Origin of the sequence: Sphaerisporangium sp. B11E5 (assembly GCF_039871875.1) — a bacterium.
In the GTDB taxonomy this organism is placed as follows: Bacteria; Actinomycetota; Actinomycetes; order Streptosporangiales; family Streptosporangiaceae; genus Sphaerisporangium.
This window is the reverse complement of sequence record NZ_JBDPMD010000067.1, coordinates 1-40,694: the sequence shown is the minus strand read 5'-3', so window position 1 is coordinate 40,694 and position 40,694 is coordinate 1. Positions and strand designations below refer to the sequence as shown.

The following is a 40,694-nucleotide window of genomic DNA, read 5'->3' as shown; positions in this document are numbered from 1 at the left end:
CCACTCCCCGCCCCCGTGTCTCCCCTCGCCTCCTCGGATGTCCCCCTCTCCCGTCTCGCCATCCCCTCCGTCTCCCTCCGTCCCCCTCTCCCGTCTCCCTCCGTCTCCCTCCGACTCCTTCCGTCCCCCCGTGTCCCCTCTGGACGTTTCCCGTGAATCATGAGACGCGCCTCCACCTGGCGGCGCACCCGCTGGCCTACCCGCTGCTGCGAGCGGTGGCCCGGCTCGGCCCCGCCGTGCGGGTCCCCGGCGTCGGGGTGGTGGTCAACGACGCCGCCACGGCACGGGCCGTCCTCATGGACCAGGCGACGTTCCGCAAGGACGGCCCCGGCTCCCCCGGCGACCTGTGGACCCCGGTGCTCGGCCCGTCCGTCCTGCTCAACATGGAAGGCGAGGCCCACACCGCCCTGCGCAGGAAACTCGCCCCCCTGTTCACCCCCGACGCGGTGACGACTTTGGTGGCCGACGTGCTCGCCGCCCCACTGGGCAACCTGTCCGCCCGGCTCCGGCACGGGGAGACGGTCGACCTCGCCGACGAGATGCGCCTGATGGCCGGCGCCGTGATCTGCCGCGTCATCGGCATGGGCGAGGTCTCCACCACCGACGCCCGCACACTGTTCGCCGACGGAGAGCGCGTCGTCTCCATGGTGTCACTACGCTCCCGCCGCCTGACCACCCGCCAGATCCACGTCGCCCGCCAAGTACTCGACCGCGTAGGCAAGATCGCCGCCACAGCCTACGAAACCGGCGACGAGACCACCGTCATGGGCCGCATGCGCGCCCTTGGCCTCTCCGCCCCCGAGGCCCGCGGCGCCGCCGCCGCTTTCTTCCTGACCGGCACCGAAACCGTAGCGTCCTTCATCCCCCGCCTGACCACCCTCCTCCACGACACCCCCCACCCCAACCCCCTCCCCCCGCACAAAGGCGACACGCCACACACAACCGACCCCCCACGTGGAGCCGGCACCCCACACGCAGACGGCCCCACACATGGAGCCGACACGCCACACACAGACGGCACCCCACACGCAGACGGCACCGCACATGGAGCCGGCACGCTGCCTGAGGGCGGCGTGCCGCACGACGGCTGCGCCAGGCGCGGAGGTGATGTCCCGTTCCACGGGGGCGCCCGCCCCTACGGCGGCATCCTTGGCGGGGGAGATCTGGATCGCCTCATCGAGGAGGCGCTCCGGTACACCACACCCACCCCGGTGATGTTGCGGTCGGTCGCGGTGCCGGCCCGGGTGGGGCGGGTGGCCGTGCGGCCCGGTGACCGGATCGTCGTGGCGACCCTCAACTGCACCCGGGCGTACGGCCCGTTCGACCCGGCGCGCCGGCATCCGCCCGAGTTGCGGCGCCTCTGGTTCGGCGCGGGACCGCACTTCTGCATCGGATACCCCCTGGCCCTGGCCGAGATCCGTGCGGTCACCGAGCTCCTGCTCGCTCACGACGTCGAGGTGGTGGCCCGCCGCCCCGCCCGCCGGGTGCTGCTGCCCGCGTACCGGCACCTGTGGATCCGGAGCCGGAACCCACACTCGAAGGAGGGACGCGAGGATGAGCCATGACGTGGTGGAAGCGGTCCTGGCGGCGGCCGATCGGGAACCCGACCGGCGAGCGGTGATCGACCCCCGCGGCCGGGAACTGACCTTCGGAGAACTGGCCCGCCTGGTACGAGCGGTCGCAAGTGCCATGAACGTGCCGCATCCCGGCAACGCGGTCATCCCGGAAGAACCGCTGATCCCACGAGACGCCACGCACCCCAACGACCCGGTGCACCCATCGAACTCGGTACGCCCCGGAGACCCGGTGCACCTCAGGGACTCGGTGCACCCAGCGGACCAGATACCTGCCCAAGACTCGGTACGCCATAGAGACTCGGCCCACCCAATGGACCCGGCGCACCCAATGGACCCGGCGCACCTCGGCGACCCGGTCCACCCATCCGACCCACCACACTCATCGGACCCACCACACTCATCCGACCCAGCACACCCCTCCGACCGAGAACACCCATCGGACCCAGCACACCCCTCCGACCGAGAACACCCATCGGACCCAGCACACCCATCGGACCCAGCAGCGCCGCGGCCGTCACACCCATCGGACCCAGCGCACCCATCCGACCCGGCACACCCATCCGACCCGGCACACCCAGGGAACTCAGTGCCGCCGGGGGGCGGGCTGAGTCCAGGGGACGCGGTGTTGTTCGCGGTGCGGCCTGGGCCGGACGCGGTGGTGCTGGCGCTGGGGGCGGTGGCGGCGGGGGGGATGCTTGTGCTCGCGGATCCGGGGCTCACGCCGGCGGCTGCGGCGGCGCGGCTGGCGCTGGTTCGGCCGGGCTGGGTGGTGGCCGACTCGATCGCTTATGCCTTCAGCGGGCCTCTGCGGGGGCTCGCCCGGCGTCGTGGGCTGGCGCTGCCTCGGTTGCGTGAGCCGGTGCCGGGTCAGGCTGTCCGCCACATCACGACCGGGCCCTGGCTGCCCGGTGTCCCTCGGGGCGCCCTTCACCTGCACCGGCTGCCGCCGGGGGAGTTCCCTTCCGCTCGGGAGGTCCCGGGGCAGCCTGCCGTCGTGGCGTTCACGTCGGGCACGACGGGGCGGCCGCGGGGGGTGGTGCACACCCGCGGGTCGCTGGGCGCGGGGGCGGCGCTGTTCCAGGAGGCCGTGCCGCTGGGGCCGGGTGACGTCGTGCACACCGATCAGCTCATGCTGGGGCTGCCCGCGCTGATGGCGGGGGCCACCTGGTCCCTGCCGGGGGGCGGGCCGCTCGCCGAGGAGCTGGCCGCGCGTGGCGCGACGCACGCGTTCTGCGTCCCGGCACGCCTCGACGCGGCGCTGCGGGCCGATCCCGCGCTGCCGGGCACGCTGCGGTGCCTGCTGCTCGGCACGGCGCCCGCGCCGCCCGCCGTCCTGCGGCGTGCCCGTGCGGCGGCGCCGCACGCCCGGGTGTTGTCCGTCTACGCCACCACCGAGGCGCTGCCGATCGCGATCGTCTCGGCCGAGGAGAAGCTGGAGGCCACCGAGGGCGACCTGCTCGGCCGCCCGCTCCCAGGCGTCCGGGCACGGATCGCCGCGGACGGCGAGCTGTTCGTCTCGGGGCCCCATCTGGCCGCCTCGTACCTCGGCGCGGCCCCGATGACCGAGGTGGCGACCGGCGACCTTGCCCGCCTGGACGACCGGGGACGCCTGGTGCTGCTCGGCCGCAAGAAAGACATGATCATCAGGGACGGCGTGAACATCTACCCCGGCCTCTACGAGCCCGCGGTGGCCGCCCTGCCCGGCGTCGCCGAGGCCGCCCTGGTCGGCGTCCCCGACCCGGAGACCGGCGACGAGGAGGTCGTGCTGGCCGTCGTCCCCGAGGAGGGTTTCTCCCTGCCCGCGCTGCGCCAGGCCCTGCCGGCCGTCGTGGACTCCGCCGCCCTCCCCGGCCGCGTCGCCGTGCTCCCCGACTTCCCCCGCACCGGCCGCTCCGCCAAGCTGGACCGCGACCTGCTCCGCGACCGGGTGGCACGATGAGGATCGCGGTGACCGGCGCGTCCGGCTTCGCCGGCGGGACCGTGTGGCGGCTCGCGGCGGCCGAGGGCTGGGAGGTGCACGCCTTCGGCCGACGTCCGGCGAGCGCGCTCGGCGGCACCCCACCCGAAGGCGTCTACCGCTCGTGGGACGTCACGGGGCCGGCGCCGCACGATCTCCCGGAGGTGGACGCGGTCGTCCACTGCGCGGGCGGCGTGTCCGACTGGGGCCCGGCGGCAGAGATCTTCAAGGTGAACGTCGAGGGCACCCGCGCGGTGCGCGAGGCGTTCCCCCGGTCCCGGTTCGTCCACGTCAGCACGGCGAGCGTCTACGACCCGTTCCGCCCCACCGTCATGGCCAGGGAACACGAGTGCCGGGCCCGCCGGTACGTCAACGCGTACGGCGCCTCCAAGGCACGGGCCGAGGAGGTGCTGGCCGGCACCGCGGTGGTGCTCCGGCCGCATGCGGTGTACGGCCCGGGCGACACCGTGCTGCTGCCCCGCGTGCTGCGCGCCGTCCGGGGCCGGCGGCTGTTCGCGGTGGGCGACGGACGGCAGCGCGTCAGCCTGACGTCCGGGGGCAACCTGGCCAGGGCGTGCCTGCTCGCGGCGAGCGGCCCGGTCGCGTCGGGCGTGTTCAACGTCACCGACGCCGAACCGGTGACCCTGGACGACGCCCTGCGTGCCCTGCTCCGCGAGCGCGGCATCGACGCCCGGCCCTGCTACCTGCCCGCCGCCCCGGTCGCGGCGCTCGCCACGGCGGCCGAGGCCGCGTTCCGCGTGCTGCGCCGCCCGGACCCGCCCACGTTGACCCGCTACGCGGCGAGCCACCTGGCCGTCGAACGCACCCTGGACATCACCGCGGCACGGGAACAGCTCGGCTACGCCCCGGCCCCGACGTCCTTCGCGGGTGCCGCGAACTGGTGAGGCGCGTTCCGGTAAGGGCTAATCATCACAATTAGTCATGACATTTCTTGACCCTCATGGTTGCGTCCGACTTCTTGCGGTGCGACCTTCGTAGAAAGCCCGACGAGAGAAGGGGCACGCGCCGTGTCCGATCTTCCTCAGCTCCCGTTCCCCCGCCGCCACCCGCTCCACGTGCCGGAGGAGTACCGCGAACTGCGCGCCACCGGCCCCGTCACCCGCGTCCGCACCCAGGCCGGGGACGAGGCCTGGCTCGTCACCGGGTACGAGGAGGTGCGCACCCTGCTCGCCGATCCCCGCCTCGGCCGTTCGCACCCGGCGCCGGAGAGCGCGGCGCGCGTCTCGGGCTCGGTGCTGCTCGGCGGCCCCACCGGGGACTTCGCGACCGAACGCAGCGACCACGAGAAGATGCGCAAGCTGGTGGTCCCCGCCTTCTCCGCGCGCCGCATGCAGGCCCTGGCCGGACACGTCCAGGAGCTGGTGGACGGGTTGCTGGACGAGATGGGCGGCAAGACGCCGCCGGTGGACCTGCACGCCCACTTCTCCTTCCCGCTGCCCGCGATGGTGATCTGCGAACTGCTCGGCGTGCCGTACCAGGACCGCGACCTGTTCAAGTCGCTGGCCGACGGCATGACCGACGTGCTGGACCCGGCCGCGGCGGCCGCCGCCAAGGACGAGCTCACCGCCTACATCGGCACCCTGCTGGAGAGGAAACGTGAGCACCCCGCCGAGGACGTGTTCTCCGACCTCGCCACCATGGACGCGACCCGCGAGCAGGCCGCGACGCTCGGCGCGGCCCTGCTGTTCGCCGGGCACGAGACCACGGTCAACCGCATCGACTTCGGCGTGCTCCTCCTGCTCGGCGACCGCCCCCAGTGGGACGCGCTGGCCGCCGACCCCTCCCGCGCCCCAGCGGCGGTGGAGGAGATCCTGCGGGTGGCGGCGCCGTCCGACCACGGGCTGGTGCGGTACGCCAAGGAGGACATGGAGTTCGGCGGGGTGACGATCCGGCGCGGCGACGCCGTGCTGATCAGCACGACGGCCGCGAACCGGGACGAACGGGTCTTCGACCGGCCGGACGAGTTCGACTCCGCGCGGGAGCCGGCCGACCCGCACATCGCCTTCGGGTACGCCCACTACTACTGCGTCGGCGCGAACCTCGCCCGCGTCGAGCTGCGCGCGGCGTTCGGCACGCTGCCGCGGCGGTTCCCCACCCTGGAACTCGCGACCCCGGTGGAGGCGCTGCCCCGCAGGACCGGACGGCTGACCGGCGGCTTCACCGAATTGCCGGTGACTTGGTGACGAGACCCTCGCCTTACACACTTACTCCATTTCATCACTCAGTCTGATTCACCCCGTTAGGATCTGGTTCGATCATCAGTCTGAGCGGGGAGAGATGCTGACCCTGTGGTACGACCGTCCCGCGGACGCACCGGACGAACACGGCGCGTGGGAACGGTGGGCCTTGCCGATCGGCAACGGCGGGCTCGGGGCGATGGTCTTCGGCAGGCTCGGCGAGGAGCGTCTGGCCCTCAACGAGAGCACCCTGTGGACGGGTGGCCCCGGCTCGGCGGAGACCGGGGGCGCGTACCGCGGCGGCGACTGGCCCGCGCCCCGGCCGGACGCCCTCGCCGAGGCCAGGCGGCGCATCGCCGAGGACGGGCGGCTGGAGCCGCAGGAGGCGGTCCGCCTGCTCGGCAACCCCGGCACCCAGGACGGCCACGTCCCCGGTTTCGGCACCTACCAGCCGCTCGGCGACCTGCTGCTGTCCGTGGACGTCCCCGGGGAGGTCTCGGGCTACCGCCGGGCGCTCGACCTGTCCACCGCGATCGCCACCGTGGAGTACACCGCGGACGGGGTGCGTTTCACCCGTGAGCACTTCGCCAGCAACCCCGCGGGGGTGGTCGTCGTCCGGCTGGCGGCCGACCGTCCCGGCCGGGTGGGCGTCACGGTGCGGACGTCGCGGTCCGGCACCGCGCGGAACGGGCGGCTGACCTTCCGGGGGGCGCTGGACGACAACGGCCTGGTGTACGAGGGCCAGGTGCAGGTGCTCGCGGTGAGGGGCCGTCGTGCCGACCTGGACGGCGCGGTGGAGGTGCGCGGCGCGGACGCCGTGACACTGGTGCTGTCCGCGGGCACCGACTACGGGCCGGCCTATCCCGCCTACCGGGGCGCCGACCCGCACGACCGGGTCACCGAGCTGGTCGGCCGGGCGAGCGCGTCCGGCTACGAGGACCTGCGCGCCGAGCACGTCGCCGACCACCGCCGCCTGTTCGGCCGGGTGCGGCTGGACCTCGGCGGCGCCGGCGTCCCGCCCCTGCCCACCGACCGCGCCGTCGCCGCGTACGGCGCGGGCGGGCCGGGGGACAGGGCCCTCGAGGAGCTGCTGTTCGCCTACGGCCGCTATCTGCTCCTCGCCGCGTCCCGCGCGGACTCGCCGCTGCCCGCCAACCTGCAGGGAATCTGGAACGACAGCGCCACCCCGCCGTGGGGCTGCGACTGGCACACCAACGTCAACGTGCAGATGAACTACTGGCCCGCCGAGGTCACCGCGCTGCCCGAGTGCGCCGAGCCGCTGGTGCGGTTCGTCGAGGCGCTGCGCCCGCCGGGCCGCCGCACCGCCGCGACGATGTTCGGCGCCTCGGGGTGGGTGGTGCACCAGAACACCAACCCGTTCGGCTTCACCGGCGTGCACGACTGGCCGACGTCCTTCTGGTTCCCCGAGGCGGCGGCCTGGCTGGCCCAGCACGTCTACGAGCACTACCTGTTCGGCGGGGACGAGGCCTTCCTGCGCGACCGCGCCCACCCGCTGCTGCGCGAGACGGCGGACTTCTGGCTGGACACGCTGACCGAGCGGGACGGCTGCCTGGTCGTGTCGCCGAGCCACTCGCCCGAGCACGGGCCGTTCACCGCGGGCGCCGCCGCGTCCCAGCAGATCGTGTGGGACCTGCTGGCCAACACGGTGGAGGCGGCGGAGCTGCTCGGGCTCGACCCCGGGTACCGCACGCTGCGCGCCCTCGGCGCGCTGGACGAGGGCCTGCGCGTCGGCGCGTCCGGGCAACTCCAGGAGTGGCACGACGACCTGGACGACCCGCGCGACACCCACCGCCACGTGTCCCACCTGTTCGCGCTGCACCCGGGCCGGCGGATCCGGCCGTTCACCCGGCTCGGCGAGGCCGCCCGGGTCACGCTGGAGCAGCGGGGCGACGACGGACCCGGCTGGAGCCGTGCCTGGAAGGTCAACCTGTGGGCGCGACTGCTGGACGGCGACCGCGCGCACCGTCTGCTCGCCGGGCAGTTGCGCGAGTCCACGCTGCCCAACCTGTGGAGCACCCACCCGCCGTTCCAGATCGACGGCAACCTCGGCGCCACCGCGGGTATCGCCGAGATGCTGCTGCAGAGCCACTGCGGGGTGGTCGACGTACTGCCCGCGCTGCCGGCCGCGTGGCCGCACGGCTCGTTCGACGGGCTGCGCGCCCGGGGCGGGCACACGGTCGGCGCCACCTGGCGGGACGGCGCGCTGACCGAGGCGCGGATCACCCCGGGCCGGGGGGCCGAGATCCGGGTGCGCAACGTGGCGTTCCTCGGCGGCTGCCGCGTCGAGGCGCGCAGCGGGCCGTCCCCGTCGGTGCGGTGCGACGACGACACCGCCGTGTTCGAGGCGGCGGCGGGACGCATGTATGTGCTCGTCCCCGTCTGAACAGAAGCCCGTCCCGGAGAAACGCGAAGCGTGTTCGCGGTAGGTAAACGTGCCTGTGCGGTTGGAGCGCACTGACGAGGCGATTATGGGAGACTTCCGATCTGCTGCATATCTTCGCTAAGCCTGCGAAGGGGCATTTTGGATGGGCACTCCAGGCCAACTGATCGTCAAGCGGTACCGGCTGGTGCGAGCACTGGGTCAGGGCGGCATGGGCATGGTCTGGGAAGGGCACGACACGCTTCTCGACCGGCCGGTCGCGGCCAAGGAGGTGCTGGTCCCGCCGGGCATCGGCTCCCGGCAGCGTCTCGACATGATCCACCGCACCTCGCGTGAGGCGCGCACGGCCGCCAAGCTCAACCACCGCAACATCGTCGGCGTCTTCGACGTGGCCGAGGAGGACGGCCATCCGTGGATCATCATGGAGATGGTCCCGTCCCGCTCGCTCGACCGGGTCATCGCGAGCGAGGGCCCGCTGTCGGTGCCCCGGGCCGCCACCATCGCCTCCCAGGTGCTCACCGCGCTCTCGGTGGCGCACGCATCGGACGTCGTGCACCGGGACGTGAAACCGGCCAACATCCTCATCGGGTACGACGGCCGCGTGGTGCTCAGCGACTTCGGCATCGCCACCACCCTCAGCGATCCGCACGCGCAGCGCAGCGGCACCGTCGGCTCCCCCGGCTTCCTCGCGCCCGAGCGCATCATGGGGGCACCCGCCACCCCCGCCGGGGACCTGTGGTCACTCGGCGCCACGCTGTTCGCGATGGTGGTGTGCCGGCCGCCGTTCGACGGCGACATGGGGCCGCTCGCCAAGCTCCTCACCCAGGACGCCGAACTGGCCAAGGCCCCCGCCGAGCTGCGTCCCGTGCTCACCGGCCTGCTGGCCAAGGACCCGGTCAAGCGGATGGGCGCCGACGAGGCCAAGCGGCTGCTGGATGCCGTCGCGTCCCCCGAGCCGCGGCCCGCGCCGCCGGAGCGCGGCGGGCGCGCCAGGCTGCTGGCCGTGGTGGTGGTGGCAGCGGTGCTCGCCGGCGCCATCGGCGGCTTGGCCGTGCTGCGCCCCGACGCCGCGGCGACCGCCCGCCCGGCCCCCACCGTCCCGCCGGGCACCGCCGCACCGCTCGCCACCGCGTTCCCCACGCCGTCGCCGGCCGTGAACCGGCTGAAGCTGAAGTGGCACGATGGGGAAGGCTGGCGTGCCGGGGTGCCGCGCGGATGGCGGCTGGTCACCCGGGACGGCACCTTCACCTGGTCCGAGCCCGCCGGCACCGCCTACCTCAGCGTCTCGGTCGTCGACCTCGCCGGCCGGGACCCGATGGCGCTGCTGCGCGAGACCGAAAGGTCGCTGTCGTCGGAGGTCCGCGAGTACCGCCGCGTCCGCCTGGAGAAGGTGCGCGGCAGGAACGACCTCACCGCCGAGTGGGAGAGCACCTGGACCGGTCCCGGCTACCGCAGTTGGGCCGTCAAGGGCGTCGCCTACCACGAGGTCCAGCGCCTGGTCGTGACCGGCGCCCGCGCGAGCGTCATCACCTGGACCACCACCCGCTCCGAATGGCGCCACCTCACCCCCACCATGAAGGCGATCTTCAAGTACTACCACCCGCCCCAGACCCCGGCCTGACCCGCCCGCGCGGGCCGCACGGCACCGGCCGTTTCGTGCCGTGCCGATCCCTGGGCTGACCTGGGTAAAAATCGCCGTTCTCCCGCGAGGACCCCCTGCCGCCGTGGCATGATGCTGTCCACAGTACTTGCAATGGTTTTCGTTATCAGATTGGATCGGCTTCATGAGAGTTGCCTTCGTCGGCAAGGGCGGCAGCGGCAAGACCACCCTGTCGTCCCTCTTCGCCAGGCACACCGCACGCCAGGGCGACCCGGTGGTGGTCATCGACGCCGACATCAACCAGCACCTCGGCATGGTGCTGGGTCTCGCGCCGGGAGACCTGCCCGAGCCGCTCGGCGCCCACCTGCCCGAGATCAAGGAATACCTGCGGGGCGACAACCCCCGCATCACCTCGGCCGCGGCCATGGTGAAGACCACCCCGCCGGGCCGGGGCTCGCGGCTGGTCACACTGGACGACCCCTACTTCTCCGGCCGGCACTCCGTCCCCGTCGAGGGCATGCGCCTCATGGTCACCGGCCCCTTCGGTGAGGACGACCTCGGCGTCGCGTGCTACCACTCCAAGGTCGGCGCGGTCGAGCTCTTCCTGAACCACCTGGTGGACGGGCCGGACGAATACGTCGTGGTGGACATGACCGCGGGAGGCGACTCGTTCGCCTCGGGGCTGTTCACCCGGTTCGACATGACCTTCCTGGTCGCCGAGCCCACCCGCCAGGGCGTGAGCGTGTACCGCCAGTACCGCGACCACGCCCGCGACTTCGACGTGCCCATCGCGGTCGTCGGCAACAAGGTGCACTCCCCGGCCGACGTCGCGTTCCTGCGCGAGCACGTCGGCGGCGACCTGCTCGTCTGCATGGAGCACTCCCCGGCGGTGCGGGCCATGGAGCAGGGCCGCGGGTTCGCCCTCGACGCCCTGGAGCCCGCCAACCGTGAAGCGCTGTCGGTGCTGCTGGCCCGGGTGCGCGTGCAGGAGAAGGACTGGGCGAAGTTCGGCCGCCAGACCGCCGAGTTCCACACGCGCAACGCCAGGGCGTGGGCCAACCGCGCCACCGGCGAGGACCTTCTGCGCCAGATCGACCCAGAGTTCGTCTACGGCGAGCGCCCCGCCGTCGTCGCGTGAGACCGGCGCACGGGGGCCTCAGTCATGATTGTCGCCCCCACGCCACATGGAGCAGCCCGGCGCGCCGTCTACCGTCGGGTCCGTCCCCTTGCGAGAGGAGAACCAAGCATGTCGCTGACCGTTCCCAACGAGCTCCTCGACCAGGCGCGTGCGGGCGACGTCGATGACGCGGCGTTCGTGGCCTGCGTCCGCGACTCCCTTCCGTACGCCTGGTCGCTGATCACCGGCCTGGTCCGGCAGCGAGAGGAGAGCGGGGCCGAGTTCGCGGACAACCTGACGCCGCCACCGGACGAGGCGGCACGCGGCCAGTTGCTGCGCTGCCTCGCCAGCGACGCGATGCGCGGCGCGCTGGAGAGCCACTTCGGCGTCCGGCTCGCCTTCCAGAACTGCCACCGCGTCGCCGTGTTCGACCCGACGGCGGAGAAGGCGCTCGCGGAGTTCGTCACCGCCCGCGCCCAGATCCTCAACCAGCGGCCTGACCTGGTCGACTGCTAGGACGGCCGGCCTCGCCGCCGGGCCCGGCCCGCGCCCGGGCCCGGTGGCGGGGTTGCCGAAGCTTTACCTTGCGCCTTTCGCGGTTGTGAGCAAAAATCATGGCTCTGACCTGCGGTTTCTCCCTGCGGGCCGCCGCGTTCCCCAGCGCTCACCAAGATGTCGCACCACATTTGGCGCAGATTCAATGACCTACCCCCCATCATTTGCTCATGCCCGCTTTTGTCACCCTGTCCGGGCGCTCCGTGCGCCTGGAACCGCTCAGCCTCGCGGCGCTGGACGATCTTGTCGCCGCGGCGAGTGAAGACCGCTCCACCTATGCCTTCACTCGGGTTCCCGCAGGCCGGGAGGAGATGGCCTCGTACATCGGGGCCGCTCTGGCTGAGCAGGCGGAGGGACGCACCTTGCCCTTCGCCATCAGGTGGCTGCACACCGACCGCGTGGTCGGATCCACCCGCCTCATGAACCTGGAGTACTGGCAGGGCCCCCTGCCGTGGCCTCCCGGGACACGCGGCACGGTGGGAGAGGTCCCGTCCGTGGCCGACATCGGTTACACCTGGCTGGGCGCGTCCGCCCAGGGCACCAGCGTGAACCGTGAGAGCAAGTACCTCATGCTCTCGCTCGCCTTCGAGACCTGGCAGGTCCACCGCGTCACCCTGAAGGCCGACGTACGCAACAAGCGATCCCGGGCCGCCATCGAAGCCCTCGGCGCGCACCTTGACGGTGTGCGGCGGGCGGACAGCCGAGGCGCCGACGACACGGTCCGAGATACCGCGTACTACTCGATCCTGGATTCCGAATGGCCGGCGGTCCGAGAACGGATGCACGCGAGGCTCGGCCTCGTGGAAGCGGCGTGATCCCCCCGTCCCATCGATGAACCCCTGGAACGGCACGGCCCGCCCGGTCGCCCCCTCAGCGTCCGGGCGGGCCTTGTCGTCCCCCGCGGCGTCCCCCGTGCCCCCGACGTGCCCCCGGTTACCCCGGTTCGTCCCCCATCGGTGACCTGGACCCCCGCAGGTGCGTGGCCGCACCTCGCTTACAGCTCGTCAGCCTCGAACACGTAGTCCCACCGGCCGCAGTACTTCTTCTTGTCCTGGTGCTCGTTCCAGTAGCAGACCCGGACCTGCACGCTGTCGACGTCGTGCTCGGCGAAGTGGAACGACCGGTAGCCGCTGGACCCGCACTTCTTCGCCCAGTAGGTCGACTCGTCGCCGTCCTCGTTCTCGAACTTGACCTGCGCGTAGCCGCACAGCCACCACGGCGAGAACTTGTCGTAGACCTTGCCGGAGACGTGGATGCGACCGTCGTGGCCCTCCCAGACGTGCCCCTTGGCCTTGGCGCGGGAGTGGTCGTACCACTTGCTGTAGTAATAGCCCCAGTCGTCCTCGAACTCAAAGCTGCCGGCGCTCGCCGGAGCGGTGGCCGCGGAGGCGGAGGAGGCGACGGCGGGGACACCCACCGCGATGATCGCGGAGGCGGCGGCGAGACCGAGAATGTTGCGGATCGAGCGGTTCATTGCGGTTCTCCTGAGATGAGGGCCCCCGGTGTCTTTCACCCCCCGGGGCTTTGCTGACTCAGTGATAGAACCAACCGCCTGCAAGGCACTTACAACGGCCTTATGCGCGCCTGCAGGGTGCTTGCGCCGGCCCGCCGGGCCCGTTCCCGGCGAGCCCGGCGTGGTGGCCGGCGGCCTCGCGCGGCCGCCCCCGCGCCGGGGTCGCGCTCGACCGTGCTCCCAGCATGGGCGGCGAAGTTCAACGGGAAGTTGACGTGAAATCAACGCGCGGATTAACGAGACGGCCCGTGCATAGGGAGAATGCTGCCGGGGATCTATTATTTCATCTCGCAAACAAGGTTTTTCAGGGTGGAGAACACGAGCTATGGCTGGTCAAGACGGCGAGGCTGGCCTGAGGTTCGCCGTGCTCGGTCCCGTACAGGCGTGGCGGGACGGCCTCGAACTCGAGCTCGGCACCCCGCTGCAACGCTCCATCCTCGCCATGTTGCTGCTGCGTGAGGGCCGCGCCGTCACCCCGCTCGAGATGATCGACGCGGTGTGGGGCCAGGACGCCCCGCCGCGGGCGCTCGGCGCGCTGCGCACGTACGTCTCCCGGCTGCGCGCCGTGCTGGAGCCGGGCCGCTCCCCCCGCACCCGTCCCGAGCTGCTCACCTCCGTCGGCCGCGGCTACGCCCTGCGCCTGCCGCCTGACGTGTTCGACCTCGGGGTCTTCGAGCGCCGCGTCGCCACCGCCGAGGCCGAGCGCCGTGCGGGCGACCACGCGGGCGCGGCCGAGACCCTCCGCGAGGCGCTCACGCTGTGGAGGGGCGAGCCGCTGGCCGGCGCGGTCGGGCCGTACATCGACAACCAGCGCGGCCGGCTCGTCGAGCGGCGCATCGGCGTGGTCGAGACGCTGATGGAGCTGGACCTCAACCTCGGGCGGCACGCCGACGTCATCCCCGAGCTGATCGCCCTCACCGCCGAGCACCCGCTGCGCGAGCGCCTGCGCGGCCAGCTCATGCTGGCCTACTACCGCTGCGGCCGGCAGGCCGACGCGCTCGCGGTGTTCTCCGACACCCGGAGGGCTCTGGTCGAGGAGCTCGGCATCGACCCCGGTCACGAGCTCGCCGCGTTGCACCAGCGTGTCCTGTCCGCCGACCCGGGGCTCGCCTGGACCGCACTCGCGCCGCCCCGCGCCGCGCACACCGCCGACAAGGACGACACCCCCGAGCGCCCGCGCACCTCCGCCCGTCCGGCCGTCCCGGCGCGCGACACGGCCGCCGCGGGGGCCGAGGGCGATGACGAGCCGGTGCAGGAGCTGCCGCGCCCGGCCCAGCTCCCGGCCGCCGTGAGCGACTTCACCGGCCGCAAGGAGGCCGTCAACCGGCTGCGCACCCTGCTGACCAGCGCCACCGGCAGCGAAGGCGTGCCGGTCGTCGCGGTGTCCGGCATAGGCGGCGTGGGCAAGACCGCGCTCGCCGTGCACGTCGCCCACTCGGTGCACGAGGTGTTCCCCGACGGCCAGCTCTACGCCGACCTGCGCGGCTACACCGAGGAGCCCACCGCGCCCGAGTCGGTGCTCGCCGCGTTCCTGCGCGCGCTCGGCCTCCCGGTGGACGTCATCCCCGACGGCCTCGCCGAGCGCGCCGCGCTGTTCCGCTCACTGCTCGCCGACCGTTCCATGCTCGTGCTGCTGGACAACGCCCGGGACACCGCGCAGGTGGAGCACCTGCTGCCCGGCACCGCGGGCTGCGCCGCCCTCATCACCAGCCGCGTCAAGCTCGCCGACCTGCCCTCGGCCCGCCTGCTCGACCTGGAGGTCATGGAGCCCGAGGAGGCGCTCGGCCTGTTCTCCGCGGTCGCGGGGCCCGAGCGGGTCGCGGTGGAGCGCGCCGCCGCCATGGACGTCGTCGCGATCTGCGGTTTCCTGCCGCTGGCCGTGCGCATCGTGGCCGCCCGGCTCGCCGCCCGCCCGGCGTGGACGGTCGCCTCGCTCGTGCCGCGGCTCACCGACGAGCGCCGCCGTCTCGACGAGATGCGCATCGGCCACCTCGCCGTGAACGCCACCTTCGCGCTCGGGTACGGCCAGCTCGACCCCGGCCAGGCCCGCGCGTTCCGGCTGCTGTCCCTGCCGAACGGGCCGGACATCTCGCTGCAGGCCGCCGCGGGCGTGCTCACCCTGAGCCCGATGGAGGCCGAGGACATGCTGGAGTCCCTGGTCGACGTCAGCCTGCTGGAGGCCCCCGCACCGGGCCGGTACCGCTTCCACGACCTGCTGAAGCTGTTCGCCCGCCGCCAGGCCGAGATCACCGAGGACCCCGCCGCGGGCGCGCTCGCGCTGCGCAGGCTCCTCGGGTTCTACCTCGCGTCCGCGCAGGCGGCGCACCGCCTCGCGTACGAGGGCAGCGTCATCGCCGACCACCTGGTGGCCGTCCCCGGCACCGGCCGGAGCTTCTCCGGCGCGGCCGAGGCCATCGCGTGGCTCACGGTGGAGGCCGAGACGCTGTTCGCCGCCATCGGCCAGACCGCCGAGTTCGTACCGGCGCCCGACGCGCTGCTGCCCGCCGCCGACCTGCTGCTCGCCATGGAGCCGCTGCTGGAGTCGGGGGCGTACGTCCGGGAGTTCGCCGCGCGCACCGGCGCCGTGCTCGCCGCCGCGGAGCGCATCGGGGACCGCGCGAGCGAGCTGCGCTGCCGGTACGTCCTCGGGCGGGTGCTGTTCGGCGCCAACCGCCTCGCCGACGCCGCGGAGCAGTTCCAGGCCGCCCTGGAGCTCGCGACGGCCACCGGCGACCGCATCGTCACCGGCGAGATCCTCAACGGGCTCGCCGTGGTGTCCGGCCGGGCACGGCGGCACGAGGAGGCGCTGACCTGGTTCGAGGCGGCGCTGCGTGCGTACAAGGAGATCGGGGCGGCGGCCGGTGAGGCGCTGGTGGCCAGTTACTCGGCCCGCGACCACCTGGCGCTCGGCGACCCGGACGCCGCCATCGCCGCCGCGGAGCGCGGCCTCGCGATCTTCAGTGAGCTGGGCAGCGGCGCCGGCATGGCGCGGGCCCGCTACCACCTCGGCATCGTGCTCACCCGTGTCGGGCGGCTCACCGAGGCCGTGGTGCACCACGCCGAATGCCTCGACTTCTTCCGGGCCGGCGGGCAGAAGGTGTGGGAGCAGCGGGTGTGCTGCCGGCTCGCCGAGACGTTCATCGCGGCGGAGCGGTACCGGGACGCGGTGCGTCACGCGGAGCAGGCGCTCACGCTGAGCAGGGAGATCGGCCACCCGTACGGCGAGGCGCTGTCGCTGACGGTGTTAGGCCGTGCCCTCGCCGGCACGGGCAGCGTCCGGCGCAGCGGCGACTGCCTGCGACGGGCCCTGGAGATCTTCACGCGACTGGGATCCCCCGAAGCCGCCGACCTTCGCGCTCTGCTGAAGATGGACCAGGTCAGCGATTAGGCGCTGGACGTCCCAGCCGGGCTCGTCGTCCATGCGCGTCATCCACACATGGTTGATCATCTATGGCTCACCTCGTCCTTCTGTGTCCCCGGGGTCCGGCGGGTGCCCGGCCGGCCGTCCGCCGCCGCGGGGCGCCAGGGGGCCCGGTGCCTACCGGAAGGCGACCCGCGGCGGCCGGGCCGCCTCTCGAAGACGACCGGCCGGACCTGGCACGGACCTCGAACCCCCCGAGCTCCGTGCCTGACTCCGAGGGTTCCTCGACCAGCTCAACGTCGGATCAACGCGGGATCAACAGGGCCGCCCGCGCAGGTCAAGCGCCTTGCCGGCGCACGGGTGCGGTAAGCGGTTCGCAAGCGCGGCTCAAGTGGGTACCAGTATCAAAGGAGCGTAAAGCCCGCCCCCTGTGGTCCTAGGAGCGGATCCCATGCTGATCCCGTGCTTCGCGTGCGAGTCCCGGTTCCGGCCCGACGAGTTCTTCCTCGCCTGCCACGACTACAACCGCGGCATGGATCTGGTCGCCTGGACGTGCCCGCGGTGCGGCAACCGCGACGACGTACGCGTCCTGCCCGACGCGCTGGGCTTCGGCTACCCCCGGCGGGGCCGTTTCGACGTCCAGGACCGCTACAAGGTGCCCGGCCTGCGCCGTCACCGCCAGGACCTGCGGCTGGACATCTCCCTGGACGAGGACGTCTGGCACGTGCACACCCGGCTCCACCGGCTCGCCGCGCACCGCTCGCCCGCCCGGGCCTAGCGGCGTCAGGGCACGCGCAGGCTGTTCCACGCGGCCTGGCAGAGGTCCTGGATCTCCTCCTGGGTGGGCTGGTGGGCGCCGGAGAACCACAGACGGCACATCTCGGTGGCCGAGCCGAGCCACAACACGTAGCACATCGTGGGCGCCACCGGCCGCAGCACGCCGTCCTTCATGTGCGGACGCCACCAGTCGGCCACCTCGCGGAAGAACGCGCGGCGCGCCTCGGCGACCTCCGGGCCGCCGGGTTCCTCGCGGCGCGGCGGGCGTTCGCTGATCAGGATGCGGGCCCGCTCGGGATGCTCGCCGCACCACGCCATGTGCATCGCCACGATCGCCTCGATGCCGTCGCGCGCGCTCTCGTGGCGGCGCAGCTCCTCGATGAAGACCCGCTGGTACATGCCCTGGATGTCGGCGTAGAGCACCCCGAAGACGTGCTCCTTGCTGGCGAAGTGGTGGTAGAAGCTGCCGACACTCACCCCGCTCTCCTGGCGCAGGCTGGCGAGGGTGGTGGCGGAGACGCCGTCCTGGCTGAACCGGCGCAGCGCTCCCTCGATGATGCGGGTGCGGCCGTCGCGGCCGTTCTTCGGGCTCTTCACGAAGTCAATGGTGACTCAACAGAACCTTGTTCTGCAAACCGCCCTGGAGGCGCCCCCATAATAACGGCCTCCAGGGCGGTCCCGGGAACCCTCCCGCCGCGGCGCCCGTACGGCGTCCGTACGGCTCAGAGCGGGCCGAGAGGCGCGGTGATCTCCACCGTGGCGGACTCGACACGCATGCGGGCGCCCGGCCAGTGCCGCTTGATCATGGCGAGCACCCTGCGGTTGTCGCCCATCACGTCCATGCCGACCTCGTGCGCCCCGCGCGCGGCGGCCCGCCGCAGCAGCGTGCGCACCAGGCGGGACCCGATGCCGCGGCCCTGCCACTCGTCGGCCACCATGACCGCGATCTCGATGGCGCCGTCACGCAGGTAACCCATGGCGTGGCCGAGCACGCGCTCGTCACCGTCCACGGCGAGCAGCACGTCCCTGCGGCCGCCGGCGGCGATCAGGGCGCGGACCAGCCTGCGGTCCGGGCGGCTGCAGCCGGTGAAGAAACGCTGGGTGAGCGTGCGCGGCGACAGTCCGGCCATGAAGGCGGCGACCCGTTCCTCGTCGTCCATGCGCACCGGCCGGATCTCGACGACGGGTGACGGCGCGACGGCCGGCTCTGGCCGTGATGGCCCTGATGACCCTGATGGCACTGAGGACACCGCGGGCAGGAGGCTCGGAGCCTGGCCCGGCGCCTGGGTTCCCAACATGGACCCAGCCTTGCGGAAATCACCTGGGTCTGTCAACTAGACTTAGCAGGGTTGGGAAGGATGAAGATGACGACCTACGATTCGTCCATGCCCGAGCGTGAAGTCTTCCGAGTGGAGAACTGCTCGATCGAGCGCACCCTCGCCGTCGTCGGCGAGAAGTGGACCTTCCTCGTGCTGCGGGAGGCCTTCAGCGGGGTCCGCAGGTTCGCCGACATGCAGGCGAGCACCGGAGCCCCCCGCCAGGTCCTGAGCGCCCGGCTGGCCCGGCTGGTGGAGGAAGGGCTGCTCAGCAAGGTCCCCTACCGCGAGCCCGGCAGCCGCCGCCGCGACGAGTACCGCCTCACGCAGAAGGGCCTCGACCTCTACCCGATCATGGTGAGCCTCATGCACTGGGGCGACCGCTACCTCGCCGACCCCGACGGCCCCCCGGTGATCCTCACCCACCGCGACTGCGGCGCGCCGATCAGCGGCCGCCTGGTGTGCGCCGAGGGCCACGAGGTGCCCTCACCCCGCGAGGTGACCCCGCGCCCCGGCCCGGGCGCGCGACTGGCCGGCTAAGCCGCCGGGGCGTCCTCACGCTGCACGGCCCGGAGCACCCGCCGGAACGCCAGCAGCGTGACGAGGGCCGCGACGAGCATCAGCACGGCCACGGCGGCGGTGCGAACGATGAGGTAGGTCTGGATCGGCGCGCTGAACAGCAGCCAGAGGCTCAGCGTGCCGTTGAGGAACTGCGCGGCGCCCCACAACAGGGACAACTGGACGAACAGCCGCCGCATGCGCGGGTGACCGACCAGATGGCCCGGCAGCGGCACGAGGTCGGTGGTGACCCGCTCGATCAGCGGCCGCCGCGCACCCGCGGTGGTCAGGAAGGCGAAACCCGCGCAGAAGACGCCGAGCGTCGGCTGGAGGAAGTAGACGACCAGGTCGCCGGTGACCAGTGCGAGCGCGACCCGGGCCGTGATCGCCAGCATCGCGAGCAGCACCGTGCCCGGCACCGTCTCGCGGCGCGCCAGCCGCAGCGCCGCGCTGCCGTAGACCCACACCACCGCCATGACCAGGCCGCCGGTGACCCCGGCGAGCAGCAGCCCCACGTAGAACACCGCGACCGGAAGGATCATGGCTTCCAGCACGCGCGGCACCGCGTGCCGGACCAGCACCGACATTCGGGGCAACTCAACGTGCCGCGTACCGGACGGCGGCACGAGGGAAGTCACGGTCATCGTGGCGGGGGCTCCCGGAAGGCGGATCGGCGGTGCCAGAGGGTGTCGGAGGACGAAACCTCAACGACCGTACGACATGCCCCCGCCCACCGCGACCCGTTCGCAAAGATCTTGAACCGGCCCGTCCCGCGCCGTGAACCGGACCGCGTCACGGACCGGCCGCCCCTCTGCCTAGGCTGAGAGCGTGTACCGGTTCCTCCTCACGCCCCGCTGGCTGGCACTTCACGTGCTGGTTCTCGTGCTGATCCCCTGCTTCGTGCTGCTGGGACGCTGGCAGTTCGGGCGGTTCGAGGACCGGTCCGCGGCGAGCGACCTGGCCGGCCGGAACCTTGCCGCCGCACCGGTGCCGTTGGAACAGATCGACCGGCCCGGCGCGGACGTGCCCGCGGACCTGCGCTTCCGCGGCGTCACCGTCACCGGCACCTACGACCCCGCGCACGAGCTGCTGGTCAGGCGCCGCGTGCAGAACGGCATGCCGGGCTACTACGTGCTGACCCCGCTGGTGACACCGGGCGGCCCGGCGGTGCTCGTGAACCGGGGCTGGGTGCCGATGGGGCCGACCGCCGAGACCCCGCCGGAGGTGCCCCCGCCGACCACCGGTGAGGTAAGTGTCACCGGCCGGCTACGTCAGGCTGAAACAGAAGACAGCACCGGAATCAGCGATCTACCCGGCCTGCCCGCCGGACAGGTGCTGCTGATCGACACCCCGGGCATCGCCAAGCGCCTGCCGTACCCGGTCTTCGGGGGGTTCGTCGAGCTGGCCGAGCAGCGCCCCGCCGCGGCCTCGGCCCCCGAGCCGGTGCCTGAGCCCGACACGGGCTCCGGCGGCGGGCTCAACCTCGCGTACGGCGTGCAGTGGTGGCTGTTCATCGGCATCGCGATCGGCGGCTGGGTCATGCTGATCCGCCGCGAGGCCCGCGACCTGCGGGAAGGCACGCAGGACGAGCCCGGGGACACCTCCGCCGCCCCCTCGGCCGCCGCCCGCACGGCGCCGGGGTCCTGAGCCCGCGTGGGAACGTGCCATTGAGCTCGGAGAGCATTGACAGTGCCTGTCCGGGATTCGTCATGTTTTCGGGCAGTCACCCGCTGACACCAGGGCGCCTCTCCGCGCGCGAACGGATACCAACCGGAGACCTCCCAGCTTGTCTCGTGTTATTCGTGCGGCATACGGTTTGCTCGTGAACACATCGCTGCCCCCTGACCCCGAGCCCAGGCGGCGCGATTACGTGATCATCAGCGTGGACGATCACCTGATCGAACCCCCGGATCTTTTCGAGGGCCGCCTTCCCGAGAAGTACGCCGAGGCGGCCCCCAAGGTCGTCGAGACCGACGCCGGCCACCAGGTCTGGCGGTACGGCGGCAGCAGCTACCCCTGCGTCGGGCTGGACGCCGGAGCCGGGCTGCCCCGCGAGCAGTGGACGCTGGACCCCGTGCGGTTCGAGGAGATGCGCCCCGGCTGCTACGACATCGAGGCCCGCGTCAAGGACATGGACACCGCCGGCATCTGGGCGGCGATCAACTTCCCCGGCATGCTCGCCGTGCAGTCCGGCATGGCCTTCGCCCGCACCCGCGACCAGAACCTCGGGCTGGCCCTCACCCGGGCGTGGAACGACTGGCACTGCGACGTGTGGGCGGGCACCTACCCCGAGCGCATCATCGCCCTCCAGCTGCCGTGGTTGCCCGACCCCGAGATCGCCGCCAAGGAGATCAGGGCCAACGCCGCCCGCGGCTTCAAAGCGGTGATCTTCCCCGAGTTCCCCACCCGCATGCGCCTGCCGTCCGTGCACACCGGCCACTGGGACCCGTTCTTCGCCGCCTGCGAGGAGACCGGCACCGTCGTCTGCCTGCACACCGGCGCCTCGTCCTGGTCCCCGGTGCCGTCCCCGGACACCCCCATCGAGGCGATCACCACCATGATCCCCGCCAGCGCGATGTTCGCCTGCGCCGACTGGCTGTGGTCCGGCGTCCCCCTGCGCTTCCCGAAGCTACGCATCCTCCTGGTCGAAGGCGGCGTCGGCTGGGTCCCCATGCTGGCCGCCCGCGCCGACTACGCCCTCGACCACCCCGTGGCCGGCGAAGCCACCTGGGAAGGCGGCCTGAAGCCCAGCGAGGTCCTCCGCCGCAACTTCTACTTCGGCACCCTGGACGACTACGCCCTGTCAGGCGTCCGCCTGGCCGTGGGCCTCGAACACGTGGTCCTGGAAAGCGGCTACCCCCGCTCCGAGTCCACCTGGCCCGACGTCCAGCAAACCCTGGCCCGCAACCTCGGCAGCCTCCCCCCGGCGGACATCGCCAGAGTCGCCTACGGCAACGCCGCCCGCCTCTTCGGCCACCCCCTGCCTTCCCGCGCCTGGCTCCTCCAGGAGGAGCTCTAAACCGGTTCCTTCAGGAGAACCGCGACCTGACCGGTGCGTGTCGCCGGAAACAGGCGCGGCGTGCTTCGATCGCGTCTCGTGATTATCACCTCCGGGACAGTCACGGCATCTCCCCTCACCGGAGTTTTCCGGAAGAATAGGAGAAAGCTCTGGCTGCAAGGAAAAACATGTTTCCATCCGTGGGGAAGAAAAATCCGCAAATCATTACAGATGAGGCAATTGTCCGCTACGGCGCCGAAAATATCGTGAGGCAGCTGGCTCCGGAGGAGCTGCCGTTCCTCCCGGAGATCAGCGATGTCTACTTCGCCGATCCAGAGCGGGCGCTGCGGGACGACGCCTCTGGTGACGGCCCGTTGCGGTTCGGCGGCGCCGAGCTGGTCGATCTGCTGTCGATCGTGGCGCTGGCGGTCATGACCGCCGTCACCGATCACATGGTGCGCGACGCACTGGAACACGTGAAACCGTCGGCGGTCCCCGGCACGCTGCGGCGGTTGTTCGGCGCCGGGAGAACGGCGGGCGACGAGCACGGCGGCGCGGCGCCCGGCGAACCGGGGTCACTGCCGTCCCCGCCGGTGTCACTGACGACCGAGCAGCTCTCCCGGGTGCGTGGGGTCGCCATGGAGGTGGCACACTCGGCCGGCACGGGGTGCCGGCCGAGAAGGCCGAAGTGATCGCCAACGCGGTCGTCGCCATGCTTCTCCCGGGTGCCGCCCCAGGCACCGTTCAGGCAGGGACAGCGGACGACGGACGGGACGGCTGACGAACAGGGTGGGGACGGCGTGTTCCGGGGAGCGCGCCGTCCCGGGCGAGCATGGTTCCGCGGGAGGTAGCGATGGCGGACAGCACCCATGGCGGGAAGCCGGCCGATGAACGTCCGCCGGACATGGCGCGTGGCGTTCCCGCCCCGGCGGGAATGGACCACGACCGGGATCGGCATGCGGCGGGACGATCCGGGATCACCGAACTGCCGAATGTCCCCGAATACCGGCCTCCCGCAGGAACGACGATCCGGTTCATCCTGCTCATTCTCGCGGTCACAGCCGGCGGGTTATGGGCATTCACCCCGATTTACTATTTGGTTCCGGCGAAGTTGGAGTCGTATCTCCTGGGAGTGTGGAACTGCTTCGAGATCATCCCGGGAGCTCAGGAGCCGTGGGACCTGAGCGACCCCGCAAAAATCCGCGAGTACGAGCTGATGAGGCGGGCCCTGGAGAGCTGCCAGCGTCCTGCCTTCCTCGATGCCGCCGCCTGGGTGGTGCTGGGGATGGCGTTGCTGTACGGCCTCGCGCTGGTGCTCTACTGGCTTCACCCCTGGTGGATCATCCGGCGAGGCCGGCTCCACCCTCTCGACCCGGTGCGCCACCGGTCGGTCGCCGCCACCCTGGAACGTGCGCGCATGCGTATGCGCCTCACCCGGCCGCCCACGTGGCTGCTCGCCCCCCATCCCCGGAGGTCCGACGCGCAGGCGTTCGGACGGTTCGGACGGCGCTGCATCGCGCTCGATCTCGGCCTGGCCGTACGGCTGTCGCGAGGGGACCCGCAGGCGGAGGCGATCGTGCTGCACGAGCTGGCCCATCTGCGCAACCGCGACGTGGACAAGACGTACCTGTCCATCTGCCTGTGGCGGTCCTTCCTCGTCGTGGTCGCCGCCCCGGTCGTCGCCCTGGCCGTCTACCACGCACTGCCCTGGACCGCTCCAGTGCTCCGGCTGCCGGCGGACCTGGTCATCGCCGGTCTCGACGCGCCGCCCAGCGTGACAGGCGACCGGAGCGTCGTCCGGTTCCACACCGCGATCGACGTGGTGTTCGCCTTTGTCGACCCCTACGTGTTCGGCCTGATCCCCGTGCTGACCGTGCTGGTCTACCTGGCGCGGAACGCGGTCCTGCGGGCGCGTGAGATCGAGGCGGACGGCACGGCCGCGCACGAGGGCGCCGCGGCGCGACCGCTGGTCGCGGTGCTGTCAGGCAGGACGCGGGCAGCGAAGGCGCCCCGGTGGGCGCCGTTCGGCAGCCATCCGGCGCCCGGCCGCCGCGCCCATCTGATCGAGCACCCGGCAGGGGCCCTGCGGCCCTCCCTGCCCGAGTTCGCCATGATCGGGCCGATCGTCGGCCTGCTCGCGGTCAACGTGCAGTTGCTTGTCTCCCAGCAACTCCTGCTGACCTTCCGGTGGGTGAACACCCTGTTGGCCGACCTCGTCACCGCGCTTCTGATCGGTCCCTTGCTCGCGGGGCTGCTCACCGTGTCCCTGTGGCGGGCTGCCGTGCCGACGGCCCGGCGCGCGGCGTCGTCGTTGTGGACGGGGGCCCCGCTCGTCCTGGCCGCGGGTTTCCTCGCCGGGTCCCTGCTGCCGTTCTTCGTCCAGCGCCTCGGGTTCGACGCGGGGGGCGGCGCCGCGAGCGAGATCGCGGCAATGGACTGGAGCCAGGTGGCGGTGACCGGCGTGCTGCTCGCCGCCGGTGCGTTGGTCCTCTCCACCTGGTTCCTGTCGGTGACGTTCCGGCTCCTGTCCGAGGACGACGGCCGGAGATGGACGATGCCCGCCGTCACCGCGGCGGCGGTGGTGGCCGGCACCGCCTGGTTCAGCGCCTGGTACACGTTCCGCGACACCGACGCCGAGGGGATCTGGCGGCCCTTCTTCCGCTACGAAATGCCCCCCGGCGATCACTGGTACGACGCATGGGCCTACGTGAGCGGGGTGTCCTTCCCGGTGCTCGACGGTGTGACGGCCAACCCCCTGACCCTGCCCGGCCTGACCCTCCTGTGGCTGGTGCCGGTCCACGCCCTGGCCCGGTCCGGGAGGCTGGGCAGCCTGCGAGGGCCTCTGCTCGTCGGAGCCGCCGGTGGCGTGCTCGTTCTCGCCGCCGGTCTGGTGCTTCCTCTCGTGGCCCAGGCCGCCCTGCCCGAAGCGGTACGCCACGGCGGCACCCTCGAAGGGGAGTTCTGGACCTTCAAGGAGGTGTACCGGCACACCTGCGTGTGGATCGCCGTCATCGGGCAGGCGGCCGTGGCGGCCGTCACGGCGGCGATCAGCACCCGGCTACGGCCGGTTCTGACCCTCCTCGCCGTGTCGCTGACCGGCCTGATCGGCACGGCGGGCGTGGTCACCAGTCACGCCGTGGCGGGGTGTGTCAACCTGTTCGGCGGCGGACAGGGCCGGTGCCTGCCCGCGGTGAGCGCGCAGGTGGCCGGCGACCTCCACGTCATCGCGGTGCTCGGCGTGGTCGCGGCCGTGCCGGCGGCGGCTCTCGGGGTCGTGCTGTCCGTGGCCGTCCGGCGATGGCGCGGCAGGGCCGGCGCCCTCACCATGCCGTCGGTCCCCGTCCGGCTGCCGGCTCCGGTGACGGTGACGCTGACCGTGCTCGCGCTGGCCTTTCTCGTGGCCGCGGCGGTCCACTCGCCCGAGGTCGTGCGGCTGTGGACGTCCTGGGTCGGCGGGCCGGGGGCGGAGAGCGGCGTCATCTATCCCACGCAGTAGCCACCATGGCGCAGGTGGGGTGTCGCACCGAGGACGCCGCCTCCGTGCGGCGCGTCAGCCGGAACGCCGTGGCGGGACCTGTGGGGGCCGGTGGCCGTCGTCCGGGAGGACCTGGCCCTGGACCAGGTGGCGTTCCCAGTCGAGGTAGCGGCCGCTTTCGCCGAGCATGGAGCCCATCAGCCACAGGAACGCGCCGAAGTCGTCGGTGACGCCGATCAGTGGCAGGAATTCCGGGATCAGGTCGATCGGGGAGACGATGTACACGATCCCGAGGCCCATCAGGGCGAGCTTGCGCTTGCTCAGGCCGCCGTACTCCCCGCGCAGGGTGCCGCCGATCATCCTCGGCAGCGCCCTGACCCGGGCCATCAGGCCGGGCGAGCCCGGCCGGGTAACGTCACGGTAGGTCCGCCATGTCGCGGCGGCGCGTCCAGCCTTGCCCATCGTGGCCACCTTTTGTCGTCCGTCCCCGCGCTCGCGGCCCCTACCCCGCGTGCTTCCCGTTAACGCACGGCCGCCGCGGCGGAGTTCCGCGGCCTCAGGACGCGGTGGGCGCCAGGGCACGGACGGCCTCGGGGACGGTGACCTCGCCGACGGGGATGGGCGCCAGCACGGGAGTGGTCAGGCCGCTCGCCACGTACTCCCGGACGCGGGCCCGGCAGGTCGCCGCGTCGCCGTGCACGATCAGGGCGTCCACCACCTCGTCGGGGATGGCCTTGAGTGCCGCGCGGCGGTCGCCCGCCGCCCACGCCTCACTCATCGGCCGCAGCGCCTCACCGCGGCCGAGCCACTCGTGGAACGCCGCGTACGCGGGCACGGTGAGGTACGCGGCCAGCATGCGCTTCCCGAGCTCCCTGACCCGGTCGGCGTCCTCGCTGACGCAGACGAACAGGCGGGCGGCCAGCTCGGTGTCCGGCCCGATCTCGGCCCGCACCTTCCGCACGTCCTCGGGCGACAGCCAGTTGGTGACGGCGCCGTCGGCCTCCTCGGCGGCCAGGTGCAGCATGCGCGGCCGCAGCGCGGCCAGCATGATCTTCGGCGCCACCTTCGGCGCCCGGTCCAGCCGGAAGCCGGACACCGCGAACGTCTCGTACCGCTCGGTCACCTTCTCACCGGTGAGCGCCCTGCGCAGGAACCGCAGCGTGTCACGCGTGCGGCCGTACGGCGCGGCGAACGTCCCCGCGTTCCACCGCTCCACGATGACCGGCGAGGAGGCCCCGATGCCGAGCACGAACCGCCCTGGCGCGACGTCGGCCATGGTGGCGGCGGACATGGCCAGCAGGCCGGGGCCCCGCGTGGACACCGGCACGATGGCGGTGCCGAGCCGCAGCTCGGGCGCCCAGCCGGCGGCGAGGGCGAGGGGCAGGAAACCGTCGTTGCCGCTGACCTCCGCGGACCACGCGTCGGTGTACCCGAGACCGGCCAGCTCGCCCACCAGGTCACCGGACTCGGCGATCACCCGGTCGAGGAACGGGATCGTGACACCCCAGCGATTCACTGTCCACCTCCTGGCGCACGACCATACCAACCGGACGGTATGCCGAACAGACCTTTGTTCTACCACGACGCCCCGGACCGCTCACGCCCGCAACTCCCGCACTGCCGTCAAGAAGTCCTTCGTCACCCCTCGCAACCCCGGCACATGGGACAACCCCACCAGCCGGTCGACGAGCGGCACCATCACGTCGATCAGCCGGTACGTGCGCTCGCACCCCGGCGACCCGTCGTGCACCCAGAACAACACCACACCGAGCCACGACAACCACAACAACTCGGGCAGCTCCACACGCAACTCCGCGTCGATCTTGTGGTCCCGCGAGCCCTCCACCACCTCGCGGTACACCCGGATGGCCGCCTCCCGCGCCGGGGTCGACTCCCCGCTGAACGGGCTGAGCGGGTTGTCCGGCTCCGAGGCGTGCTTGAAGAACTTCACCGCGAACTCGTGGTACGGCTCGGACACCTCGACCCAGGCACGCAGCACCCCGCGCAGCCGGACCGCGAACGCCCGCTCGCGGGCGAGCAGATCGGCGCACGCCGCCTCGTGCTCGGACTGCGCCTGGTCGTAATACGCCTGGATCAACTGCTCCTTGGAGGAGAAGTAGTAGTAGGCGTTCCCCACCGAGACGCCCGCCTCGGCGGCGATGACCCGCATCGTCGTCGCCTCGTATCCCCGCTCCTTGAACAGGCGAAGGGCCGTCTCGACGATGACCTGCCGGGTCTTTTCTCCCCCACGCGCTCTCGGCGTCGAATCGGCCACGGGCCCACTGTACGACCCGGAGACGGTCAAGGTCACAGACGCACAGCATGGCCGCCATATTCCGACCAAAACCCACAGAGCAGTGGAGTCGTCACTTTCCGCGGGTGGGATAGATCCTCTTGGCGGAGGGGCGCCCGTGCAACAGAGGATCTATATGGGTTCGCATCCCGGTACACGGGGGCCCGCGTGGCTTGGTGCCAGCGCGCTGCTCGCCGTGCAGATCACGATGACCGCGCTGGCCTCGGCCCCGGTGCCCGCCTCGGCCGACGGCAGCTCGGCCGTGTCGAGGAGTCTTCCGGCCCACGCGCGCGTCGGGCTGTACTCGTCACCCGGCCTGGAGGCCGGCCACGCCGCCCGCACGTGGCGCAGGGCCGAGCACACCGAGGCCGCTCCGGCGCACCGGCTCGCCCGCCAGGGCAAGCAGGCCAAGGCCCAGCGCAAGCCGGCCTCCGGAACGGCGAAAGCCGCCAAGGCCCCTGAAGGGACGAAAGCCACCACAGCTACCAAGAAGGCCAAAGCTTCGGCCAGTGCGGCCAAGGCAAGGAAGGCATCGAAGGCTGTTAAAGCCGTGAAGGCCACAAAGGCCCTCAAGGCCGCCAAGGCCGTCGAGGCGTTGAAGGCACGCCTGGTGACCGGACGGGTCAGCCCGGTGTTGTGGCGGCAGCACCAGCTCTTCCGGGACCTTCGGCTCCCGCACCAGCAGGCGGCGAACCGGCTCAAACACGCGGGCCTCGGTTGGCGTTCCTCAGGGAACTGCGTCGACCGGCACCGTCCCACCTGCACGTCGCTGGACCGGGTGCGGCTCGGCACGCTCTGGGGTGTCGTCGACCTGAAGCGCCGCAGCGGCTGCCGCGTCGTCGTCACCGGCGGCACCGAGACCGGGCACGCGCACGGCCCGCGCAGCCACGGCAGCGGCTACAAGATCGACATCGAGCACAACAAGTGCATCGACCGGTTCATCCGCGGCAAGAGGTCCGGCACCGTCAGAGGAGACGGCGCCGGCCTCTACCACGAGTACCGGCCGACCGGTCACACGGTGTACGCCGACGAGCCCAGCCACTGGGACATCGCCTTCACCTGACGCCCCGGCCCGGCGGCGGTCAGGAGGTGAACTCCCGGGCGACCAGCTCGGCGATCTCCGCGGTGTTCAGCGCCGCGCCCTTGCGCAGGTTGTCACCGCAGACGAACATGTCGAGCGTGTTCGGGAAGTCCAGCGCCTGACGGATGCGGCCGACGTAGGTCGGGTCGGTGCCGACCACGTCGGCCGGAGTCGGGAACACGCCGTTCTCCGGGTCGTCGAGCACGACCACGGTGGGCGCCGCCTCCAGCACCGCGCGGGCGTCCGCGACCGTCACCGGCCCGGCGAAGGTCGCGTGCACCGCCAGCGAGTGGGTGGTCACGACAGGGACCCGCACGCAGGTGGCGGACACCTTCAGGTCGGGGATGCCGAGGATCTTGCGGGACTCGTTGCGGACCTTCAGCTCCTCGGAGTACCAGCCGTCGCCCTTGTACGACCCGGCGGCCGGCACCACGTTGAGCACCAGCGGCGCGGGGAACGGCGAGTCCACGAGGTCCGGCACGGTCTTGCGCACGTCACCGGCCACGGTGCCGAGCGTGCGGTTGCCCGCGACCGCCTCGATCTCCTCGTACAGCCGCGCGGGGCCGGTGACCCCCGCCCCTGACACCGCCTGGTAGGACGCCACGACCAGCTCGCGCAGGCCGTACGCCCGGTGCAGCGCGCCGAGGGCGGCCATCATCGACAGCGTGGTGCAGTTCGGGTTGGAGATGATGCCCTTCGGCCGGGCACCCACCTGCTCGGCGTTGCACTCGGGCACCACCAGCGGCACGTCGGGGTCCATGCGGAACGCCCCGGAGTTGTCGACGACCACCGCGCCACGGGACGCGGCGACCGGCGCCCACTCGGCGGACACCTCGTCCGGCACGTCGAACATCGCGACGTCCACGCCGTCGAACGCCTCGGGGGTCAGCGCGACCACCGCGACGTCCTCGCCACGCACCCGCAGCAACTTGCCCGCCGACCGCGCCGACGCGATGAGCCTGATCTCGCCCCACACGTCGGGCCGGCCGGACAGGATGTCCAGCATCACGGTGCCGACGGCGCCGGTCGCGCCGACGACGGCCAGGGTGGGCTTGCGCTGCTCGCTCATCGACCGGTCCCCCCGTACACGACGGCCTCGACCTGGTCGGCGTCGAGGTCGAACGCGGCGTGCGCGGCGGTGACCGCGGCGTCCACTTCGTTCTGGCCGACGATGACCGAGATGCGGATCTCCGAGGTGGAGATCATCTCGATGTTGACCCCGGCGTCGGCCAGCGCGCCGAAGAACTTCGCGGTGACCCCCGGGTGCGAGCGCATGCCCGCGCCGACGAGGGACACCTTGCCGATCTGGTCGTCGAACAGGATCTTCTCGAACCCGATCTGGTCCTGGATGCGCTTGAGCGCCGTGACCGCGACCGTGCCGTCCGCGGACGGCAGCGTGAACGAGATGTCGGTGCGGGCCGTGGCCGCCGCCGAGATGTTCTGCACGATCATGTCGATGTTGATCTCGGCGTCGGCCAGGGTGCGGAAGATCGCGGCCGCCTCTCCCACCTTGTCGGGGACGCCGACCACTGTGATCTTCGCCTCGCTCCGGTCGTGCGCGACACCGGAGATGATCGGCTGTTCCATCTCGTTTCCTTCATCAGTGTTGGGAGCGGAGACGACCCACGTGCCTTCCTTGCTGCTGAACGAGCTACGGACATGGATCGGCAGGTCGAAACGGCGGGCGTACTCCACGCACCGCAGGTGGAGGATCTTGGCGCCGCACGCGGCCATCTCCATGGCCTCCTCGTAGGAGATGCGCGGGATCTGGCGCGCGGCCGCGACGATGCGCGGGTCGGCGGTGAAGATGCCGTCGACATCGGTGTAGATCTCGCAGACGTCGGCGCCGAGCGCCGCCGCCAGCGCGACGGCCGTGGTGTCGGAACCGCCGCGGCCGAGAGTGGTGATGTCCTTGGTGTCCTGCGAGACGCCCTGGAAGCCCGCGACGATCGCGATCTGCCCGCCGTTCACCGCCTCCTGGATGCGGCCCGGGGTCACGTCGATGATGCGCGCCTTGCCGTGCGTCGAGTCGGTGATCACACCGGCCTGGGAACCGGTGAACGACCGCGCCTGGTGGCCGAGGTTGGCGATGGCCATGGCGAGCAGCGCCATCGAGATGCGCTCGCCCGCGGTCAGCAGCATGTCCAGCTCGCGGCCCGGGGGCAGCGGCGACACCTGCTGCGCGAGGTCGAGCAGCTCGTCCGTCGTGTCGCCCATCGCGGACACGATCACCACGACATCGTTGCCGGCTTTTTTCGTCGCGACGATCCGCTGGGCGACCCGCTTGATGCGGGCGGCGTCGGCGACGGAGGAACCACCGTACTTTTGGACAACGAGCGCCACGGGATGTCTCCCCAAGGGTTCAGACAGCGGAGCTCACAGTCTATCGACGCCCTTGGAAGGGCCGAATCGAATAACCACCATGTGGACGGATCAGGCGATCGTGGACTCCTCCACCACGTCAAGACGGGCGTGGGCCACCAGAGCCTGCAGGGCCCGCATGGCCGCGCCGGCGTGGTTGCCCCAGGTGTTGAAGTACGAGAACTGCCACCACCACAGGGCCTCCAGCGGACGGCCGGCGCGGTAGTGGCCGAGGCCGTGCACGAGGTCCGCGGCGACGGCGGCGAGATCGTCCGACAGGCGGTACGGCGTGACGACCGTGTCCTTGTAGGGGTCGAACACCTCGGCGTAGTCGTCGACCTCGCCCAGGTGGGTGGCGAGTGCGGTGCGCACACCGTCGAGGTCGGGGTCCGGGCCGGTGGCCGGCTCGAAATTGCCCTGCAGGATCACGTCCTCGGCCGCGCCGAGCTGCGCGCCCGCCAGGCTGACCTGCGAGACCTCGACGAGCAACATGGGGAGGATGGCGTCGCCGCCCTCACCGCCCGCCAGCCGGGTCAGGCCGTCGAGGTAGTTCTGCGCGTGTGCCGCGACGCGATCGGCGAGCGCCTTCCACTCGTCAGACATCCAGCAGCCTCCGTCCTTCGAAAGCGCGGCCCAATGTGACCTCGTCTGCGTATTCGAGGTCGCCGCCCACGGGCAGACCGCTGGCCAATCGTGTCACTTTCAAACCCATCGATTTGACGAGCCTTGCGAGATAAGTGGCCGTCGCCTCGCCCTCCAGGTTGGGGTCGGTGGCGATGATCAGCTCGGTGATCTGGCCGTCCGCGAGCCGCGTCATCAGCTCACGGATGCGCAGATCGTCCGGCCCGACGCCCTCGATCGGGCTGATCGCGCCGCCGAGCACGTGGTAGCGGCCGCGGAACTCCCGGGTCTTCTCGATGGCGACGACATCCTTGGACTCCTCCACCACGCAGATGACGTGGGGGTCGCGGCGGGCGTCCCGGCAGATGCGGCACTCCTCCTCGGCCGCGACGTTGCCGCAGACACGGCAGAAGCGCACCTTCTCCTTGACCTCGAGGAGGGCGTGCGCGAGCCGTTTCACGTCGGCCGGGTCGGCGGCCAGCAGGTGGAACGCGATCCGTTGCGCGCTCTTCGGACCGACGCCGGGGAGCAGCCCGAGCTCGTCGATCAGGTTCTGGACGACGCCTTCATACATGGCCGCTAGAACCCCGGCAGTTGGAGTCCGCCCCCGCCGAGCCCCTGCGCGAGCGGCCCGAGCTTCTCCTGCTGAAGGTCACCCGCCGCCCGTACCGCGTCGCGCACCGCCGCGATCACCAGATCGGCGATCGTGTCCGCCGTCTCCTGCGGATCACCGGGATCTACCGCCGCCGGGCTGATCCTCAGCTCCAGCAGCTCCCCCCCGCCGTTGACCGTGGCGACCACCAGCCCCCCACCGGCCGACCCCTCGACCTGTGCGTCGTTCAGCTCCTGCTGAGCCGTAGCGAGCTGCTGCTGCATGAGCTGCGCCTGCTCCAGCAACTGCTGGAGATTGACATCACCTGGATTCACGATCGTGCGCTCCTCATGACTTCCGCGTGTCCCCCGAGCCTACGGCGTCCCCCACCTCCCCCCCCCCGCCGCCCCCCGCCAGGAATCCCCCCCCCCCCCCCCCCCCCCCCCCCCCCCCCCCCCCCCCCCCCCCCCCCCCCCCCCCGCGCCCCCCCCCCCCCCCCCCCCCCCCCCACCCACCCCCCCCCCCGCCCCCCCCCCCCCCCCCCCCCCCCCCCCCCCCCCCCCCCCCCCCCCCCCCCCCCCCCCCCCCGCCCCACCCCCCCCCCCCCCCCCCCCCCCCTCCCCACACTTCACCAACCCCCCCGCCCCACCCCGTGCACAACCGCAAGCCGCTCCCCGTTGGGCAACTGGCCGTAGGCCACCCCACGGCCGGACGCCACACCTCAGAACGCCGGCCCCACCCGTCCCCATGGCGCCGCGGGGCGAACACCACGACGGCGGAGGACGGCGCTGTGTGCGGCGGGAAACCGGACGGACACCGTGACGGGTCAGGAGTGGTCGATCTCGTTGATGACGGTGCCGCCGAGTTCGCGCTGGACCAGGGCCATCCCGGTCAGCTCGTCGGTGTCGGCGTCGGCGTCGTTGTCGGGATCGACCTCATCGGCCTCCCCCGAGGGCGCGGTGGAGCGGCCGGGAACGGCGTCGGGCCAGCCGTGGGCCGCCGACTTGGGCGGGCGGGACTGGGCGGCCTGGGCGGCGGAGCGCGCGGCGGCGAAACCCGAGCCGGGGCCGGGACCCGGGCCCTCGTCGTCAGAGGGGGCGTCGGGCCAGGACTCGTCCACGGGAGGCGGCGCCTGCGTCCTCACCGGGGCGGGCTCAGGCGCCGGAGCGCGTTGCGGCTGGGGCGACGGCGCGGGGCGAGGCTGCCGTACGGCCGGCGCGGAGGCGGGCGGACCGGCCGTCCCTCCGTTGCCGAGCACGGCCTCCACCCGCCAGTTGCCGCCGAGAACCTCGCCGATGGCGGACGCGACCACACTGTCCTTGCCACCGTTGACGAAGTAACGCTGAGCACCGACCTGGGTGTACGCGAGCGTGACCAGATCACCTTCGACCCCGACCACCCGGGCGTTGGTGTTGACGTTCGCCCACACGGCGGGCGAGCGCCGTTTGAGCATCTCGAGAATCTGCGGCCACGCCTGCTGAACGGCACCACCACCCGCCGGAGCCCTCACCGGCGCAGGAGCCGGCGCCTCCTCCGTCGGCCGCGGCGCGCCGGCCCGTACGGCGGCGGGCCACTCCTCGGCGGCACGCTCCTCCACGCCCCCGGAGTCCGCACGGCGCGAAGGATCGCCGGCCGCCCGAGCCGGAGGCGGCGGCACCGCCACGTCCTGCGGCGGGACCACGGCCCCACCCTGCGGCTGCGCCAGCACCTCCGGATCGCCTGCCGGGGAAGACGGCACCGCGCGAGGGGCAGCAGCCACGACCCCCCCACGCTCCAGCCGCTCCAACCGCGCCAGCAACGCCGACTCTCCCTGCCCCGCCCCGGGAAGCAGCACCCGCGCGCACATCAACTCCAGCAGCAACCGAGGCGACGTGGCCCCCCGCATCTCGGTCAGCCCCGCGTTGAACACCTCAGCGGCCCGCGTCAGCTCAGCCGGCCCCATCGAGGCCGCCTGCCCCGTGAGCCGCTCCAGCTCGTCCCCCGGCCGGTCCAGCAACCCGCTGCCCGCCGCGTCGGGAACGTTGGCCAGCACCACGAGATCCCGGAACCGCTCGAGCAGATCCATGGCGAACCGCCGCGGATCGTGCCCCCCCTCGATCACCCGGTGCACGGCCCCGAAGACCCGCCCGCCGTCCCGCGCCGCGAACGCCGCGATCATCTCGTCCAGCAGATCGCCGTCGGTGTACCCGAGCAGCGACACCGCCCGCGCGTACGTGATCCCCGCCTCGTCCGCCCCCGCGAGCAACTGGTCCAGGATCGACAACGAGTCACGGGCCGACCCCGCTCCCGCCCGCACCACCAGCGGCAGGGCCGCCGCCTCGTACGGCACCGACTCCGACCGGAGGATCTCCTCCAGCAACCCCCGCAGCGTCCCCGGCGGCATCAGCCGGAACGGATAGTGGTGCGTGCGGGACTTGATGGTCCCGATGACCTTCTCAGGCTCGGTCGTCGCGAACACGAACTTGAGGTGCGGCGGCGGCTCCTCGACGAGCTTCAGCAGCGCGTTGAACCCCTCACGGGTCACCATGTGCGCCTCGTCGATGATGTAGATCTTGAACCGCGCGGACACCGGCGCGAAGAACGCCCGCTCCCGCAGATCACGCGCGTCGTCCACACCACCGTGCGACGCCGCGTCGATCTCGATCACATCGAGGTGCCCCGCCCCGGTGGGCGCCAGCGCCACACACGAGTCACATTCGCCGCACGGATCGGGCGTGGGCCCCTTCTCGCAGTTCAGCGACCGTGCCAGGATGCGCGCACTGGACGTCTTCCCGCACCCGCGCGGCCCGCTGAAGAGATAAGCGTGGTTGATCCGCCCCGTGCTGAGCGCCTGCCGCAACGGCTCGGTGACGTGCTCCTGTCCCTTGACCTCAGCGAACGTCCCAGGGCGGTATTTGCGGTAGAGGGCGAGACTCATGCCGTCTCCTCGCCTAGGGGGCCGGAGTGTCAACCGCCGAAGAGCCGCGCCGGCCGGCGCCCGCCATTCCCCCCGCGACGCCCTTGCACGCGACACCGTCCCGGTTCCCCGGCGACGAGACCCCTCGCACACCCGCCAGAGCCCGCTTATCCTTGCTGCCTTCCGGCCCTGGGGAGGTTCACAGGATGACGCCATGCGAGGGGTCCTGAAACAGTCTAGCCCCGCCCAGCACCACTCGCGGCCTTCCCGCCCCGAACCCTCTCTCGACTTCCCTCCACCCTCCACCCGGACGATTCCCCGTAAACCCTGGTCTCCACCGACCCGGAAGTCCGGTAAGCTTCTCGGCGGAGGATTCGCCTAGTTGGCCTAGGGCGCACGCTTGGAAAGCGTGTTGGGGGCAACCCCTCAGGAGTTCGAATCTCCTATCCTCCGCGCTTGGTTGAGCAGCAAGAACGCGTAGGGCCCGGGTAGATCCAACCCGGGCCCTACGTGTGTCTGGGCCTCAGTCAGGCGTCCGACTGGGCATGACGCCGGAAGTGGCTCCTACGAGCCCCGCAGCCGGCAGGTCACCGCCGTGGAGCCGTCGGCGGTGATGATCAGCCAGCGTCCCCCCGGCTCGGCGCCGGTCATCCAGGGGTACGCCGAGTCCCTCCCGGTCCCTGACAAGTCGTTCGACGCCGCGATGGCCATCCTCACCGTCCACCACTGGACCGACGCGGCGGCCGGCCTCGCCGAGCTGCGGCGAGTGTCCGACCGGCAGATCGTCCTCACCTGGGACCCCGCCGTCACCGCACGATTCTGGCTGGTCGACGAGTACCTCCCGCAGATCGCCGAAGCGGAGGCCGGACTCGCCTGTCTCGACGTCGTCCAGAGTTGGTTCCGGCGCGAGGGCGCACGAGTGAGCGTCATCCCCGTGCCGGTGCCGGCCGACTGCACGGACGGCTTCCTGGGCGCGTACTGGAGCCGGCCGCACTCCTACCTCGACCTCCACGTCCGTGCCGCCATCTCCTCCCTGGCCAGTCTCGACCAGCACCTTGTCGGGCACGCGATGCGACGCCTCGATATGGACCTCACCACTCGACGCTGGCACGAACGACACGAAGATCTCCTCGACGCCGACACCCTCGACCTCGGCTATCGCCTCGTCACGAGCACGTGACCACCCCGTGGTCACACAGGGCCGTTGAGATCGCCTCCCCCATGGGGTTCGTCGCTCAGTGCCCGCCGGCGGTGGCCCTTCACCCCAGGTCATGGGGTACGTTCATGCGGACCGCGGTCTGTCCGGTTCCGTTCTCACGTCTGGGCGCATGGCACTCCTCTTCATTCTTCTCCTGCTGCTGACACTCTGCTGGCCACTGATCGCAGTGGCGGGGCCGGCGCTGGCGGCGCTGGCCGGGTACCTCTACTTCCGCGCGTCCGCGAAGCGGGGAGCCGTCTGGGCGGTCATGGCCGCCGCGGGGGCCATCGCGGTCGCCACCTATGGATACGGTCTCGCCGGCACGACCTTCGGCGCGGTGACGGACCCCGGCGACCGGTGTCACGTCGCGCGGCACGATCTCTACTCACCGGGCCATCAGGGGCCGGCCGGCGGCGTCCAGACCATGTGGCCCCTTCACGACACCACCTGCGGGCCTGACCTCGTTCCCGGCTTCGTCAATCCCCTGGTGACGGGGGCCACGGGACTGTTCGTAGTCCTCTTGCTGATCATGACGGTGGCGGGGGTCCGGTCACGACGCGGGAGCCGGCGAAGCTAGTGCCGTCGCGTTCACGGGCCGGTGGAGGGGGTGGAGTGGGCGGGGGGCGGGACGGGGCAGGTGGGGGTGAGGGCCAAGGTCAGGCCGGTGGTGGTGGCGGCGGTCAGGGCCAGGGCGGCCATCAGGGGGGCGCGGGACCTGGTGAGGTCTTTCAGCCAGGCCGTCGTGGACATCACGGGGGTGCTGCGGTGGAAGTACGCGGGGGGTGGGAGGTCTGGCGGCATGGTGGTCACCCCGTCGGATGTCGAGAATCGGTGATCAGCGGGGAATGTAACGAGGGGTGGCCGCTGCTTCATGATCACGCGCGGGGATGTGGGGGTTCCTTGGGTGGGGGCGGGGGAGTGGTTGACGGGGTGGGGGGAGTGAGCTGGGAGGACGCCCGGATTTGCATGATCGATTGGCTGGGGGGCACTCAAAGGGGGACACCCGGTCGGCGGGTGGGACAAAGGGGTTCAGAGCGATGGACTTCAGGGATAATGTCGATCTTGATGCCTCGCAGGTCGAGAACCGTGGTGGTGGCGGGATCGGCAAGGGCGGGATCGCCATCGGAGGCGGCGCGGCGGGGATCATCGCGTTGATCGCGGCGCTGCTGTTCGGGGTCAACCCGGGGGACATCATGGGCGGCGGCGGGAGCGACCCAGGGGGCGTGCAGCCGACGTCGGACCTCGCCGACAAGTGCCGGACCGGGGCGGACGCGGACCAGTCGGAGGAGTGCCGGGTGGTCGGCATCGTGAACAGCATCCAGCAGTACTGGGGCGGCGCCTTCGACCAGGAGGGGTCGGGCGGCTACACCCCGGCGAGGACCGTGTTGTTCTCCCAGGCGGTCAGCACGGGGTGCGGGCAGGCAAGCTCGCAGGTCGGGCCGTTCTACTGCCCGAGCGACCAGAGGGTGTACCTCGACCTGACCTTCTTCGACGAGCTGCAGAGCCGGTTCGGCGCCAAGGGCGGCCCGTTCGCGCAGGCGTACGTCATCGCGCACGAGTACGGTCACCACGTGCAGAACCTGCTCGGCGCCATGGAGAAGGCCCAGGGCGACCAGCAGGGCCCGGACAGCGGGTCCGTACGGCTGGAGCTGCAGGCCGACTGCTACGCGGGCGTCTGGGCGAAGAACGCGGTGAGCACCGGGTTCTACGATAAGGACTTCACCCGGGCCGAGATCCAGGAGGCCCTGGACGCCGCCGCGGCCGTCGGTGACGACCGGATCCAGGAACGCAGCCAGGGCCGCGTCGATCCCGAGGCGTTCACCCACGGCACATCGGAGCAGCGGATGAAGTGGTTCACCACGGGCTACGAGTCGGGCGCCCCGGGCCGGTGCGACACCTTCTCCGGTGATATCTGACCCAGCGCAAGGTCATCGAGGACCCATCGGCACGGCTGATGCTCGAACCTCTCTTAAACTGACTAGCGTGATCTTTAAGTCAGTCGGCGAAGGACGCCCTTACCCAGAGCATGGTCTGTCGCATCGTGAATGGGCGCAGATCCCGCCGCGCCAGGTGCGGCTGGACACGCTGACCACCACCAAGGCCGTGCTCGACCTGCACTCGCTCCTCGCCAAGGACTCGACGTTCTACGGCGACCTGTTCCCCCATGTCGTGCAGTGGCGCGGGGAGCTGTACCTCGAGGACGGCCTGCACCGCGCGCTGCGGGCGGCGCTGCACCAGCGTTCCGTACTGCACGCACGGGTCCTGGACGTCGACGCGCCCGCCGGACAGGAGGCGGACAGCGAATGAGTCGCGTACACCGCAGGTAAAAGAGTTCCCGTCCCGCCCCGCCGCCCGGCCCGCGCTTCCTAAGCTGCCACCGTCGCAGGGGCGACACTGAACTCGACCTCGGGCGGATACCAATGCGAGATGTGACGCAGATCGTGGCGCAGGTCCGTGAAGAGCTCGCCGCAGAGCTGCGCGACCGGGTGCGGAGCCGGCTGCGCGAGCAACCCGCGGAGTGGCTGGTCGACCAGCTCATGGCGCTGGTCCTGCGGCCGGAGGACACCGGGTACACCATCCCGCGGCAGGTGCCGCGCGGCCCGGCCGCCGGCGAGGGCCTGCCTCTCCTCCCGTCCTGCGAGAACGACGCCACGCAGACGCCGCCCGAGCGGGACGGCGACGACGACCCCACCCACCGCTGAGCCCCGGCCACCGGGGTCGCCCCGCGAGGGGAAGTCCCTCCGGGGCGACGGAGCACCGGTGTCCGGACGGCGGTCAGCGACCGCCGTGCGACTTGTGTTTCCCGCTGCCGTGTTTCTTGTGCTTGCCGCTGCTGTGCTTCTTGTGTTTCCCGCTGCTGTGCTTCTTGTACTTGCCGCTGCTGTGCTTCTTGTTCTTCTTTTTCTTGTGACCGTTGTTCTTGCAGCGCTTGCCCTTGCAGGGCGCCTGCAGGCCGGTCCCGGGCGCGGAGGACGCCGCGGCGACGGCGGGGCTCGTGGTGGAGGCGGCGGCGGAGTTCAGGGCCAGTGCCCCGGGGATGACCAGGGCGGAGGCCACCAGGGCGCCTGCGGCGAGAGTATGTCTGAGCATATGAGATCACTCCGAATCGAGTGGTCGGTCCCAGGCTTTCCCGGGCGCTCGGAGCGTCGTATTCGGTATTCCACGAAAACGACGCCGAAAATATCCAATATCACCTTAACCTGGAGAAATACAGCGAAGAGCCCGGCAGCGGCAAAGCCTTGGTCGGGGCATTCGCCGGAAATTCTTGAATCCAAGGGGCATTCGCCAGATGCGGAGAGGGAACGCCCGCCGCGGTTAATTCGCTTGACGCGGCGAGGCGCTCCTGGCAAGCCTTGCTCCGTGCTGGTACGACGAGAGAACCCCGCCGACGTCCCCGAGATCCACACCCTCCACCTCGCCGCGTTCGCCGGCATGTACGCCCCGGGCGCGACCCCGCCGGAGGCCGGCCTGGTGGACGCGCTGCGCGCCTGCGACGGATGGCTGCCCGAGTTGTCGCTGGTCGCCGAGGACCCCGGCGGCGCGGTGATCGGTCATGTCGTGTGCACCCGGGCCCACGTGGGCACGCGACCGGCCCTCGGCCTCGGCCCGCTCGGCGTGCGGCCCGGCCACCAGCGCAAGGGCGTCGGCCACGCCCTCATGCACGCCGTGCTCGGCGCGGCCGACGCGCTGGGCGAGCCCCTGGTCGTGCTGCTCGGCCACCCCGACTATTACCCGCGCTTCGGCTTCCGCCCCGCGGCCGATCTCGGTGTCACCCCGCCGGAGCCCGGCTGGGCCCCCCACTTCCAGGCCCGCCCGCTCACGACGTACACCCCCGAGCTGCGCGGCCCCTTCACGTACGCCGCGCCGTTCCAGGACCTGTGACCACCGCGGAGAACGACGAAGGGCCTCCCCCCGGTCGCGCCCGGTCGGAGGCCCTTCGTCGCTGGCGGTGGAGGTGGGATTTGAACTCCCACAGCGCCCGTCTGGCCGCGTAGGAACCCGTAGGACCCCGTAGGCGTTTCGCCACCAAAACAGCACCTTGCTTTACCCGCCGTTCGGCCCTGTCGGACCAAGTAGGACCGTGTTGGTGACCGACTCTGTGACCAATCGGCGCCGAACGATCACTTAGAGCTCCTAACAGAATGATCTCTGTTGTGCTTTGATCTCTCGCTGTAGCGGTGGCGAGAGGGGTGGGTCGTGGCGCGGCTGAAGCCGTGGGAGGTCAGTGACGAGTTATGGGCGGTCATCG

The 40,694-nt window shown here is 71.6% G+C and carries 37 protein-coding genes, 1 tRNA gene, 1 other RNA gene and 1 pseudogene; 24 read left to right on the top strand and 16 right to left on the bottom strand.

All coding sequences use genetic code 11. The features are described 5' to 3' along the window. Window positions 1-152 precede the first annotated feature (152 nt). The 9 genes from ABGB17_RS35800 (at window position 153) to ABGB17_RS35760 (ending at window position 12,220) form a co-directional block, all read left to right on the top strand. A complete protein-coding gene (locus ABGB17_RS35800) occupies window positions 153-1,565 on the top strand; it encodes a cytochrome P450 (protein ID WP_347638233.1) in 1,413 nt (470 codons plus the stop codon). Beyond that, window positions 1,555-3,516 (top strand): AMP-binding protein, encoded by a 1,962-nt coding sequence (locus tag ABGB17_RS35795; RefSeq protein WP_347638231.1) that lies wholly within the window; start codon window positions 1,555-1,557, stop codon window positions 3,514-3,516. The genes ABGB17_RS35800 and ABGB17_RS35795 overlap by 11 nt, the downstream gene beginning before the upstream one ends. Beyond that, a complete protein-coding gene (locus ABGB17_RS35790) occupies window positions 3,513-4,439 on the top strand; it encodes an NAD-dependent epimerase/dehydratase family protein (RefSeq protein ID WP_347638229.1) in 927 nt (308 codons plus the stop codon). The genes ABGB17_RS35795 and ABGB17_RS35790 overlap by 4 nt, the downstream gene beginning before the upstream one ends. Before the next feature lie 123 nt (window positions 4,440-4,562). After that, window positions 4,563-5,738 (top strand): cytochrome P450, encoded by a 1,176-nt coding sequence (locus ABGB17_RS35785; RefSeq protein WP_347638227.1) that lies wholly within the window; start codon window positions 4,563-4,565, stop codon window positions 5,736-5,738. A gap of 94 nt (window positions 5,739-5,832) precedes the next feature. Then, window positions 5,833-8,136, top strand: coding sequence for a glycoside hydrolase family 95 protein (locus tag ABGB17_RS35780; protein WP_347638225.1), 2,304 nt, complete (start codon window positions 5,833-5,835; stop codon window positions 8,134-8,136). A gap of 142 nt (window positions 8,137-8,278) precedes the next feature. Continuing rightward, the gene (locus ABGB17_RS35775) at window positions 8,279-9,754 is read left to right on the top strand and encodes a serine/threonine-protein kinase (RefSeq protein ID WP_347638223.1); all 1,476 of its coding nucleotides are present in this window, start codon (window positions 8,279-8,281) and stop codon (window positions 9,752-9,754) included. A gap of 163 nt (window positions 9,755-9,917) precedes the next feature. Then, on the top strand, window positions 9,918-10,871 hold the full coding sequence (locus ABGB17_RS35770) for an ATP-binding protein (protein ID WP_347638221.1): 954 nt from the start codon (window positions 9,918-9,920) through the stop codon (window positions 10,869-10,871). A 108-nt stretch (window positions 10,872-10,979) separates the two neighbouring features. Further along, complete coding sequence (locus tag ABGB17_RS35765) at window positions 10,980-11,366, top strand: SCO5389 family protein (protein ID WP_347638219.1); 387 nt, start codon at window positions 10,980-10,982, stop codon at window positions 11,364-11,366. A gap of 209 nt (window positions 11,367-11,575) precedes the next feature. After that, window positions 11,576-12,220, top strand: a complete 645-nt coding sequence (locus tag ABGB17_RS35760) for a GNAT family protein (protein WP_347638217.1) — start codon at window positions 11,576-11,578, stop codon at window positions 12,218-12,220. A 179-nt stretch (window positions 12,221-12,399) separates the two neighbouring features. On the opposite strand, the gene ABGB17_RS35755 is transcribed toward ABGB17_RS35760, so the two are convergent. Further along, complete coding sequence (locus ABGB17_RS35755) at window positions 12,400-12,879, bottom strand: hypothetical protein (RefSeq protein WP_347638215.1); 480 nt, start codon at window positions 12,877-12,879, stop codon at window positions 12,400-12,402. 364 nt (window positions 12,880-13,243) lie between these two features. Between ABGB17_RS35755 and ABGB17_RS35750 the strand changes: the two genes are divergently transcribed. Further along, on the top strand, window positions 13,244-16,306 hold the full coding sequence (locus ABGB17_RS35750) for a BTAD domain-containing putative transcriptional regulator (protein ID WP_347638213.1): 3,063 nt from the start codon (window positions 13,244-13,246) through the stop codon (window positions 16,304-16,306). A gap of 424 nt (window positions 16,307-16,730) precedes the next feature. Beyond that, window positions 16,731-17,057 carry a hypothetical protein gene (locus ABGB17_RS35745; RefSeq protein WP_347638211.1) on the top strand — a complete coding sequence of 109 codons (327 nt, stop codon included), beginning with the start codon at window positions 16,731-16,733 and terminating at the stop codon, window positions 17,055-17,057. Between the two features lie 5 nt (window positions 17,058-17,062). Here ABGB17_RS35745 and ABGB17_RS35740 read toward each other — a convergent pair whose 3' ends face one another. Together ABGB17_RS35740 and ABGB17_RS35735 are read right to left on the bottom strand one after the other, a co-directional pair. Next, entirely contained in the window at window positions 17,063-17,653 is a 591-nt protein-coding gene (locus tag ABGB17_RS35740; RefSeq protein ID WP_347638209.1) for a TetR/AcrR family transcriptional regulator, read from the bottom strand. Window positions 17,654-17,778: 125 nt separating this feature from the next. Beyond that, window positions 17,779-18,216 (bottom strand): GNAT family N-acetyltransferase, encoded by a 438-nt coding sequence (locus ABGB17_RS35735; protein WP_347638207.1) that lies wholly within the window; start codon window positions 18,214-18,216, stop codon window positions 17,779-17,781. Window positions 18,217-18,420: 204 nt separating this feature from the next. On the opposite strand from ABGB17_RS35735, the gene ABGB17_RS35730 reads away from it, so the two are divergent. Next, entirely contained in the window at window positions 18,421-18,912 is a 492-nt protein-coding gene (locus ABGB17_RS35730; RefSeq protein ID WP_347638205.1) for a helix-turn-helix domain-containing protein, read from the top strand. Here ABGB17_RS35730 and ABGB17_RS35725 read toward each other — a convergent pair. Further along, window positions 18,909-19,517: a VC0807 family protein gene (locus ABGB17_RS35725; protein ID WP_347638203.1), complete on the bottom strand. Its 609-nt coding sequence runs from the start codon at window positions 19,515-19,517 to the stop codon at window positions 18,909-18,911. The genes ABGB17_RS35730 and ABGB17_RS35725 overlap by 4 nt on opposite strands. A 241-nt stretch (window positions 19,518-19,758) precedes the next feature. Here ABGB17_RS35725 and ABGB17_RS35720 point away from each other — a divergent pair, with 241 nt between their 5' ends. The 4 genes from ABGB17_RS35720 (at window position 19,759) to ABGB17_RS35705 (ending at window position 25,424) form a co-directional block, all read left to right on the top strand. Beyond that, on the top strand, window positions 19,759-20,577 hold the full coding sequence (locus tag ABGB17_RS35720) for an SURF1 family protein (RefSeq protein WP_347638202.1): 819 nt from the start codon (window positions 19,759-19,761) through the stop codon (window positions 20,575-20,577). A 175-nt stretch (window positions 20,578-20,752) separates the two neighbouring features. Then, the gene (locus tag ABGB17_RS35715; RefSeq protein ID WP_347638201.1) at window positions 20,753-21,949 is read left to right on the top strand and encodes an amidohydrolase family protein; all 1,197 of its coding nucleotides are present in this window, start codon (window positions 20,753-20,755) and stop codon (window positions 21,947-21,949) included. A gap of 245 nt (window positions 21,950-22,194) precedes the next feature. After that, complete coding sequence (locus ABGB17_RS35710; RefSeq protein WP_347638199.1) at window positions 22,195-22,620, top strand: hypothetical protein; 426 nt, start codon at window positions 22,195-22,197, stop codon at window positions 22,618-22,620. A gap of 419 nt (window positions 22,621-23,039) precedes the next feature. Further along, window positions 23,040-25,424 carry a M48 family metalloprotease gene (locus ABGB17_RS35705; RefSeq protein ID WP_347638197.1) on the top strand — a complete coding sequence of 795 codons (2,385 nt, stop codon included), beginning with the start codon at window positions 23,040-23,042 and terminating at the stop codon, window positions 25,422-25,424. 54 nt (window positions 25,425-25,478) lie between these two features. Here the strand turns inward: ABGB17_RS35705 and ABGB17_RS35700 are convergent, their stop codons facing one another. The 3 genes from ABGB17_RS35700 to ABGB17_RS35690 all read right to left on the bottom strand — a co-directional run bounded on the left by ABGB17_RS35700 (window position 25,479) and on the right by ABGB17_RS35690 (window position 27,678). After that, window positions 25,479-25,865 (bottom strand): YkvA family protein, encoded by a 387-nt coding sequence (locus ABGB17_RS35700; RefSeq protein ID WP_347638195.1) that lies wholly within the window; start codon window positions 25,863-25,865, stop codon window positions 25,479-25,481. 94 nt (window positions 25,866-25,959) lie between these two features. After that, a complete protein-coding gene (locus tag ABGB17_RS35695; protein WP_347638193.1) occupies window positions 25,960-26,919 on the bottom strand; it encodes an LLM class F420-dependent oxidoreductase in 960 nt (319 codons plus the stop codon). An 81-nt stretch (window positions 26,920-27,000) separates the two neighbouring features. Further along, window positions 27,001-27,678, bottom strand: coding sequence for a TetR family transcriptional regulator (locus ABGB17_RS35690; RefSeq protein WP_347638191.1), 678 nt, complete (start codon window positions 27,676-27,678; stop codon window positions 27,001-27,003). A gap of 154 nt (window positions 27,679-27,832) precedes the next feature. Here ABGB17_RS35690 and ABGB17_RS35685 point away from each other — a divergent pair, with 154 nt between their 5' ends. After that, on the top strand, window positions 27,833-28,759 hold the full coding sequence (locus ABGB17_RS35685; RefSeq protein WP_347638189.1) for a hypothetical protein: 927 nt from the start codon (window positions 27,833-27,835) through the stop codon (window positions 28,757-28,759). A 19-nt stretch (window positions 28,760-28,778) separates the two neighbouring features. Here the strand turns inward: ABGB17_RS35685 and ABGB17_RS35680 are convergent, their stop codons facing one another. From ABGB17_RS35680 to ffs, 7 genes are all read right to left on the bottom strand, one after another. Then, complete coding sequence (locus tag ABGB17_RS35680; RefSeq protein ID WP_347638187.1) at window positions 28,779-29,846, bottom strand: aspartate-semialdehyde dehydrogenase; 1,068 nt, start codon at window positions 29,844-29,846, stop codon at window positions 28,779-28,781. Next, window positions 29,843-31,120, bottom strand: a complete 1,278-nt coding sequence (locus ABGB17_RS35675; protein WP_347638185.1) for an aspartate kinase — start codon at window positions 31,118-31,120, stop codon at window positions 29,843-29,845. The genes ABGB17_RS35680 and ABGB17_RS35675 overlap by 4 nt, the downstream gene beginning before the upstream one ends. Before the next feature lie 90 nt (window positions 31,121-31,210). Next, on the bottom strand, window positions 31,211-31,741 hold the full coding sequence (locus tag ABGB17_RS35670) for a DUF5063 domain-containing protein (RefSeq protein ID WP_347638183.1): 531 nt from the start codon (window positions 31,739-31,741) through the stop codon (window positions 31,211-31,213). Continuing rightward, window positions 31,734-32,333: a recombination mediator RecR gene (recR, locus tag ABGB17_RS35665; RefSeq protein ID WP_347638181.1), complete on the bottom strand. Its 600-nt coding sequence runs from the start codon at window positions 32,331-32,333 to the stop codon at window positions 31,734-31,736. Before recR ends, ABGB17_RS35670 begins: the two co-directional genes overlap by 8 nt. Window positions 32,334-32,338: 5 nt before the next feature. Beyond that, window positions 32,339-32,686, bottom strand: a complete 348-nt coding sequence (locus ABGB17_RS35660) for a YbaB/EbfC family nucleoid-associated protein (protein WP_347638179.1) — start codon at window positions 32,684-32,686, stop codon at window positions 32,339-32,341. A 491-nt stretch (window positions 32,687-33,177) separates the two neighbouring features. Continuing rightward, a complete protein-coding gene (locus ABGB17_RS35655) occupies window positions 33,178-35,268 on the bottom strand; it encodes a DNA polymerase III subunit gamma and tau (RefSeq protein WP_347638177.1) in 2,091 nt (696 codons plus the stop codon). 112 nt (window positions 35,269-35,380) lie between these two features. Continuing rightward, window positions 35,381-35,476, bottom strand: an RNA gene (ffs, locus tag ABGB17_RS35650) — signal recognition particle sRNA small type. A 138-nt stretch (window positions 35,477-35,614) separates the two neighbouring features. On the opposite strand from ffs, the gene ABGB17_RS35645 reads away from it, so the two are divergent. From ABGB17_RS35645 to ABGB17_RS35635, 3 genes and pseudogenes are all read left to right on the top strand, one after another. Further along, window positions 35,615-35,700, top strand: a tRNA-Ser gene (locus ABGB17_RS35645). 124 nt (window positions 35,701-35,824) lie between these two features. Further along, window positions 35,825-36,427: pseudogene (locus ABGB17_RS35640) on the top strand (class I SAM-dependent methyltransferase); the annotation flags it as partial. 148 nt (window positions 36,428-36,575) lie between these two features. After that, a complete protein-coding gene (locus ABGB17_RS35635; protein ID WP_347638175.1) occupies window positions 36,576-37,022 on the top strand; it encodes a hypothetical protein in 447 nt (148 codons plus the stop codon). An 11-nt stretch (window positions 37,023-37,033) separates the two neighbouring features. Here the strand turns inward: ABGB17_RS35635 and ABGB17_RS35630 are convergent, their stop codons facing one another. Next, entirely contained in the window at window positions 37,034-37,246 is a 213-nt protein-coding gene (locus ABGB17_RS35630; protein WP_347638173.1) for a hypothetical protein, read from the bottom strand. A 236-nt stretch (window positions 37,247-37,482) separates the two neighbouring features. On the opposite strand from ABGB17_RS35630, the gene ABGB17_RS35625 reads away from it, so the two are divergent. The 3 genes from ABGB17_RS35625 to ABGB17_RS35615 all read left to right on the top strand — a co-directional run bounded on the left by ABGB17_RS35625 (window position 37,483) and on the right by ABGB17_RS35615 (window position 39,147). Continuing rightward, complete coding sequence (locus ABGB17_RS35625; protein WP_347638171.1) at window positions 37,483-38,361, top strand: neutral zinc metallopeptidase; 879 nt, start codon at window positions 37,483-37,485, stop codon at window positions 38,359-38,361. Between the two features lie 67 nt (window positions 38,362-38,428). Next, window positions 38,429-38,752, top strand: a complete 324-nt coding sequence (locus ABGB17_RS35620) for a type II toxin-antitoxin system VapB family antitoxin (protein WP_347638169.1) — start codon at window positions 38,429-38,431, stop codon at window positions 38,750-38,752. 122 nt (window positions 38,753-38,874) lie between these two features. Beyond that, window positions 38,875-39,147 (top strand): hypothetical protein, encoded by a 273-nt coding sequence (locus tag ABGB17_RS35615; protein WP_347638167.1) that lies wholly within the window; start codon window positions 38,875-38,877, stop codon window positions 39,145-39,147. 73 nt (window positions 39,148-39,220) lie between these two features. On the opposite strand, the gene ABGB17_RS35610 is transcribed toward ABGB17_RS35615, so the two are convergent. Continuing rightward, window positions 39,221-39,535 carry a hypothetical protein gene (locus ABGB17_RS35610; protein ID WP_347638165.1) on the bottom strand — a complete coding sequence of 105 codons (315 nt, stop codon included), beginning with the start codon at window positions 39,533-39,535 and terminating at the stop codon, window positions 39,221-39,223. A 270-nt stretch (window positions 39,536-39,805) separates the two neighbouring features. Here ABGB17_RS35610 and ABGB17_RS35605 point away from each other — a divergent pair, with 270 nt between their 5' ends. Then, entirely contained in the window at window positions 39,806-40,327 is a 522-nt protein-coding gene (locus tag ABGB17_RS35605; protein ID WP_347638163.1) for an N-acetyltransferase, read from the top strand. Window positions 40,328-40,694: the final 367 nt, after the last annotated feature.

Excerpts from the sequence above, each read along its gene's own strand:
- ABGB17_RS35765 (WP_347638219.1), top strand. The coding sequence starts at position 10,980 with ATGTCGCTGACCGTTCCCAACGAGCTCCTCGACCAGGCGCGTGCGGGC.
- ABGB17_RS35610 (WP_347638165.1), bottom strand. The coding sequence starts at position 39,535 with ATGCTCAGACATACTCTCGCCGCAGGCGCCCTGGTGGCCTCCGCCCTG.
- ABGB17_RS35755 (WP_347638215.1), bottom strand. The coding sequence starts at position 12,879 with ATGAACCGCTCGATCCGCAACATTCTCGGTCTCGCCGCCGCCTCCGCG.
- ABGB17_RS35745 (WP_347638211.1), top strand. The coding sequence starts at position 16,731 with ATGCTGATCCCGTGCTTCGCGTGCGAGTCCCGGTTCCGGCCCGACGAG.
- ABGB17_RS35670 (WP_347638183.1), bottom strand. The coding sequence starts at position 31,741 with ATGTCTGACGAGTGGAAGGCGCTCGCCGATCGCGTCGCGGCACACGCG.
- ABGB17_RS35775 (WP_347638223.1), top strand. The coding sequence starts at position 8,279 with ATGGGCACTCCAGGCCAACTGATCGTCAAGCGGTACCGGCTGGTGCGA.
- ABGB17_RS35630 (WP_347638173.1), bottom strand. The coding sequence starts at position 37,246 with ATGCCGCCAGACCTCCCACCCCCCGCGTACTTCCACCGCAGCACCCCC.
- ABGB17_RS35795 (WP_347638231.1), top strand. The coding sequence starts at position 1,555 with ATGAGCCATGACGTGGTGGAAGCGGTCCTGGCGGCGGCCGATCGGGAA.
- recR (WP_347638181.1), bottom strand. The coding sequence starts at position 32,333 with ATGTATGAAGGCGTCGTCCAGAACCTGATCGACGAGCTCGGGCTGCTC.
- ABGB17_RS35770 (WP_347638221.1), top strand. The coding sequence starts at position 9,918 with ATGAGAGTTGCCTTCGTCGGCAAGGGCGGCAGCGGCAAGACCACCCTG.
- ABGB17_RS35655 (WP_347638177.1), bottom strand. The coding sequence starts at position 35,268 with ATGAGTCTCGCCCTCTACCGCAAATACCGCCCTGGGACGTTCGCTGAG.
- ABGB17_RS35685 (WP_347638189.1), top strand. The coding sequence starts at position 27,833 with ATGGGTTCGCATCCCGGTACACGGGGGCCCGCGTGGCTTGGTGCCAGC.
- ABGB17_RS35680 (WP_347638187.1), bottom strand. The coding sequence starts at position 29,846 with ATGAGCGAGCAGCGCAAGCCCACCCTGGCCGTCGTCGGCGCGACCGGC.
- ABGB17_RS35750 (WP_347638213.1), top strand. The coding sequence starts at position 13,244 with ATGGCTGGTCAAGACGGCGAGGCTGGCCTGAGGTTCGCCGTGCTCGGT.
- ABGB17_RS35780 (WP_347638225.1), top strand. The coding sequence starts at position 5,833 with ATGCTGACCCTGTGGTACGACCGTCCCGCGGACGCACCGGACGAACAC.
- ABGB17_RS35760 (WP_347638217.1), top strand. The coding sequence starts at position 11,576 with ATGCCCGCTTTTGTCACCCTGTCCGGGCGCTCCGTGCGCCTGGAACCG.
- ABGB17_RS35725 (WP_347638203.1), bottom strand. The coding sequence starts at position 19,517 with ATGTCGGTGCTGGTCCGGCACGCGGTGCCGCGCGTGCTGGAAGCCATG.
- ABGB17_RS35700 (WP_347638195.1), bottom strand. The coding sequence starts at position 25,865 with ATGGGCAAGGCTGGACGCGCCGCCGCGACATGGCGGACCTACCGTGAC.
- ABGB17_RS35735 (WP_347638207.1), bottom strand. The coding sequence starts at position 18,216 with ATGGACGACGAGGAACGGGTCGCCGCCTTCATGGCCGGACTGTCGCCG.
- ABGB17_RS35635 (WP_347638175.1), top strand. The coding sequence starts at position 36,576 with ATGGCACTCCTCTTCATTCTTCTCCTGCTGCTGACACTCTGCTGGCCA.
- ABGB17_RS35730 (WP_347638205.1), top strand. The coding sequence starts at position 18,421 with ATGACGACCTACGATTCGTCCATGCCCGAGCGTGAAGTCTTCCGAGTG.
- ABGB17_RS35790 (WP_347638229.1), top strand. The coding sequence starts at position 3,513 with ATGAGGATCGCGGTGACCGGCGCGTCCGGCTTCGCCGGCGGGACCGTG.
- ABGB17_RS35625 (WP_347638171.1), top strand. The coding sequence starts at position 37,483 with ATGGACTTCAGGGATAATGTCGATCTTGATGCCTCGCAGGTCGAGAAC.